The sequence below is a fragment of the Streptomyces asiaticus genome (assembly GCF_018138715.1).
Classification (GTDB): domain Bacteria; phylum Actinomycetota; class Actinomycetes; order Streptomycetales; family Streptomycetaceae; genus Streptomyces; species Streptomyces asiaticus.
The window spans coordinates 1-57129 of the sequence record NZ_JAGSHX010000004.1 but is presented as its reverse complement, the minus strand read 5'-3'; the positions used below and the strand labels follow the sequence as shown (position 1 = coordinate 57129).

At 68.1% G+C, this 57129-nt stretch carries 45 protein-coding genes and 9 pseudogenes; 25 read left to right on the top strand and 29 right to left on the bottom strand.

What is annotated here, in order from left to right; all coding sequences use genetic code 11:
• Window positions 1-149 precede the first annotated feature (149 nt).
• Window positions 150-296, top strand: a complete 147-nt coding sequence (locus KHP12_RS07605; RefSeq protein WP_211832069.1) for a hypothetical protein — start codon at window positions 150-152, stop codon at window positions 294-296.
• Here the strand turns inward: KHP12_RS07605 and KHP12_RS07600 are convergent.
• From KHP12_RS07600 to KHP12_RS07590, 3 genes are all read right to left on the bottom strand, one after another.
• Window positions 293-724 (bottom strand): AAA family ATPase, encoded by a 432-nt coding sequence (locus KHP12_RS07600; protein WP_211832062.1) that lies wholly within the window; start codon window positions 722-724, stop codon window positions 293-295. The two genes, KHP12_RS07605 and KHP12_RS07600, sit on opposite strands and share 4 nt — an antisense overlap.
• Window positions 725-1229: 505 nt before the next feature.
• The gene (locus tag KHP12_RS07595; RefSeq protein WP_211832060.1) at window positions 1230-3680 is read right to left on the bottom strand and encodes an ABC transporter permease; all 2451 of its coding nucleotides are present in this window, start codon (window positions 3678-3680) and stop codon (window positions 1230-1232) included.
• Window positions 3677-4369 (bottom strand): ABC transporter ATP-binding protein, encoded by a 693-nt coding sequence (locus tag KHP12_RS07590; protein ID WP_211832058.1) that lies wholly within the window; start codon window positions 4367-4369, stop codon window positions 3677-3679. Before KHP12_RS07590 ends, KHP12_RS07595 begins: the two co-directional genes overlap by 4 nt.
• A gap of 221 nt (window positions 4370-4590) precedes the next feature.
• Between KHP12_RS07590 and KHP12_RS07585 the strand changes: the two genes are divergently transcribed.
• The 3 genes from KHP12_RS07585 to KHP12_RS07575 all read left to right on the top strand — a co-directional run bounded on the left by KHP12_RS07585 (window position 4591) and on the right by KHP12_RS07575 (window position 7438).
• Complete coding sequence (locus KHP12_RS07585; RefSeq protein WP_211832056.1) at window positions 4591-5886, top strand: sensor histidine kinase; 1296 nt, start codon at window positions 4591-4593, stop codon at window positions 5884-5886.
• Window positions 5883-6569: a response regulator gene (locus tag KHP12_RS07580; protein WP_086883454.1), complete on the top strand. Its 687-nt coding sequence runs from the start codon at window positions 5883-5885 to the stop codon at window positions 6567-6569. The genes KHP12_RS07585 and KHP12_RS07580 overlap by 4 nt, the downstream gene beginning before the upstream one ends.
• A 62-nt stretch (window positions 6570-6631) precedes the next feature.
• A complete protein-coding gene (locus KHP12_RS07575; RefSeq protein WP_086883455.1) occupies window positions 6632-7438 on the top strand; it encodes an inositol monophosphatase family protein in 807 nt (268 codons plus the stop codon).
• 25 nt (window positions 7439-7463) lie between these two features.
• Here KHP12_RS07575 and KHP12_RS52330 read toward each other — a convergent pair whose 3' ends face one another.
• Window positions 7464-7586: a hypothetical protein gene (locus KHP12_RS52330; protein WP_276328654.1), complete on the bottom strand. Its 123-nt coding sequence runs from the start codon at window positions 7584-7586 to the stop codon at window positions 7464-7466.
• 245 nt (window positions 7587-7831) lie between these two features.
• Between KHP12_RS52330 and KHP12_RS07570 the strand changes: the two genes are divergently transcribed.
• Together KHP12_RS07570 and KHP12_RS07565 are read left to right on the top strand one after the other, a co-directional pair.
• Window positions 7832-8866 carry a hypothetical protein gene (locus KHP12_RS07570; RefSeq protein ID WP_143678155.1) on the top strand — a complete coding sequence of 345 codons (1035 nt, stop codon included), beginning with the start codon at window positions 7832-7834 and terminating at the stop codon, window positions 8864-8866.
• 34 nt (window positions 8867-8900) lie between these two features.
• Entirely contained in the window at window positions 8901-9686 is a 786-nt protein-coding gene (locus KHP12_RS07565) for a replication-relaxation family protein (RefSeq protein WP_211832054.1), read from the top strand.
• A gap of 241 nt (window positions 9687-9927) precedes the next feature.
• On the opposite strand, the gene KHP12_RS07560 is transcribed toward KHP12_RS07565, so the two are convergent.
• The 3 genes from KHP12_RS07560 to KHP12_RS07555 form a co-directional block, all read right to left on the bottom strand.
• Window positions 9928-10776, bottom strand: coding sequence for an amidohydrolase family protein (locus tag KHP12_RS07560; RefSeq protein ID WP_246643054.1), 849 nt, complete (start codon window positions 10774-10776; stop codon window positions 9928-9930).
• 50 nt (window positions 10777-10826) lie between these two features.
• Window positions 10827-10976, bottom strand: a complete 150-nt coding sequence (locus tag KHP12_RS50800; RefSeq protein ID WP_246643053.1) for a hypothetical protein — start codon at window positions 10974-10976, stop codon at window positions 10827-10829.
• Between the two features lie 81 nt (window positions 10977-11057).
• Window positions 11058-11774, bottom strand: a complete 717-nt coding sequence (locus KHP12_RS07555; protein ID WP_086883460.1) for an SDR family NAD(P)-dependent oxidoreductase — start codon at window positions 11772-11774, stop codon at window positions 11058-11060.
• 154 nt (window positions 11775-11928) lie between these two features.
• Here KHP12_RS07555 and KHP12_RS07550 point away from each other — a divergent pair, with 154 nt between their 5' ends.
• The 3 genes and pseudogenes from KHP12_RS07550 to KHP12_RS53325 all read left to right on the top strand — a co-directional run bounded on the left by KHP12_RS07550 (window position 11929) and on the right by KHP12_RS53325 (window position 15273).
• Entirely contained in the window at window positions 11929-12972 is a 1044-nt protein-coding gene (locus KHP12_RS07550) for an Lrp/AsnC family transcriptional regulator (RefSeq protein ID WP_246643052.1), read from the top strand.
• Window positions 12935-14413, top strand: a pseudogene (locus KHP12_RS07545) (SGNH/GDSL hydrolase family protein); the annotation flags it as partial. The gene KHP12_RS07550 and the pseudogene KHP12_RS07545, both read left to right, overlap by 38 nt.
• A 359-nt stretch (window positions 14414-14772) precedes the next feature.
• Complete coding sequence (locus KHP12_RS53325; RefSeq protein WP_372455182.1) at window positions 14773-15273, top strand: transposase; 501 nt, start codon at window positions 14773-14775, stop codon at window positions 15271-15273.
• A 40-nt stretch (window positions 15274-15313) separates the two neighbouring features.
• On the opposite strand, the gene KHP12_RS07540 is transcribed toward KHP12_RS53325, so the two are convergent.
• The gene (locus tag KHP12_RS07540; RefSeq protein ID WP_086883462.1) at window positions 15314-16000 is read right to left on the bottom strand and encodes a DUF998 domain-containing protein; all 687 of its coding nucleotides are present in this window, start codon (window positions 15998-16000) and stop codon (window positions 15314-15316) included.
• A gap of 398 nt (window positions 16001-16398) precedes the next feature.
• On the opposite strand from KHP12_RS07540, the gene KHP12_RS07535 reads away from it, so the two are divergent.
• On the top strand, window positions 16399-16608 hold the full coding sequence (locus KHP12_RS07535) for a hypothetical protein (RefSeq protein ID WP_211832044.1): 210 nt from the start codon (window positions 16399-16401) through the stop codon (window positions 16606-16608).
• Here KHP12_RS07535 and KHP12_RS07530 read toward each other — a convergent pair.
• Together KHP12_RS07530 and KHP12_RS07525 are read right to left on the bottom strand one after the other, a co-directional pair.
• Window positions 16569-17477: an NAD-dependent epimerase/dehydratase family protein gene (locus tag KHP12_RS07530; RefSeq protein ID WP_211832042.1), complete on the bottom strand. Its 909-nt coding sequence runs from the start codon at window positions 17475-17477 to the stop codon at window positions 16569-16571. The genes KHP12_RS07535 and KHP12_RS07530 overlap by 40 nt on opposite strands.
• Before the next feature lie 34 nt (window positions 17478-17511).
• On the bottom strand, window positions 17512-18381 hold the full coding sequence (locus KHP12_RS07525) for an alpha/beta fold hydrolase (protein ID WP_167442609.1): 870 nt from the start codon (window positions 18379-18381) through the stop codon (window positions 17512-17514).
• A 70-nt stretch (window positions 18382-18451) separates the two neighbouring features.
• Here KHP12_RS07525 and KHP12_RS07520 point away from each other — a divergent pair, with 70 nt between their 5' ends.
• On the top strand, window positions 18452-18925 hold the full coding sequence (locus tag KHP12_RS07520; protein ID WP_086883469.1) for a MarR family winged helix-turn-helix transcriptional regulator: 474 nt from the start codon (window positions 18452-18454) through the stop codon (window positions 18923-18925).
• Between the two features lie 327 nt (window positions 18926-19252).
• Here the strand turns inward: KHP12_RS07520 and KHP12_RS07515 are convergent, their stop codons facing one another.
• The 3 genes from KHP12_RS07515 to KHP12_RS07505 all read right to left on the bottom strand — a co-directional run bounded on the left by KHP12_RS07515 (window position 19253) and on the right by KHP12_RS07505 (window position 22960).
• Window positions 19253-20662, bottom strand: a complete 1410-nt coding sequence (locus KHP12_RS07515; protein ID WP_211832041.1) for a class-II fumarase/aspartase family protein — start codon at window positions 20660-20662, stop codon at window positions 19253-19255.
• A complete protein-coding gene (locus tag KHP12_RS07510) occupies window positions 20659-22164 on the bottom strand; it encodes an NAD-dependent succinate-semialdehyde dehydrogenase (RefSeq protein ID WP_211832039.1) in 1506 nt (501 codons plus the stop codon). Before KHP12_RS07510 ends, KHP12_RS07515 begins: the two co-directional genes overlap by 4 nt.
• A 97-nt stretch (window positions 22165-22261) precedes the next feature.
• Window positions 22262-22960, bottom strand: a complete 699-nt coding sequence (locus KHP12_RS07505) for a type 1 glutamine amidotransferase domain-containing protein (protein WP_086880506.1) — start codon at window positions 22958-22960, stop codon at window positions 22262-22264.
• Between the two features lie 209 nt (window positions 22961-23169).
• Between KHP12_RS07505 and KHP12_RS07500 the strand changes: the two genes are divergently transcribed.
• The 8 genes and pseudogenes from KHP12_RS07500 to KHP12_RS50795 all read left to right on the top strand — a co-directional run bounded on the left by KHP12_RS07500 (window position 23170) and on the right by KHP12_RS50795 (window position 31983).
• Complete coding sequence (locus KHP12_RS07500) at window positions 23170-24039, top strand: helix-turn-helix transcriptional regulator (protein WP_086880507.1); 870 nt, start codon at window positions 23170-23172, stop codon at window positions 24037-24039.
• A 389-nt stretch (window positions 24040-24428) separates the two neighbouring features.
• Window positions 24429-24695: pseudogene (locus KHP12_RS07495) on the top strand (hypothetical protein); the annotation flags it as partial.
• A 502-nt stretch (window positions 24696-25197) separates the two neighbouring features.
• Window positions 25198-26322: an MFS transporter gene (locus KHP12_RS07490; RefSeq protein ID WP_211832135.1), complete on the top strand. Its 1125-nt coding sequence runs from the start codon at window positions 25198-25200 to the stop codon at window positions 26320-26322.
• A gap of 94 nt (window positions 26323-26416) precedes the next feature.
• Window positions 26417-26893: a hypothetical protein gene (locus tag KHP12_RS07485; RefSeq protein ID WP_211832037.1), complete on the top strand. Its 477-nt coding sequence runs from the start codon at window positions 26417-26419 to the stop codon at window positions 26891-26893.
• A gap of 125 nt (window positions 26894-27018) precedes the next feature.
• Window positions 27019-27210: a hypothetical protein gene (locus KHP12_RS07480; RefSeq protein ID WP_246648466.1), complete on the top strand. Its 192-nt coding sequence runs from the start codon at window positions 27019-27021 to the stop codon at window positions 27208-27210.
• 501 nt (window positions 27211-27711) lie between these two features.
• Window positions 27712-28374: pseudogene (locus KHP12_RS07475) on the top strand (DUF6192 family protein); the annotation flags it as partial.
• A gap of 97 nt (window positions 28375-28471) precedes the next feature.
• Window positions 28472-29719, top strand: coding sequence for a tyrosine-type recombinase/integrase (locus tag KHP12_RS07470; protein ID WP_246648465.1), 1248 nt, complete (start codon window positions 28472-28474; stop codon window positions 29717-29719).
• A complete protein-coding gene (locus KHP12_RS50795) occupies window positions 29716-31983 on the top strand; it encodes a tyrosine-type recombinase/integrase (protein ID WP_246643050.1) in 2268 nt (755 codons plus the stop codon). Before KHP12_RS07470 ends, KHP12_RS50795 begins: the two co-directional genes overlap by 4 nt.
• Here the strand turns inward: KHP12_RS50795 and KHP12_RS07460 are convergent.
• The 4 genes from KHP12_RS07460 to KHP12_RS50785 form a co-directional block, all read right to left on the bottom strand.
• A complete protein-coding gene (locus KHP12_RS07460) occupies window positions 31923-32372 on the bottom strand; it encodes a hypothetical protein (RefSeq protein WP_086880513.1) in 450 nt (149 codons plus the stop codon). The genes KHP12_RS50795 and KHP12_RS07460 overlap by 61 nt on opposite strands.
• Window positions 32359-34872 carry a tyrosine-type recombinase/integrase gene (locus tag KHP12_RS07455; RefSeq protein WP_211832034.1) on the bottom strand — a complete coding sequence of 838 codons (2514 nt, stop codon included), beginning with the start codon at window positions 34870-34872 and terminating at the stop codon, window positions 32359-32361. Before KHP12_RS07455 ends, KHP12_RS07460 begins: the two co-directional genes overlap by 14 nt.
• Window positions 34869-36047: a tyrosine-type recombinase/integrase gene (locus tag KHP12_RS07450; protein ID WP_308016600.1), complete on the bottom strand. Its 1179-nt coding sequence runs from the start codon at window positions 36045-36047 to the stop codon at window positions 34869-34871. The genes KHP12_RS07455 and KHP12_RS07450 overlap by 4 nt, the downstream gene beginning before the upstream one ends.
• Window positions 36048-36919: 872 nt before the next feature.
• Complete coding sequence (locus tag KHP12_RS50785) at window positions 36920-37636, bottom strand: phosphotransferase (protein WP_244202608.1); 717 nt, start codon at window positions 37634-37636, stop codon at window positions 36920-36922.
• Window positions 37637-38564: 928 nt separating this feature from the next.
• Here KHP12_RS50785 and KHP12_RS07440 point away from each other — a divergent pair.
• Complete coding sequence (locus tag KHP12_RS07440) at window positions 38565-38960, top strand: DUF6233 domain-containing protein (RefSeq protein ID WP_308036073.1); 396 nt, start codon at window positions 38565-38567, stop codon at window positions 38958-38960.
• 435 nt (window positions 38961-39395) lie between these two features.
• On the opposite strand, the pseudogene KHP12_RS07435 reads toward KHP12_RS07440, so the two are convergent.
• Together KHP12_RS07435 and KHP12_RS07430 are read right to left on the bottom strand one after the other, a co-directional pair.
• A pseudogene (locus tag KHP12_RS07435) lies at window positions 39396-40809 on the bottom strand (IS701 family transposase).
• Window positions 40810-40922: 113 nt separating this feature from the next.
• Window positions 40923-41306 carry a hypothetical protein gene (locus tag KHP12_RS07430; RefSeq protein ID WP_143678574.1) on the bottom strand — a complete coding sequence of 128 codons (384 nt, stop codon included), beginning with the start codon at window positions 41304-41306 and terminating at the stop codon, window positions 40923-40925.
• Between the two features lie 261 nt (window positions 41307-41567).
• Here KHP12_RS07430 and KHP12_RS50780 point away from each other — a divergent pair, with 261 nt between their 5' ends.
• The gene (locus KHP12_RS50780; protein WP_246643049.1) at window positions 41568-42107 is read left to right on the top strand and encodes a hypothetical protein; all 540 of its coding nucleotides are present in this window, start codon (window positions 41568-41570) and stop codon (window positions 42105-42107) included.
• 102 nt (window positions 42108-42209) lie between these two features.
• Entirely contained in the window at window positions 42210-42992 is a 783-nt protein-coding gene (locus tag KHP12_RS07420) for a DUF5131 family protein (RefSeq protein WP_211832032.1), read from the top strand.
• Window positions 42993-43071: 79 nt separating this feature from the next.
• Here the strand turns inward: KHP12_RS07420 and KHP12_RS07415 are convergent, their stop codons facing one another.
• The 5 genes and pseudogenes from KHP12_RS07415 to KHP12_RS07395 form a co-directional block, all read right to left on the bottom strand.
• Window positions 43072-44652, bottom strand: coding sequence for an NACHT domain-containing protein (locus KHP12_RS07415; RefSeq protein WP_211832030.1), 1581 nt, complete (start codon window positions 44650-44652; stop codon window positions 43072-43074).
• A gap of 345 nt (window positions 44653-44997) precedes the next feature.
• The gene (locus tag KHP12_RS52320; RefSeq protein ID WP_211832027.1) at window positions 44998-45504 is read right to left on the bottom strand and encodes a trypsin-like peptidase domain-containing protein; all 507 of its coding nucleotides are present in this window, start codon (window positions 45502-45504) and stop codon (window positions 44998-45000) included.
• Complete coding sequence (locus KHP12_RS52830) at window positions 45501-46085, bottom strand: trypco2 family protein (RefSeq protein ID WP_211831428.1); 585 nt, start codon at window positions 46083-46085, stop codon at window positions 45501-45503. Before KHP12_RS52830 ends, KHP12_RS52320 begins: the two co-directional genes overlap by 4 nt.
• A 365-nt stretch (window positions 46086-46450) precedes the next feature.
• Window positions 46451-46753: pseudogene (locus tag KHP12_RS07400) on the bottom strand (transposase family protein); the annotation flags it as partial.
• Between the two features lie 289 nt (window positions 46754-47042).
• Window positions 47043-48526: pseudogene (locus tag KHP12_RS07395) on the bottom strand (UDP-N-acetylmuramoyl-L-alanyl-D-glutamate--2,6-diaminopimelate ligase).
• Window positions 48527-49938: 1412 nt separating this feature from the next.
• Between KHP12_RS07395 and KHP12_RS07390 the strand changes: the two are divergent.
• The 3 pseudogenes from KHP12_RS07390 to trhA form a co-directional block, all read left to right on the top strand.
• Window positions 49939-50362 (top strand): annotated as a pseudogene (locus KHP12_RS07390) (Tn3 family transposase); the annotation flags it as partial.
• 860 nt (window positions 50363-51222) lie between these two features.
• Window positions 51223-51544, top strand: a pseudogene (locus KHP12_RS07385) (helix-turn-helix domain-containing protein); the annotation flags it as partial.
• A gap of 69 nt (window positions 51545-51613) precedes the next feature.
• Window positions 51614-52434, top strand: a pseudogene (gene trhA / locus KHP12_RS53320) (PAQR family membrane homeostasis protein TrhA).
• A gap of 1004 nt (window positions 52435-53438) precedes the next feature.
• On the opposite strand, the gene KHP12_RS53315 reads toward trhA, so the two are convergent.
• The 5 genes from KHP12_RS53315 to KHP12_RS07355 form a co-directional block, all read right to left on the bottom strand.
• Window positions 53439-53942 (bottom strand): LLM class flavin-dependent oxidoreductase, encoded by a 504-nt coding sequence (locus KHP12_RS53315; protein WP_372455179.1) that lies wholly within the window; start codon window positions 53940-53942, stop codon window positions 53439-53441.
• A gap of 106 nt (window positions 53943-54048) precedes the next feature.
• Window positions 54049-54501, bottom strand: a complete 453-nt coding sequence (locus tag KHP12_RS07370; protein ID WP_211832022.1) for a cyclase family protein — start codon at window positions 54499-54501, stop codon at window positions 54049-54051.
• 382 nt (window positions 54502-54883) lie between these two features.
• Window positions 54884-55666, bottom strand: a complete 783-nt coding sequence (locus KHP12_RS07365; protein WP_211832020.1) for an MFS transporter — start codon at window positions 55664-55666, stop codon at window positions 54884-54886.
• Window positions 55663-56274: an MFS transporter gene (locus tag KHP12_RS07360; RefSeq protein ID WP_211832018.1), complete on the bottom strand. Its 612-nt coding sequence runs from the start codon at window positions 56272-56274 to the stop codon at window positions 55663-55665. Before KHP12_RS07360 ends, KHP12_RS07365 begins: the two co-directional genes overlap by 4 nt.
• 135 nt (window positions 56275-56409) lie before the next feature.
• Window positions 56410-57129, bottom strand: a 720-nt coding sequence (locus KHP12_RS07355; RefSeq protein ID WP_211832016.1) for an aminotransferase class III-fold pyridoxal phosphate-dependent enzyme, incomplete at its 5' end; no start/stop codon positions are given.

The window sequence follows — 57129 nt, the reverse complement described above, 5'->3', positions numbered from 1 at the left end:
GCCCGGGCCAGCAGGCACCGTTGGTCGCCCTCGGTGCTGGTGAGGGCGTCGGTGAGGCGAGTGGCGGCGTGGTCCAGGTCCTCGCCACGTCTTGCGAGTTGCCGACGCTGGCCGTGCCGAGGACGTCGCGGACGCGTTCGACCAGGTCGATGAACTCGTTCGGGGTCGGGTTGTGCGGTGTCTCCTCGGAGATGAAGGCGGCGAGATCTGCGCTGAAGCAGTCGCTGAGCGCGCTGAAGCTGTCGGTCTGGGTCTGGGTGGCGGTGTTGGTCACGGTGTTCCCCGTCCTGAGCTAGGCGAGTTCGGATGCGAGGTGTACGACGGTGAAGCCTTCGGAGCGCAGTTGGTCGACGGTGGGCAGCTGTGCGTGCAGCTCACTCAGGACGTGGCCGGGCACGACCCGATCGCGTTCGGCGTTCTGGTACTGCGCGGTGGCCAGCGGCACGTCGAGCAGGGCTGCGGCGATGGGGCGCTGCCAGTAGCGGGCGCGGGCCAGGAGGCCGGCGCGGACGTGTGCGTGGATGTTCGTGCTGTCCACCAGAGTCGTGCGGCCTCGGGCGAGGCGGGCGTCCAGGAGGAGGTCCTGGATCTGGGCGGCGGCCGGGGTTGCGGTCTGGTCGGTCATGTCGTCGGTCGCGGCCAGCCGGTATTCGTCCAGGCACACGCGCCAGCTGGCGGGGCAGCGGGCGGCGAAGGTCGACTTGCCGCAGCCCGGGATGCCCACCAGGACGATGAGTCCGCCGACGGCCAGGAGGTCGCTGTCGAGGCGGAACTGCCGATCCGTATGGTTTTCATGGCGCCCACGTCGGCCGCACTCGCGAGTCGGCTCGCCGATCAGGAGCGCCGTCAGCCGAGGGCCAGACCTGTGCTGCGACGTGTGCGGAGGCAGGAGGACGAGCGAGCCGTGGTGCGACGTCTCACTGATGCCGAGGTAGCCGTGCGTCTCTGATATGCCCTACCGCGGGCCGGGGGAGAGGGCTCGGGGGACTTCTACGGATGAGCAGGGGCCGGATCTGTGCGGCGGCGAGACCGGGTCGGAGCTGCTGCCCCACACCCGGTCTCGCCGCCGATACCCCGCACCGCTTCCCGCTGCCATCCCCCGTCCGGGCGTCCCTAGTCCCTCTCAAGAGGACCTGCCTGGACAGGGACATCGGCACCTGTGCCGGTACGGGCAGCCCGACCCCGCAGACCTGGCGGATCCGCCCCAGCAGTTCGCGCTCCGCCGGACGCTACTCGGTGCGCAGCGCCGTGGCCGTACGCGCCCCGGCCGCCCAGCCGGCCGGGATCAGCGCGCCCAGTACCGCGATCACGACCCCGCCCAGCCCCAGCAGGAGCAGCTGAACAGGCTCGTACACATCGAGGACCGGCGACGGCAGACTGGTGCCTACGGCACGCCCCATCACCGGCATGACGACGTGGTGCAGCGCGTACCCCGCAGGGACGCCGAGCAGGCCGCCGATCACGCCGATCACGGCCACCGAAGCGAGCACGAGGCTCAGGGTCTGGCGCGGCGACATGCCGATCGCCTTGCAGACGCCCAGGTCGTGGATGCGTTCCCGGGTGTCGAGGACCACGGAGTTGAGTACGCCGAGACCGGCCACGATGATCAGCATGAGGGTGAGCAGCGCCGCCATAGCGGCCATGATGAGGATGACGCCGTCCTGCCCCGACTCGGAGCCGGTCGTGGCGTCGCCCCCCAGCGGCTGTACGACCGCGGCGACCTTCTGGGCGTACGCGTCGGCGGAGACGCCGGACTTCGTCTCGACGAGGAAGGTGCTGGGCTCGGCCGACTTGAAGTCGGCCATGTTGGCGTGGATCTCCAGCTGGCTGCCCGACGTGTCGAAGGACTCGCCCACGATCCGCAGGTTCGCGGTCTCCTTCTCGTAGGTCACCCGCACCGTGTCACCGAGCTTGGTGCTGGTCCTTTCCAGGAAGCGCGAGGGCACCACGACCTGTCCCTTGCCGGTGATCCAGTGCCCGGAGAGCATCTCGTAGCTGCCGGGGCGCGAATCGCCCTCGTAGAGGCTGGCCTGGATCGATCCTGAGACCCCGGCCACGGCGACCTCGGTCTGGGCCTTGCCGTAGTACGACTCCGTACCCGGCTGCGACGTGACGGCGGACCGCACCTTCGCCGGGTCGGCGACCTTGGGCTTCTTGGACATGCTCGCCGCGCTGTTCTCCACGGGAGGCGGGCCCGACTCGCTGCCGCCAGGGGGAGGCGGATCTCCCCCGTCACCCCCCACAAGAGGCGGCGGAGGGGGAGCGACTTCCATCGCCTTGGTCGTCGTGACCGTGACCGCGGCACGGTTCTCGGGGTCCTGCGAGGTGCCGATCGCGTTCAGGGACGAGGTCAGCCCCACCGCGAAGGTCGCCGCGACGGTGCCGAACGCCACCGCGAGCAGCATCGCGAGGGTACGTACCGGATGTGTGAAGGGGGTGGCGAGACCGTAGGTCACCGGCCGCGGCAGCGGCAGCATCCCCATCGCCCGGTGCGGCCACTGGCCGCGCCCCGTGCGCGGCACCCGGCCGACCGCGATGGCCTCGACCGTGCGCAGCCTGCCGGCCCGCAATGCGGGAATCAGCGCCGCGAGCCACACGACGACCAGGGCGGCGGCCGACACGGCGACGTCCACCCACCAGGCCACCGAGAGCGAGACGCCGCCATACACCGACTCGGTGTCGGCCAGCAGCGGCACTGCCAGGAGGTTCCCCAGGACGACACCCAGTGTGATGCCGACGATGGCCGGGATCAGCGCCTGGGCCACGTAGGCGCGTACGACCTCGCGCGGAGTGAAGCCGATCGCCTTGAGGATGCCGATCCTGCGCAGGCTGGTGCCGACCGCGCCACTGATCACGCTGCCGACGGTGATCACCGACATCACGATGCCGAGCGCGCCGAAAGCCATCACGAACGGGACGGTCGCCGCCGCACCCTGATCCGCGGCGCGCTTGGTGTCCAGCCAGGACTCGGTTCCGAGGAGCGCTCCGAACCCCACGGAGGCGGCGAGCTTCTTCCGGTCGGCGAGGATCTGCTGCTTCGTGCTCGCGGAGCCGAAGCGGTAGAGCATCTGACTCAAGACCGGGTTGCCCTTCGATCCCAGCGCGTCGACCTGCGCGGGGGCCGCCCAGGCGTCGGCGGTCTTGCTGACCGACACGGCGAAGCCGACGATCGAAAGGGTCGGGGCGTCCTTGGCGTTCGACGTCTTCATGGGGGTGCCGATCCCGATGGCGGGCCCCTCGAACGACGCGTCGAGCACGATCTCACCGGGCTTCTGCGCCCACCGGCCCGACTTCAGATCCACCCGGTCCACGGCGCCGTCAGGACCGGACCGCCCTACCAGGGTCAGCGTCGGCAGCTGGAAGCCCGACCGGTCCACCGGGCGGACCGCCGTGGACGGGTACGGTCCCGCGCTCGCCGTGACACCGGCCAGCTTCCCGGTCTCCGCCAGCTGTGCCGCACTCGCCTTGGCCGGATCGAACTGCGCGGTGATGTGCGAGCCCTGCTGTTTCTTGAAGGCGTTGTCGAAGGGCGCGGCCGCGGCGACCATCAGCGACCCGGCGACCACGGCCGAGGCCACGGCCATCATCGTGGCCACGGCGATCACCACGGTCTGCACCCGCTGTCGGCCGACGCCGGAACGTACGACTCGGCCCAGCGCGCCGGTACCGAACAGGCTCATCGGACGGCCTGCGCGTACGTGTCGAGGGCGACGTGACCGTCGACCAGGTGGATCGTGCGGCTCGCGCACGCCTCCGCCAGCGTCAGGTCATGTGTCACCAGCACGATGGTCTGTCCGGCGCGGTGCAGATCCATCAGCAGATTGCGGACGTCGTGGCCCGAGGCGGTGTCGAGCGCACCGGTGGGCTCGTCGGCGAGCAGCAGCGCGGGCCGGTTGACCAACGCCCGGGCGACCGCGACCCGCTGGCGTTCACCTCCGGACAGCCGGCCCGGGTAGGCGCGGGCATGCTTCTGGATGCCCAGCATCTCCATCAGCTCACCCGCGCGGGCCGCGGCCTTGCGCCGACTGGTCCCGGTCAGCTGGGCCGGGAGCTGGATGTTGTCGGTGACGGTGAGGTCGTCGAGAAGATTGAAGAACTGAAAGGCCATGCCGATGTGCTCGCGACGGAACCTGGCGAGTGCGTGCTCGCTCAACTGGTCGATCCGCCGCCCGGCCACGATCACGGCTCCATCGGTCGGCTTGTCCAGGCCGGCGACGAGGTTCAGCAGCGTGGACTTGCCACTGCCCGAAGGGCCCGTCACGGCAAGGGCCTCACCCTTGGCGACGCTGAGCGTGAGCGGTCCGAGCGCCGGCGCGCCGGCGCTGTCGTAGCGCTTCGCCACACCCTCCAGCTCGATCACTTGATGCATACGAGTAGTCCGTCCTTACGGTCGCGAGAGGCACATGCCGTTGCCGGTCCTGCGAACCTAGGGGCTGCCGCGGATGGGGCGCGTCGGCCGCGGAACCAACATCAGGCCCTTCCTCCGGAGGATTCGGCCGCGGAGTCATACCTGAGAAGGAGTCCTCTGGGACAACGCCCTGAACGGACAGGCGGACGCGGGCCGGGCGGAGAGCGCAAGACAATGTGGGGATGGAGACGGAAGACCGGCGCAGCTGGCATCAGCAGCTCATCGACGCGTTACGTCCAGAGGCGAAGGCCGCCCCGCTGTCCCGGCGAGCGATGCGCACCGATGTGGCGCTGGCGGTCGTCCTGACCGTCATCGCCCTGTTCGTGGCGGTGCGCTATCCCGGCGACGGGCCGGTGAACATCGACCCGAAGGCCAATGTCGGGGCCGGGGTCCCGGCCCCGCCCCCGCCGCCCGACCCTGGTCAGGCACCCGTGGAGGACGAGCCCTCCTCCGTGCCCTGGGCCCTGGTCGTCCTGTCGACGCTGCCGCTGGCAGCCCGGCGCCGGTATCCGCTGACCGAGTTCGTGGCGGTGCTGGGTGCGGCACTGGCCATCGGCAGCTCCGCCTCCTGGATCACCGTCCTGGCCTGTGTCATCGGTGCCTACAGCGCCGTCGTATACAGCCGTTACCGGGTAACGGCGATCGCCGTCCTGGTGATCGCCGCCGCGCTGTCCGGCTTCGCTTTCCGCAACGCGGAACCCGTGCTCCCCGGATGGTCCAGCCCAGGATTCGTGCTCCTGGTGGCAGGGATGCTGGCCAGCCTCGTCCGCTTCCTGCAACTGCGGCTGGCCTCCAGCCGGGACCGGATGACAGAACTGCAGGGCGCTCAGGAGGAGGCCACGCGCCGCGCCGTCGAAGAAGAACGTGCCCGCATTGCCGCCGAACTGCACGACGTTGTGACCCACAATGTGAGCGTGATGGTGATCCAGGCAGGCGCGGCCCGCAAAGTGATGGACATGGCGCCCGAGCAGTCCAAGGAGGCACTACTGGCCGTCGAGGCGGGCGGCCGGGCCGCCATGGCCGAACTCCGCCACGTGATGGGCCTGTTGGCCGCCCCGGACCACGAGAGGCCCGACGGCCTGGAGCCCCAGCCGGGGCTCGCACAGCTCGACGCGCTCGTCGCACGAGTACGCGCCGCCGGTACACCCGTGAGCGTCGAGGTGTCGCTGCCGCCGGATCCGCTGCCACCGGGGGTGGACCTCGCGGCGTACCGCGTCGTACAGGAGGCGCTGACCAACACGATCAAACATGCGCGCGGCGCGGAGGCGTCCGTCGCCATCGGTTACACCGACGACTGTCTGGAGATCGAGGTCACGGACACGGGCGGCGCCAAGGACTCCCCGCCGGTGGAGAGCAACGGCCGTGGCCACATGGGGCTGCGCGAGCGGTTGGCCGTCTACAAGGGCGAGTTGACGGCCGGACCGACGCCGACCGGCTGCTACCGGGTGACGGCCCGCATCCCACGGAGCGCGGTATGACTGCGGACCGGCCGCCTCTGCGCGCCGTCATCGCCGACGATCAAGCGCTCGTACGCACCGGTTTCAAGATGATCCTGGCGGCGGACGGCATCGAAGTGACGGCCGAGGCCGCCGACGGGGCCGAGGCTGTCGCAGCGGTTCGCCGTACGCGGCCCGACGTCGTCCTCATGGACATCCGGATGCCGGAGATGGACGGCATCGAGGCCACCAGGCGCATCATCGGCGACGCTGGCCCGGACGCGACGCGGGTCATCATCCTCACCACATACGACCTCGACCACTACGTCTACGCCGCGCTCACCGCCGGCGCCAGCGGCTTCCTGCTCAAGGACGTCACCCCCGAACATCTGGTCTCCGCCTTACGCCTGGTACAGACCGGCGACGCTCTCCTCGCGCCCACGATCACTCGTCGGCTGATCGAGCGCTTCGCTCATCACGACGAACCGCAGACCATTGCCGCGCACCGCGATCTGTCCGACCTGACCCCGCGCGAGCTCGAGGTGCTCCGCCTACTCGCGACGGGCCTCAGTAATGCCGAACTCGCCTCCCGGCTGTTCCTCAGCCCGACCACGGTCAAAAGCCACGTCGGCCGCATCCTGTCGAAGCTGGACCTGCGCGACCGCGTCCAGGCCGTCGTCTTCGCCTACGAGGCGGGGCTGATCGCCCCGGGCGGGGGCGCCTAGCCTGGTGCTTTGTCCGGGAAGGCTCGCCGAGGCGATAGCTTCGCCTCGATAGTCTGCACGGCATGATCGACTCACACACGAGCTCCGACGATGCTGCAGTCGCGATAGCCGGGGCGCGGGCTGGCGCGGACGTGATCCGCAACATGTACGGCCAGCGGCTCAGTCGCATCGACAAGGGTGCCGGGGACTTTGCCACCGCCGCCGATGTGGAGGCAGAGGAGGCGATCCTCGGCGTCATCCGTGCCGCACGGCCCGGTGATGCGGTGCTCGGCGAGGAAAGCGGGCAGCAGGGTGCCGCCAACGCTGTGCGCCAGTGGTTGGTGGACCCCCTGTGCGGCACGCTGAACTATGCCGTCGGCAATATGCTAGTGGCCGTCAACGTGGCACTGCGCGATGGGGCGGCGGCGGTGGCCGACCCGTTCAGCGGCGAGGTCTTTTTCACCGATCGGGAGACCGCCTGGGTGCGGCATGACGGGGTCGACGACGCACTGCTGAGGCCCACGCCGTCTACCCGATTGGTGGACGTCAACCTGGATCCGCCGTTCCCGAGTGCGCCGGGATTCCGGGCCGTGGATCTGCTGGCCTGCCCTGAGTTCGTCGAGCGTTTCCGGCCGCGCGTCGTGTCCACGACGCTGGCGCTGGCCTGGGTGGCTGCCGGCAAGCGCGCCGCGTATGTCACCGATGGCGGCGATCTGTCCGGGAGTGTGCATTTCGCGGCCGGTATCGCTTTGTGCCGGGCTGCTGGCTGCGTTGTCACCGGGATCGACGGTGTCCCGATTGACGAGGCGGGTCGTGGGCTTGTGGTCGCCGCCGACGAGGAGACCCACGGGCTGCTGATGTCGATGATGCGCGGCCTTCCAGACGATTGACACCAAGGTCAGTGGTCGTAGCCGGTCAGTGACCGGATGACTGGTTGGCCGGTGTGGTGGTTGTGCCAGATCGGTGCAGCTCGCCGAAGGTGGCCAGCAGGGTGCCGAAGAGGGCCAGGCGCTCGGTGGTGAGGGACAGCCGGGGCATGCTGGAATCCTCCTGATCTCGAAAGGGTGAAGGAGCGGGTGGCCCGGCCCTTTGCCGATGCGCGGTCGCACGGTGGTCCCGCCCCGGCCCTGTGTGGCCGGGGCGGGGCTGTGTCAGAACGGGGGTTCGTCCGGCCAGGGATCAGCTCGATGCAGCGCCGGTCGATGTGCAGCTGCCAGTGGCCGAGCTTGATGGCGACAGTCACGCTGGCCGCCGGCAGGAGCACGGTTGCGTTCATCAGGGCCGTGCCTGACTGGTTCGCCCTGGACCGGACCGTCGGCCAGGTGTCCGCCCTGTATGCGGCCTGCGAGAAGGACACCCTGCGGGCTCAGCTGACCGGCTGGCTGGAAGGTGCTGGGGTCCCCGTGCTCGTCGTCCGGGGTTTCGGCAGCCAGAGCTATGTGCAGGTCGTGATCGAACGGGACTGGGTGGCCCGCACGGCCTGCTGGAGCCACGTGGAGCGCATCCTGCTCACACACGACCAGGTGCGCGAGTACGAGCTGCCCGCGGCTGCCGGGAAGGCCGGCGACCTGCGTTGGGCAGGGTTCGCACGCCGCTACGGGCTCGACCCTGGCCAGCCGGTGCAGTGGGAGGTCGAGGCGCTCGACCCGATTGAGCTTCAGCGCCTGGTCCTCGCCGCCGTCGACCCGTACATCGACCGAGCGGTACTCGGCGACTGCATTGCGGCGGAACAACGGAGACGTCTCAGGGCATTCACCGATGGGTGGCCCCCAACCCTCCGCCGAACCGCGAGTGAGATAGGTCTGGTCAAGGCACCCGGACGGAACGAGCCTTGGGATCCGAAAGACGTCACCGGCCCTACACCGTCGCCTACAGTCTTCCCTACACTCTGCCCAACAGTGATCACCTGCACTGAGCGGGTACGGGTCGCAGGTCAGGGCCTGTTTCCGGGCGCGGAGGTGACTCCGACAGCCCCTTACTCCTTCTCCTACCTGGAGTTGGAGTGGAATGGGGGAGTGGTCGTGCGGGGCCGGGTGCGGGCGCTGGTGCTGCTCGCGCTGGGGGTGGTGAAGGTCGCCACGGCAGATCCGCAGACCGTCCGGAACGCGTGCAAGGACCTCCGGCACGCCGATCTGGTGGAGACGGTGGGGAAGACGTCCCGGCTGGGAGCGGGCGGTCGGCCGGTGACGCGGCAGTTGTGGAACCTCACCACCGCCGGGCTGGCCGCAGCTGCCAGTGAGTTGGGCCGTCCGGTGAAGGAGATGGGGGCACAGCGCGGGAGGCGGCGAAGGCGGGTGCCGCGCACGCGCTGGCGGTGACCGACACGATCGACGCCATACGGCAGTCGCCCCCTTGCCGACCCAGCCGGTGACCCGCCGTGCCGCGGTTCCGGCCCCAAGGCGGCAGCTTCCGCCTCGCCCGGCCGGGCTGGGGCATCTGGCGGGCTGGGAGACCGAGGTCGCGCTGCCCGTGGTCGGCACGTTCACCGCGCCGGGGAAGGGGAGTCTGCGCGCGGACGCGGTGCTCCAGGCGCCCGAGGACGGAGTGCCGGTGCTGTTCGTGGAGGTCGACCACCACACAGAACCGGCCGCAACGGTCGCGGCCAAGATCCACCGCTACCGGAGGTTCTTCCAGCGGAAGGTGAAGGGCCACCAGGGCCGGGATGGGGAGCTGTGGTCGACAGTGTGGGAGGACTCCGGGCGCGGCGGCTACCCGCCGCTCGCGCTGGTGTTCACCAAGGACGTCGGACCCGAGGCACGCCTCAACCGTATGAAGAAGGTGGCCGAGCTCTCCCGCGACTGCTGGCGAGGCCGGTGGCAATGCCCCGCGGCCCAGTGGAGCCTCGATGAGGCGGAAAAGCGGGACGGCTGGTACGAGTACGCGGGCACGGTGCCGGTCATCGCCACCCACCTCGACCAGCTGTGGACCAAGGGCCCGCACGGGCCGGTGTGGTGGCGCTTCGGCCGCACAACGCGGCAGTCCCTCAACGACGCCCTGACCAACACCGGCACACACGCCGAGTACTCCGCCCGCAGAGAGGCCCGCCGGGCCGCAGAGGAGGCCCGGTATCAACGGGAGTGGGCGCAGAACGCACCGGGCGGGATGGCCCGTCTGCGCACCCGCGCCGCCGAATGCTGACCAGTAGTGGGCTGGCGGCGAGACGTTTCGCGTCCAGAAGCCCTCGGACTGGTGGCGCGGAGCCTCGCTGTCCCACACCCGCCCCGCGGTGCCGATGGTGACGACCTCGTTCGCGATCGTCACCGAGCTCTGCGTAGCGCCCGCCTGACGATCATGACTGGGTAACGGCGTCCGGCGGGACTGGCGGGGAGCGTCATTCCAAGTACGCGATATTCGCAGTCCGTGGGACGCAGTTCTCCGATCAGGCGTTCTCGTCCTGGGCCGAGGATGGGAGGTCAAATCCGAACAGGGAAGCCGCGTTGGCCCATGAGAATTGTTCACGTTCCGCATCTGTGGAGAAGTGGTTCAGGAAGAGATCGATCTCCTCCTTGGCCGGCCGCTGGAAGGGGTAGTCGGTCGAGAAGATCAGCCGGTCGGCGGAGGTGACGGACAGGGCATGCTGCAGCAGGGCCGGGTTGAGCATGCCGGATGCGGTGATGTGGAAGTTCGACCGGACGTAGCCCGACACCGGTCGCTGTAATCCGGCGATACGGGAGAGACTGTCGGCTCGGTCCAGCCAGAACAGCAGCATCTCTCCCCAGTGGCCGAGCACGATCTGAAGGTCCGGGTGACGGTCGAATGTGCCTCGCAGGATGAGGCGCAGGGCCGCCGTCGCGGCGTCCAGGTGCCAGCCCCACCCGAAGGTGGCGAGCGCGAGATCCGTCATGGCGTCGAAGCCCCGATACGAGGAGTCACGGACAGCGTCCGACGGCAGCTGAGGGTGGATGAACACCGGCTGGCCGAGTTCCGACGCGGCCGAGAAGAAGCCGTCGTAGGCGGGATCGTCGAGGAACAGGTCTCCTGCCCGGCCATAGACCATGGTGCCTACGTGCCCAATGCCCGCCGCCCTTTCAAGCTCGCCGGCGACGTCCTTCGGCGAGGACATGGGCAGGGTGGACAGTGACCGAAAACGGGTCGGGTTGCGGGAGACGGCTTCGGCGGCCACATCGTTCGCGGCGCGGCTCAGCCTCAGGGCCTTCTCGGGCGACAGCGGATGGGTTCCCGGTGGGGTGAGGGCGAGGACGGACAGGTCGACGCCTTGAGCGTCCATGGCCGCGGTACGGCCGGCCGCCAGGTCTTCCAGGCGTTGCTGGTTGTCGCCTATCCGTTGAAGGCGAGACTTTCGTCGTTGAGCGGCGCAGCGCGCAGCGCGGACGTCACGTCCGGCATGATCCAGTGTTCTTCGATCGCGATGAGCGGCATGGCCTCTTCGTTTCTGTGTTCTGCGGGGCCGGCCACATCAGGTGGCATCGGGTGACGCCTGGACGGACCCGGCGTGCAGCGCCGACTGAGGCGTTCTCGTCAGGCCGCCCGGCGTGGTGATCGGTTGGTTCACCAGGGCACGGTCTGACCTGATCGGTCCAGATATGCCAGACCGGGTATGCCCAGCTTGGACAGCAGGACGTCCACGAGCAGGGGGACGCTTTCCTCGACGGTGAACGGTGCGTCCGGCCCACCCAGGGCGGTGCGAATCCAGCCTGGTGCCAGGAGGACGAAGGTGCGCTGCGTCTCGGACTGCCGGGTCGCGAAGCTGCGCATGAACATGTTCAGGGCTGCTTTGCTTCCGCGGTAGACCTCGCGGCCGGCGGTCGTGTTGTTCGTGATGCTGCCCTGTCCGGACGACATCGCGCCGATCAGTCCGGTGGGGGATACGAGGTCTTCGAGCGCTTCGATCACGCGCATGGGACTGAGGGCGTTGGTGATCATCACCTGGACGAAGTCCGATGCCGGAACCGCCCCGATCGGGGTCTGCTCGTTGTTCGTGGTTCCGGCGTTGACAAAGAGCAGGTCGAGTTGGCGGTGGGCGAGGCGTTCATGCAGGGGCGCCAGGTGGTCGGGCTCGTTGATGTCGAGGTGCTCGACACTCACGCGCCCGCCGGACCGGTCCGCGAGATCATGCAGAGGCGTTCGGGTGGTGGTGTCGCGGACCGTACCGATGACACTCCATCCCCGGTCGAGGAGTTCGGCCGCCATCGCGTGGCCGAGGCCACGCGAGGCCCCGACGATGAGTGCTGTCGGCGTGTGTCGATCTGCGCCAGTCGATGGCATACAGGGTCATCTCCGTTCTTACGCGGCGAGCTCACTTCGTGCACCGGGATGCCGTCTCAGCGGACTGCTGCGGCTGTCCGGCAGCGCTTCGCAAGTCTGCTCGCCGCGCTGTCATCGGAGCGAATCATGGGGCCTCTTTCATAGGATTCTCTTCATGGAAGGTATGCGAATGTGTGAATCCGGCGTTGTGCAGGCCGATGATGTGCGAATCATTCGTGCTCTCCAGGTCGCTCCGCGGGCTTCGTTCGCCTCGATCGCGAACGCGCTTGGCCTCACGGAAGGCTCCGTCAAGCGCCGCTACCGGCGCCTGTGCGCCGACGGCGTCATCCGCGTCGCAGGCATGGTGAATCCAGGCGCGCTGGGGCAGAGCAGGTGGCTGGTGCGACTGCGCTGCCGCCCCGGCAGCGTCTCGGCGATCGCCGACGCACTCGCCAAGCGTGACGATGTCAACTGGGTCGCCTTGAGCGCGGCGGGCTGCGAAATCACCTGCGCGACTCAGTCACGGACCCGTGAGCAGCGCGAAGACCTGCTCGGAAAGCGGCTTCCGCGTACCGCGGCCGTACTCGACGTCAACGCCTTCGCGATGCTCCGTCAGTTCATGGGAGGCCGCGGCCACTACTGGGCCGCGCTGCACGGCGTCCTGTCTCCGGAGCAGGAAGCCATGCTGGGCAGTGAAGGTCCGCCTTTCACTGAAGCCCCGGTCGTCGCCCGCGATCCCGTGCGCCTCACCGCAGAGGACGAGGAAATCCTCGGCTCTCTCGCCGCAGACGGTCGCGCCAGTCTCGTCGACCTCGCCGCGGCGGCGAACTCCACTCCAGGTCGGGTATCACGTCGCCTGCACGCTCTGCTGGAGCGTCGCGTCGTGCACCTCGACGTCGAGATCGCCGCAGCCGCACTGGGCTATCACACGCGGGCGAACCTGTGGCTGCGCGTACATCCGTCGGCCGTCAAGAGCGTCGGACGCACACTTGCGCAGGAACCCGAGATCGCCTTTGCCGCGGCCGTGTCCGGCACCTACAACATCCACGCCGTCGCGCACTGCCGCGACCTTGACGAACTGTTCGAGTTCACCACGGACCGCATCGGGTCCCTGACCGGCCTCCAGAGCATGGAAGTCTCACCTGTGCTGCGACACGTCAAGCAGGCAGGCACGCTCCTGTATGGCGATCGCCTCGTCGAGGCACAACGTCGAGCCTGAACAATGTCACACCGTCCGCAGCACACCTCTAGCAGATGACGACGGGATTCCATCCGGCATCCCGCGCCACATGCGTGAGGAGCCTTGCCATGGCGTACACCAGCAGCGCCCGGCAGCCCGCACCGGAGCGTTCGCCGCAGACGCCGGGGACATCGACCAGGCGAGCTGCCTGGACGCCGCACGGGCAGCGGTCGGCAACGGCACGCACGTCGGCCGTTACCGCACCCGGGCGCTGGCGGTGGGGGACAGGTTCTACGAGGACTTCATGCGCAGGTACGTGACGCTGGTCGTGCTGTTGCTGGTGGCCGCGTGTTGCCACGTTTCCTCCGCCGCGGCGTCCGGGGTCGCAGCAACTGCCCCCACAAGCGGCGGTAGTTGGGTCGGGACCTGGTCGGCCGCAGCCAACGGTGGGGTGAGCGCCACCGGTTACGCGGGATACACGATCCGCAACCTGGTCCATACGAGCATCGGCGGAGAGCGCGTGCGGGTGAAGCTGTCCAACACCTTCGGCACGAAGCCCGTGCTGTTCGCGCACACGACGGTGGGCCTGCAGCGAGTGCCCGGCAGCGCGGCGATCGCGCCCGGCACCCTGCGGGACGTGACCTTCGGCGGGCAGCGCGCCGTAACGATCCCGGCGGGCACGGAGCTCTACAGCGACCCCGTGGACCTTCCGCTCGCCGATGCCGCCAACCTCTTCGTCACCACCTATACGCCCGACCCCTCCGGACCGGTGACGTACCACAACCTCGGGATGGCGACGTCCTTCTACGCCACGGACGGCACGGACCACGCCGGCGACCTCGCCGCGGGCGGGCTGCCGTCGAAGACGCAGTCATGGCACTACGTCACCGAGGTGGACGTGGAACCCGGCGGCTCCAAGGCAGGCGCGGTCGTCACCCTGGGCGACTCCATCACCGACGGCGACCAGTCCACACCCGACGCCAACCGCCGCTGGCCGGACCGCCTGGCGGCACGGTTGAGCGCGAGCCACGGGGCCGCCGGCCGGTTCGGCGTGCTCAACGCCGGCATTGCGGGCAACCGGGTCCTGCTCGACGGTGCCGGCCCCCGTGCGACGGCCCGGCTGGACCGCGACGTCCTGCAGCGGGCGGGGGCCCGTACGGTGATCGTGTTGGAAGGGATCAACGACATCCTGCAGGGCCAGCACGACCCGAACCAGATCATCGCGGGCCTGCGGGAGATCGCCGACCGCGCACACGCCGCCGGCCTGCGGGTGCTGGGCGGCACCATCACGCCCTTCGGGGGCTGGGGATCGTACGGCGCTGACAAAGAAGCCGCCCGCGAGAACGTCAACAGCTGGATCCGGTCCAGCGGCGTCTTCGACGCGGTGGTCGACTTCGACGCCGCCCTCCGCGACCCGGCCGATCCGCATCGCATGCTGCCACGCTACGACAGCGGGGACCACCTGCATCCCGGCGACGCCGGCTACCAGACGACCCAGACGATGGCCGACGCCATCGACCTGCGCGCGCTCGGCCGCCCCGCCCCGGTGCAGCCGACGCCGCCCGCGCGGCCGGAGCGCTCGCTGTCCGTGGGCGTCGGGCCCGAACAGGCCGTCACGATCGCCGGCCGCCCGGCCACCGTGCCCTTGACCTCGCGCGTGACCGTCCAAGGTCCCGGCACGGTCCGCGGCAGCTTTACCGTCACCTTCGACGGCGTACGTCAACAGCGTGCGTTCGCCGTGCGAAGCCAGGGGCGCTTCGCACAGCTCGATCTCACACAGGACACGCAGGTGCCCGCTACGACGGCGGCCGGGACGCACCATGTCACTGTCACGGCCGACTGTTCCTGGAGATCCAGGCTCGCGGCTACCGCGGCAGCCGCCAGGTCGTCCGCAAATACCTCGCCGCCCTCCGTGCGGGCACCGCCGGACCGGTCCGGGCCGACATTCCGAGCCCCCGCAAGACCACCTCGTGGATCAGGCGGCCCCGCGAGACGCTCACCGAAAGCCAGGACGAGCGACTTCTTCAAGTCCGCCTCGCCTGCCCGGACATCACCAGGGCCTGCGATCTCGCTCGGGCGTTCGCCTACATGGTCCGCCACCAGCGCGGATACCTGCTGCTGGCGTGGATCCGGCGGGCCGAGCAGGACGCACCGAAGCCCATGAAGAGCTTCGCCGGATTCCTCCGCCAGGACCTCGACGCCGTCACCGCTGGCCTGACCCTGCCCTGGAGTTCCGGGGTCGTTGCAGGACACGTAAACCGGGTGAAAACACTCAAGCGGGCCATGTACGGCCGGGCCTCCTTCGCGCTCCTTCGGGCCGGAGTCCTCACTCAGCCATGACCCCACCCGACCGCGAACGAGCCGACCGCACGAAGCAGCATCAGCTGTGAGAGGCCTGCGTGCCATGTCTTTTCGGCGGCGCATCCTGCATGCGCATGCGAGTCGCCTGGTGGAACAGGCCGCGGACTCCGGTTGCCAATGCCCATACCAAGAGGGGAAATGCCGCTACCCGCTCCATGCCGCCCATCCCGAGTCCGAGATAGCGGTGGGAGAGGAAGAGCCCGAAGGCTATGAGCGCCGTTACCCCTAGCAGGCTGGTCGCCCAGCGCAGCGGACCCGGCACATCGTCCGCCAGGCCGACGCCCGCCAGCACAAGACCCATGTTGCCCATGGCCATGATGAGCAGCGCACCCAGGACATGCTGGTTCTCGTGGACGTCCGCAGGCGCTAGCCCGGCGATCACGAATCCCATGCCGGCACAGGCCAGCAGCCACCGGGCCACGAGCGGGCTCGCGCCTCTGCGCCACACAGCGCCAGTGAAGAAGACACCGACGGCGAGGAGCGTCCCCAAAGTGATGAACGAGGCGTTCATCAGGCCGTGTTCGGGCGAGCAGATATAGCGGGGTTCGGGTTCCGACTGCATGGCGCAGCGAGCGTTACCTAGGTCGCTGATGTTGTTCCGCGCCCAACTGTATGGTCTGGCCCAAGCTGATTCGGCGATCACGTGGACCACAAAAAACTGCGCCACACCTGCAACCCACGCGGCGTATCCGATCCGAGACTTCATATCCACCTTCTCTCGCACGGTTCACGTGCGAACAGGGGATCATGCACGGCTGGCCTCAGGCACTCCTACAAGCCCCCGGGCGCGAGGTAGGGAAGACCCCACATCCAGCCACGCCTCAGGGCTTCACGAAACCGCGGACAGAGCCGTTTTCAAGGGTTCTCATCACAGAAGCATGGAGTTCGTGGAGCCGGGCGAGCTGGATGCGGACCCGGCCGCGGCGGCGGCCGCGCCGCGCTCGCCTTCGCCGCGCTCCAGGCGGTGCAGCGGGCGGCACCGGAGTACCGGCGGTGCGCTCTGGCGATGCTGGGCCGGTTCGAGGAAGCCGAAGCCGAGGCGCGATCGTGTGGTTTTGTCCCTCTACGCCAGCACGAGCGGTGCCCTGGTTTTTCGATGTGGGCGTGAACCATCTCTCCCGCGGCTTGGTGGCCGCTGCGCTGACCGTGCCCCTGCTGCCCGCTGCGGCCCCGGCTGCCGCACCGGCGGATGCCAGGTCGGCAGAGGTCGACTGCCCCGATGGCTACGTGTGCATCTACCCCGAGATCAACTGTCGCAGGGGCCACTGGCGTTTCTACCGGGCGGTGATCTGGGCGGTCTTCCAGGCGCGGTAGTGCTGGGCGGGGTTGTCGGTGAAGGAGGCGTGGCGGGGGCGCCAGCCGAGCAGGCGGTGGGCCTTGGCGCTGGAGACGAGTTCATCCTGGTCGGCGGCCATTTGCATCATGCCACCCTGCTCGGCACTGGCCAGGGCGATCTCACCGGTGAATCCGGCGGCGCGCACGGCGGTGTACTGCATGTCCAGGGCGGTCAGGCGTTGGTCGTCGGCGATGACGAAGACCTCGCCGTCGAGGGCTTCGGGCTGCTCGAGGATGCGGACGTAGGCGTCGGCGAGGTCGTCGACGTGGACCCAGCTCCAGCGCTTGGCGGTGTCGCCGTAGAAGATGGGGTTTCCCGCTTCGGCGGCGGCGAACCACTGGCCGGTCATGGAGGTGGTGGCCGGTCCCCCGTACATGAAGCCGGGGCGTACCACGGTGTGCGCGAGGCCGGAGGCGGCCAGTTCCTTCTCCAGGTTGAAACGGAAGCCGATGGGGCTGTCGGGGTTGCCGGGGGTGTTCTCGTCCATGAGGGGCAGGCCGGTGCGGCCGTAGCAGGAGATGCCGGTGGTGAACACCAGGTGGCGGCGGCGCCCGTCGCGCTCCTGGGCGGCGAGCAGTTCGGCGAACAGGCGCTGGTCGCCGCCGACGGGGTCGCTCATGTCCATGAGGAGGTGGACGACCGCATCGGCGCCCTCCAGGTGGCCGCGCCAGGTCTCCGGCTGGGAGAAGTCGCCTTCGACGGGCGTGACCTCGTTGACGGCCAGGTCACGGGCGGCGGGCGTGGTGGTGTCGCGGGTCAGGCCCAGGACGGTGTGTCCGGCGCGGGCCAGGGCGGTCGAGACACGGCGGCCGGCGTAGCCGGTGGCGCCTATGACGAGGATCTGCATGGTGCGTGCTCCGTGTGCGGTGTCGTGCCGCGGGTCAGGCGGCGGGGGTGGTGGTGAAGAACCGGGCGAGACGGTCGGCTGTCCAGGCCGGGTTGTCGGCGGCGAAGGTGTGCGCGGCCCCGGGGACGATGTCGGCGCGGACGTCGGCCGCGGCCTGGCGCGCGCCGTCGAGCAGCACGTTCTGGGGCAGGCCGTGCTCGCCGTTGAGGATGAGGACCGGCATTGTCAGCGGGCCACCGACGCGGGCCGCCCGCCCGTCTGGCACGAGGGTGGCGTAGTGCTCGAAGCCGCCGCGCATCGCGTCGGGACGGGTGTAGGTGCGCAGCAGGTCGGCGCGGTCGGCGGCGGTGATGCCGCCGCGGGTCATCATCGACCAGAAGCCCGTGAGGTAGGGCTCTTCCTTGCCGGCGGTGAGCATGGCGGCCAGGTCGCTCTGGGCATGGAAGCCGAAGTGCCACGACCCCCCGGTGGCGGGGTTCATGTGGTCCTCCAGTCCGTACCCGGGCAGGTACGCCTCGCTGAGGACCAGGCGCTCCACCTCGTGCGGGTATGCCTGCGCCCAGGCGTGGACGGTCATCGTGCCGACGTCGGTGCCGACGACGAAGGCCCGCTCATGCCCCAGGTGCCGCAGCAGTAGGTGCAGGTCCTCGGCTTCCTCCCGCTTGGTCCAGTGCCCGGCCGGGATGCCCGAGTCGCCAGAACCGCGCAGGTCCGGCGCGATCACCGTGAATCCCTTCTGTACGAGCAGGGGAATCAGCAGGCGCCACTCGATCCAGCTGAAGGGCCAGCCGTGCACGAGGACCACGGCAGGCCCCTGACCGCCGATGACGTAGTGCAGCCGGACCCCGTTGACCTCGGTCTCGGCGTGCGCGAAGCCCTCGGTCAGGGGGGTGGGGGAGTTCATCCGAACCTCCTTATTGCTTGCTTCAGCAACAATCACATTACTTGCTTGCCTCGTCAAATAGAGTGGGGGCATGCCCGCCGACAACGAACCCGCCTCGCTGACCCCGGACGAACTGCTGCTGTGGCAGAGCCTGGGGCGTCTGGTCCACTCCCTGCCCCGCGTGCTGGAGGAGGACATGGCCCGCACCAGCGTGACCATGACCGAGTTCGCCGTCCTCCAGCTGCTCAGCGAAGCGCCCGGACGATGCCTGCGGATGTCCGCGCTCGCCACGGCCGCCGGCCTCACCCCCTCCCGCATCACCCGCGTCGTCGACGCCCTCTCCGGCCACGGCCTGGTCCGTAAGCAGCGCCACGGCCAGGACGCGCGCGGAAGTGAGGCCGTCCTCACCGATGCCGGACTCCACGCCATGCAGGCCGCCCAGCCCGCCCACCTCGCCAGCGCCCGACGCCGCGTACTCGACCGCATCCCGGCCGACCTGGTACCCGACCTCGCCAAAGCCCTGGCCGCCCTCGCCGACATCCAGAGCCCCACCCCACGCACCTGATCACCAAATACCCTGCGCGCTCCAACCGGTCTGACGCCATTGCCCATGGCCCCGGCATGGTGTCCAGGTTCCGGCAGAGGGCGGTGCGGCTCAACGTCGCCCGACGCGAGGGGACTTGTCAGCTTCGGGAGAACAGGGCCCGAACGACTGCCGCTCACGGCGGCGTCTCCAGATCTCGTCCTGCTGAGCCGACGAAAACCCGTGGTCACGCGCCTGTTCCTCCACGACCACGTGATCATCCGTGAGTGGTGCGTTGATCATTTGAGGGTGCCATCGTTGAACGACAGGCGGCGCGAGCTGGCCGGCAAGCCAGGCCGGCGGGGGCGATCAGCTGGTGGCGAGGCGGGCGAGGGGGGTGGGCGGTTCGGGGAGCGATGTGGTTTGGGTGCGCCAGAGGCGGGTGGTGGTTTCGGTGGTCTGGTGTGCCTGTCCGAGGTAGTTCTCCGGCTGGGCGTGAAGGCCGGGCAGGAGTGTGTCGAGGTGGTGTTCGGCCAGGACGTCGCGCAGTGTCTGCGTGAGATGTGCGCCGGTGGTACGGGTACGGGTTGCTGCTTCGTGGACAAGGTCGTGGGCGCGTTCCCGGCCGACGGGTCCGGCCAGCGTGATCATGTGTGATTCCGCCATGACGAGGCCGCCGTCGCTGTCGAGGTTGGCGCGCATGCGGCGGGCGTCGACCCGGAGCCCGCGCAGGAGGGCGATTGTCTCCGTGAGGGCCGCTCCGGCGGTTACGGCGAGTTCGGGCAGGACGCGCCATTCGGTGTGCCATTCTCCGGCGGCGCGCTCATGGCCTGCTTCCTGGGCGCGGAGCAGCGCGGAGGTGAGAGCGCCGGCGGTGCCGCTCAGTCCGATGATGCTTTCCGAGGTGATCGGGTTGACTTTCTGCGGCATGGTCGAGGATGCGCCCCGGTGATCGCTGTAGGGCTCGAAGACTTCGGCGATCTCGGTCCGGGAGAGGTCGACGATGTTGCGGGCCAGGCGCGCGCATGTCGCGGTGAGCAAGGAGCACAGCCAGCCGAACTCGGCGACTCCGTCGCGGGCCACGTGCCAGGGGGTCGCGGTGTCGTGCAGGCCGAGCAGGCGGGCCATACCGCTTCTGACGGCTGCCGCGTGCGGGCCGAATGCGGCTGAAGTGCCGCCGGCTCCGGACAGGGAGATCATGCCGATGCGCGGCGCCGCCTGGGCCAGGCGCTGCCGGTGGCGGGTGAACTGCGCCAGGAGGGTGGCCAAGGTGGCGCCGAACGTGGTGGGTACGGCCTGCTGGCCGTGGGTGCGGGCCGCCATCACGGTGGAGGCGTGCTCGGTGACACGGTCCGCGAGGACATCGCCGAGTTCGGCGATCCGGCGTTCGAGAGCGGCCAGGGAGCGGACCATCTGCAGGGCGAGACCGGTGTCCATGATGTCCTGCGTGGTGGCGCCGTAGTGCACCCGGCCGTCGGGCCCCGGCGGGAGCCGGCGGCTGATCTGCCGGACCAGGCCCAGGATGGGGTAGCCGACGGTGCGGGCAGTGCGCCACAGCTCTTCGCGGTCGATGTGGTGCAGCTGTGCCGCGTCGCGGATGGCGGCGGCCTCCGCGTGGGTGAGCACTCCGGCATCGGCCTGGGCCTGGGCGAGAGCGCGTTCGGCGGCGAGCCAGCTGTTGAGGGCCGCATCCTCGCAAAAGAGGGCATGCTGTTCGGGGTCCGTCGCGAGCCGGCTGGTCAGGGAGAAGGGTTCCGGCAGCGGGGCATGGGTGTTCATGACCGGTCCTGGGGGGCGGGGGTGTCGGGGTCGGCGGGAGTGTCGATGGCGATGTACTTCTGCTCCAGGTATTCCTCGATGCCGGAGTTGCCGCCCTCGCGGCCGGCCCCTGAATGCTTGATGCCGCCGAAGGGTGCCCCAGGGTCGGAGACGTAGCCGCGATTGAGGCCGACCATGCCGCTCTCGATCCGTTCGCTCATCCGCAGTGCTCGGCCGAGATCGCGGGTGTAGAGGTAGGCGACCAGGCCGAACTCGGTGGCGTTGGCCAGCGCGAGGGCCTCGTCGTCGCTGGAGAAGGTCCGGATGGCGGCGACGGGGCCGAAGATCTCCTCGCGGCTGATGCGTGCGCCGGCGGGGACGTCGGTGAGCACGGTGGGCGGATAGAAGTAGCCGGGCAGGTCGGGGGTGCTGCCGCCGGTGTGCAGCCGCGCGCCGCCGGCGATGGTCTCCTCCACCAGCTGGGCGACACGGTCGCGCTGGGTGCGGTCGATCAGCGGGCCGAGGTCGGTACCGGTTTCCGTTCCGCTGCCGAGAGTCAGGCCGCTCATCCGGTCCACGAGACGCTCGGTGAATTCCTGCGCGACGTCGGCATGGATGAGGAAGCGGTTCGCCGCGATGCACGCTTCGCCGATGTTGCGCAGCTTCGCGGTCATGGCGCCGTCCACCGCCGCTTCCAGGTCGGCGTCGGCGCACACGATGAACGGGGCATTGCCGCCCAGCTCCATCGAGGTGCGCAGTACGTTGGCGGATGCCTGGGCCAGCAGCAGCCGGCCGACCGCGGTGGAGCCGGTGAAGGAGACCTTGCGCAGCCGCGGATCCTTCATCAGCGTCTCGGACACCGCAGCAGCGCCGGTGGTGGGAATGAGGTTCAAAACGCCGGCGGGCAGGCCGGCCTCGGCCAGGACAGTGGCCAGTGCGATGCTGGTGAGCGGGGTCTGCGGGGCGGGCTTGAGAACCATCGTGCAGCCGGCGGCCACGGCGGGGGCGATCTTACGGGCCGGCATCGCCAGCGGCGCGTTCCAGGGCGTGATCAGCAGGCACGGTCCGACGGGCTGGCGCATGACCAGAACCCGCGCCGTTGCGTCCTCGCTGACCTTCCAGGTCCCGTCGATGCGGACGGCTTCCTCGGCGAACCAGCGCAAGTATCCGGCCGCGTAATCGACTTCCGCACGGGCCTCGGCGAGGGACTTGCCCATCTCCAGAGTGATGAGCCCTGCGAAGCCCTCACGGCGCTCCAGCAGCAGGTCGTGGGTGCGGCGCAGGATGCGGCTGCGCTGTCCCGGCGATGTTGCGGCCCACTGCGACTGTGCCCCGGCGGCTGCGCCGAGGGCGTCGAGTGCGTCCGCGGTGCCGGCATCGGCGACCCGGGCTACCGGTTCGCCCGTCGCGGGGTTCTCCACGGGGAACGTGGCGCCGCCTGTCGCAGGCCGCCACCCTCCGCCGATCAGCAGCCCTTGCGGGAGAGCATCAACGCCGTGGAGGCGGGGCGTGCGGTCCGTCATGGTGGTGTCTCACCCGTCGTCGAAGGAGGAAAGCAGGAGGGGCGGCCCGGGCCGCCGCTGCCTGGAGGAATGCGCAGCGGTGGCCCGGGGCGAGGGGTCAGCCCGCTGCCAGCGCGGTGTTGATCGCGTCGGCCATCGGGGTGCTGGAAGCCGGGTTCTGGCCGGTGAAGAGGTTGGCGTCCTGGATGGTGAACGCCTGGTAGGGGTCACCCTGCTCGTGCCGGGCGCCCATCTCGCGCAGACGGCTCGCCAGCAGCCACGGAGCGTTGTCAGCGGTGCCGAACAGGCGCTCCTCCTCGTCGGTGAATGCGGCCATCCGCCGGCCGGAGAAGATCCACTTGCCCTGCTCGTCGACCGCGGACAGCAACGCGGCCGGACCGTGGCAGACCGCACCGACGATCTTTCCGGCGCGGTCGGCCTCGACCAGCAGCCGGCCCAGGTTCGGGTCCTGGAAGAGGTCGACCACGGGGCCGTGCCCGCCCGGCAGCACCACGGCGTCGTAATCGGCGGCCGAGACCTCCTCCAGCTTCAGCAGCGGCCCGAAGTCGCTGAGCGCCTTCTGCGCGTGGGCCACGTGCCGGGCACAGTCCTCACCGGCGATCGCCGGGTCGGCGCTGTGCTTGTCCAGCGGCTGCAGCACACCGCCGGGGGAGGCGAAGTCGACGGTGTGGCCGGCGCTGACGAACGCCTCGTGCGGCGCAGCCAGCTCCTCCGCCCAGTACCCCGTGGGGTACTGCGAGCCATCGGTGCGCTCCCACACGGCGGCTGCGGACATGACGATCAGAATGCGGCTCATGACTTCTTCCTCAGCTTCTCGCAATCAGCCGGTCACCTGCGGGACCGGGACTGTCGGATCGGCTGATCCGGCAGCGCATCCACTGTCACCCGCCCCGGCCGCCTGAAGGCGGCCATCATCGGCCCTGACCTGCCTCGGTCCGCCCTGCCTAGGACTGACAGTCCCTGTTGAGGCGGCCGTGGCCGCAGCGAATCGGCCACAATGGACCCATGGCCACCTCGAACCGCGAACTCGCCGATTTCCTGCGCCGGGCCCGTGCCCAGTGCGACCCGGCGCGCGCAGGACTGCCGCCGGACACCCGCGTGCGCCGCGTACCCGGCCTGCGACGCGAAGAGGTGGCACGACTGGCCGGCGTCTCCGCCGACTACTACGCCCGCCTCGAACAGGGACGCCACATCACCCCCTCACCCGCAGTGGTCGAAGCACTGGCCCAGGCGCTGGAACTCGACGCCGCCGGACGTGCCCACCTCAACGACCTCATCGGCACCACCACCGCGGCCCCCCGACGCCGGCGCCCGCCGACCGTCCAGCGCTTGCGCCCCGGCCTCCACCAGCTGCTGGACTCCATGGAGGGCACCCCCGCCCTGGTCCTGGGACGCCGAGCGGACGTCCTGGGCGCCAACCGGATAGCCAAGGCGCTGTTCACCGACTTCGACGCCCTGCCCCCGGCTCAACGCAACTACACACGGTGGCTCCTCCTCTCCCCGGAAGCCCGCACCCTCTTCATCGACTGGGAGCTCCAAGCCCGCGCAGCCGTGGAGAACCTCCGCCTCGACGTCGGCCGTACCCCCGACGACCAGACCACCCAGGACCTCATCACCGAGCTGAAGGAAAACAGCACAGAGTTCGACCGCTGGTGGCAGCAGCACCGCGTCCACCAGCGCACCCACGGATCCAAACGACTGCTCCACCCGCTCGTCGGCGAGGTCACCGTGCAGTACGAAACCTTCACCCTCCCCGGAGACACCGAAGCAGCCGTCTTCCTCTACAGCACCGAAGCTGGCTCCCCGTCCCGCCACGCACTCGACCTCCTCACCTCCTGGACGCTCACTCCCACCGTCCCTCGCAGCGAGTCCTGAACTCCGCGAGCCTCGACCACCTAGCGTTACGACCCTGACATCTGAACGGACGCTGTGGCCTGCGCTCGCCCGACGGCCGCGAAGCGGCTGACCAAGGCGAGGACCCGTTCGGCGATCCTCACCGTCCGTCCGCATCCCGGATCGAACTGGTCACCTATCCCGAAGCCCTCGTCCTCACCCGCCTGTTCACCTCCCCGCACTGGCGAGGCCACAGCCGCCTGCCCGCCGAAGTGGCACGACGTCTCACGATCGCTCCCGATCAGCTGCCCTTGTCGACGAGCCCGTAATACCCAAGCGGTTGGCTGACGGGCTTTCGGGCGAAGCGTCCCTCTTGCGGGCGGCGGAAAATCGTTCGACGGGCCGGGCCGGATTCGTCATGATCAGCACTCGTGACGACTCCTCAGCGGCTCCTGGTCCGGGCCGCTGCCCGCAACAACGCCGAGTGGAGCGCGGCGATGAGCCGATCACACGGCTTGGCGGGCGAGTTCGGGGCACATGCCTGGGCCGCTCCGTCTCGCACGCCGCTGTATTACCCCGACGCGGTGACGCTGGCGCCGGGCGCCGACCGAGCCGCGCTGGTGTCCCGGATCGACACCGTCGCACCCGGCGCCTCCGTCAAGGACAGCTTCGCCGACCTCGACCTGACGGAGGAAGGGACAGGCCGAATGATTCCCCTCTTCGTATACAGGACTGTCCCTGGTCGTCATCCGCGTACGTGACAGGGCAGGACCCCAGCGTTCGGCGGCCGACGGGGCCGCTTCGGAAGACACGGGGTCGGTCCGATGAGTACAGCGGTGGCCACGCCAGTACGGCTGAGCGTCCGGCGCAGTGACGAATCCATGGCGGAGGACCTGGAGTGGCAGTCGGTGCCGCTTGGATCATCACACGGCCCTGATCACAAGAGCTGGAAGACTGTGTCGCGAGATGAGACACCCACTCCTCTGACCCGCTCTGAACGGGTGATCCACGAAGGCCAGGCTTGATCCTTTGAGCTCTTCACACCGCAGATGAATGCGGTTGCGGCGAGACCGGGCAGCCCGGTGAGCTACCTCCATGGACGGTGCCACAGAGCAGGCGCAACGGGCGAGGTCAGGAAGAGACCGCAAGGCCCCGACGCAACCGCCTCCATGGCACAGGTCGGCTGTGCTTGTGGCCCTGATGCTGGCCGCCTTCACCTTCAACACTGCGGAGAACCTGCCGATCGGCCTCCTGGACCTCATTTCCGACAGCCTGCGGGTGTCCGTGTCAGCGGTCGGTCTCTTGGTCACCGGTTACGGGGTGACAGTGGCCGTCGCGTCTTTGCCGCTCGCCCACGTCATGCGGGCTATTCCCCGACGCCATGTGCTCACTGGACTGCTGGCCGCGCTGGTCGTATCCAGTCTGGTTGCGGCGCTGGCGACCTCGTACTGGCTGCTCCTCATGACACGGCTGCTGACCGCGCTCGCACAGGCGCTGTTCTGGGCCGTGATGGGACCGGTCGCGGTGGGCCTGTTCGCACCCGAGGTCCGTGGGCGTGTGGTCGGAGCGCTTTCCGTTGCCGGTTCACTCGCCCTCGTGCTCGGCGTTCCCGCCGGGACCTGGCTGGGTCGGCAGGACGGCTGGCCCATGCCCGTCGCCATGCTGGCGGCTCTGGGGCTCGTCTCTCTGGCGACGATCACCGCCCTGCTGCCGACTTCGCGTCCGGAAGAGGAGCCCGCCGCCTACGGCATCAGTCCCGACGCCCGCCGGCTCGGGATCGTGCTGGCGGCCGGGACCCTGTCCGCCACCGGGGCGTTCGCGGGATATACCTACATCGTGAAGTTCCTGGGGGACGTGAGTGGGTTCTCCCCGAGCGCGGTCAGCGCCTTGTTCGTGGCTTTCGGTGTGGCGTGTCTGGCCGGGGTGAGCATCACGGGGATCTTGCTGGACCGCTTTCCGCAGGCCGCGCTGACGACCGCCGTGGCCACGCAGGCGGTGGGCATGCTTGGTCTGTACGCGGTCGGCAGCGATCCGCTGGCGGCGGTGGTGTTCCTGGTGCTGATGGGCGGTGCACTCGGGCCGGTGTTCATGACCACCCAGAACGCGATGCTGCATTACGCACCGGGCCGCACGGATATCGCACTCGCGGCCAACTCCGGTCTTTACAACGCCGGTATCGCGGCGGGTGCCGCGCTCGGCGGGCTGATCCTGCCGTTGGCCGACGTGCGGGGCGCCTTCCTCCTTGGCGGACTGCTGACCGCTGCGGCCTGCGTTGTGCTACTCGGCGACTGGCTGCTGCGTCCGGCCCCGGAGTCCGCCGAGTAGAGCCGCCGTCAGCAGGCGGTTCCGTGTGAAGTCTCACGATCCGTGGGTGAGTGCGTGTTTCCGAACTGGGCTCCTTGGCCGTGCGCAGGCGCGCATGCAGCTCAAGGCCGAGCATGTCCGCGTGCTGCGAGAGCCGCGCCGGGCAGCGTACTCCGCCTTCGCGGAGTGCCTGCAACAGATACGCACCCTCCACGATGCGCTCGGAAGTCAACTCGCAGCCGCGGCGGCGGGGGCGGAAGACCTGCAGCGGGAGGAAAGCCTTCAGGAAGCTCTTCGTGTATACCAGCAGGCTGGTGACCTCTTCCACGGAGAGTTGCAACGCTTGCAATCTTCAGTGACCGTGGAGGGCCCTCCAGACGTGACCAAGGCGGCCCTTCGCGCTGGCTCCACGCTGCTCTATGAGCGGGGCACGTTACACAGGTGGATCCGGTTTCTCGAAGACGGCACTGCTGCGGAAGAGCACCAGCGTGAATCAGACGATGCGAACCTCGCTGCACAGTTGGAAATCGTGAGCTTTCTTAATGAAGCATCAAGCGCGCTGGCATACGACGGCATCACTCCCGCCTCCTGATTGCGTGATTCCTCGGACGGTAGTCGCATAGGAGGTGTCGGCCGGCCGCCGACCGCGGCGAGTGCGAGAACTGCGGGCAACGTGATCCACCTCCGGCACGCTCGCCGCGGCGGATCGCGGCGCAGGTGGACCGGGAGCTGCCCGGCCTCGAGGCCGGGCAGCGCCGCCAGGTCCTCGAGGGCCGGCTCCGTCAGCAGGTGGCCCTCGAGGGGGAGGACTTCGTGTGGCGGCGCGAGCAGGCCGGAGCCGAGCAGGCCCGCCAGGACGCTGCCCGTGCGGCCGCTCAGTGCGTGTTTCTAAGCCCCGGTCCTGAGTAGCCTTGAGACCTACGCTGGCGGGGTGTCCGAGGGCACCCGGCGGGCCGGGGAGAGGAACTGTCGGGCTTGTGGTGAACGGCTGAGGCCGGGGGCCCGGCCTGACGCGGTGTTCTGCTCGTCGGCGTGTCGTGCCAGGCAGTGGCGTACGGAACGGCGGTTGCGCATACGGCTGGCGGCTGTACGGGACGGCCAGGGCGAGGTCGAGTGCCCGGAGTGCGGGACTCGGTGGGTGGCTGGTGTCGACCGGCGGTCGACGGCCGTGTACTGCTCGCCGCGGTGCAAGGTGAGGGGCTGGCGGCGGGGAAAGGAACCGTTCAGCGAACGGTCACAGTAACCGCATCGCGAACGGCTGAAGCGGTCAGTTTCTGCACAACTTCGGTCATCCAAGGCAGTTTGTTGTGAGCACGTCATTTACGGTCTGACGCTCGATGTGGATGCGGGCCTTGTCCCGTCACGGTCCGAAGTACCGTGCCCTGGACCGTACTTGGGTGGTGGAACCCCATGTCCGAGGAGATCGAGAAGGTCGGAGCCGTCAGCCAGTCCCGCTACGAACAGATCGTGGCCGAGCTGCGGCAAGTCGTCGAGCAGCAGACGCAGGGGCAGTTCACGATCGGCGACCGCGCGCTAGAGATCGAACCGATGCGACCACGCGGCGGGGTGGTCGCGGCGGACCCGCAGTGGACCGTCGCCGAGTCGCTGCGGCGGCTGGCCGAGGACATCGGCCTGAAGGCGAACACGGTCAAGACGGCCAGGTGGGTGGCCTCGCGGTGGCCGAAGGAGCATCGGCAGACCGGGGTGTCCTACACCGTTCACCGGATCCTGGCGGACATCGAGGATCCGGACGAGCGGTTCGCCGCGATCAAGACCCCGCCGGAGGGCAAGGCCCGGTAGGCTCCGGATGCCGCCAACCGGCGGGTCGGCCGCCAGGTCGATAACCCCGAGACGCCGCAGGAGAAGATCACGGCGATCCACTCGCTGGCCCGGGACGAGGAGGTCGCCGCGTCGGTAACCACCGACTTCCTGAAGCGTCCGCAGGTCGCGGCCAAAGTGCCCATGGAGGACAAGGTCCGGGTGGTGGAGGAGTTCACCCGCGACGAGTTGGTGGCGACCACCGCGGCCACCGGCCTGCTGCGGCGGCCGGACGTCGCGTTCAAGGCGATGAGTGCCTGTTGACCGGACTAACAGAAGACACGCCGACGATGGAGAGGAGTCGATCTCTTCTGGGCGATAGACCTCGTGCAGCTCGAAGTGAGGAGGCTGCATGGGGGCCAGGACTGGCGAGATTGAGCGGGACATCACCGCTATCCGCTTGCCGAAGTGGGGGCGGGTGATTCCCGCCGAGGGTGTAGTGCCATGGCTGGTGGTAGGCCCGGACGAGGAACCGGTGGAGCCAATCCGGCGGTACCTCCGGGACTTCACGGCAAGGAACCGTCCTGGCTCGGTACGCAGCTACGCGTACGGGCTGCTGAGATGGTGGCGGTGGCTGCAGGCGGTCGGAGTCGAGTGGGACCGAGCGACCACTGCGGAGGCCCGGGACCTGGTGCTGTGGCTCCGCCAGGCGGACAAGCCGCGGAACTCCCCTCGGCGAGCGTCGGCCCACACGGCGGGCAAGGTCAACCCGATCACTCGCAAGAGGAACCTGGGCGACGGCTACGAACCCCGAACTGTCCGGCACAACAACGCCGTCGTCCGCAGCTTCTACGAGTTCTGGCTCGAGATCGGCGAAGGCCCCCTGGTCAACCCCGTGCCGCTCGACCGCAAAGGGCGTCGCCCGCACGCACACCACAACCCGCTCGAACCGTTCAGGGCCGAAGGCCGGATCCGCTACAACCTCAAGGTGCCCCGATCCAGGCCTCGCGAGATTCCGGACGAGTGCTGGAAGGAACTGTTCGGGTCCCTCCGCTCCAACCGCGACCGCGCGATCCTGGCGCTCGATCTCAGCTGCGCCGCCCGCGCGAGTGAGGTCCTCGGACTGCGCGGTGTCGACCTGGACTGGGGCGACCAGCTCGTGCGGGTCCGGCGCAAGGGCAGCGACGCCGAGCAGTGGCTGCCCGCCAGTCCCGAGGCCTTCATCTGGCTGCGGCTCTACCTGGCCGACCTCGGCCTGTTGGAGCCGAACGACCCGATCTGGTGGACGCTTCGACGGCGCGATCACGGCGACGGGCTGCGGCACCAGCCAATGAACTACGACGCCCTGAGGGCTGTGCTCCGGCGCGTGAACGCGCTGCTCGGGACGAACTACACCATGCACGACCTGCGGCACACCGCAGCCCTGCGCATGAGTCGCGATGAAAGTCTCTCGCTCCGGGACGTACAGACCATCCTCGGCCATGCCCACCTCAGCACCACCGCCGACATCTACCTCATCGAGGACGAAGCCCGGGTGATTCGCCGCGTCGCCGAGCATCTGGCCGCACGCGAGCTCCGTGCCCAGCAACCTCCGCCGCCGGTCGCCGTCGGCTACCACGCCACTGATTTGGACGTGCTGTTCGGAGGTCTTCCGCGATGACCGTGACCACCAGCAGACCAGCCGATTCTGTCCCCTCTGACCGAGACACCGTCGATCATCAGGCGATGCTTGCTGCCGACCGCGGCCCGTTCGACGCGCTCTCGGTCGAGGGCGTTCTGGAGCTGCTGCCGTCACTCTCGACGTTTCCGCCGACGACGAGCAAGCGAAGTAGAAGCAAGCGAGCCGAGCGGTCGCGCGGGACCGCCCGGATCCTGGTCTGGCTGCTGTCCTTCCCCGGGGACGGCTGGCAGGAGCGGTGGATCGTCTCCGGCGCCGACAGCAGCCTGGACTGGATCGACGTCGTCACGGCCGGATACGGGTGCGTCGAAGCATCCCGACGGTCCGTGACCACAGACGGACTGGGCTGCTTGCTCCTGGCCAGGGCGGTGCGTCCGAGCTACGAATTCCTGCAGTGCTACCGGACCTCGGGGCTCTACCGCCATGCCAAGCAGGAGTTCGGCGCTGACCTGTTCAGCAGGCTGCGGCAGGCCGGCATGGCCCGGGGAACGATCCCCAGTCACCTGAGCACGGCCGAGAACAGTCTGGTGAAGGTCGCTTTCCGGACCGGCCGCGACCTCGCGGATCTCACCTCAGACGACCTGATTGCTTACCACGACTGGAACAAGGAGGCACTCGGCAAGGCACCCATGGGGCTTCACGCCGCCTGGGACCTACTCCGGGACATCGGGGTCCTGGACGAGAAACTGTCCTTGCGCCGGACCCTGGCGCGCGGGCAGCTGCCGACAACGCAACTCGTCGACCGGTATGGCATCCAACGCGGCCCTGTCCGGGATGTGTTCGTACGCTACCTTGACGAGCGCCGCCCCAGTCTCGACTACAGCTCGGTGTCCGGCCTGGCCAGCCAGCTGGTGGGCGCCTTCTGGGCCGACATCGAAAAGCACCATCCCGGCATCTCCAGCCTCCACCTGGCGCCGGAGATCGCCGAGGCATGGAAACAGCGGGTGAAGGTCATCAACCGTCCAGGCAAGGCCCCCGTCCCCCGCGAACAATGGGCGAGCGTGCTGACCACCGTCCGGGCGTTCTACCTCGACATCGCCGAGTGGGCCCTGGAAGATCCGAGCTGGGCAGCCTGGGCAGTCCCCAGCCCGGTCCGCCGCTCCGACACCGGCGGCTTCACCAAGGTCAAGAAGAAGGCCCGGGCCAAGATGCACCAGCGGGTCCGTGAACGGCTGCCCCGCCTTCCTGAACTCGTCGACACCACCGAACAACACCACGCCCACCAGAAGCGCCTGCTGGCAGCAGCCGAAACCACTCCGATCGGCGCAACCTTCGACCTGGACGGCCGCGACTATCGGCGCATCGACAGGAAGGACGACCAGCTCAGAAAGCGATTCCACTACCGGCCCACCATCGTGCTCGCGCAGGACATCGCCACTGAAGAACAGCTCGACCTCACCCGCAGCGAGGACGAGGCGTTCTGGGCCTGGGCTGTCATCGAGACGCTCCGTCACACCGGAGTCCGTCTCGAAGAGCTGCTGGAACTGACCCACTTGGCGCTGGTGTCCTACGAGCTCCCTGACACCAGCGAGATCGTGCCGCTGCTGCAGATCGTCCCGTCCAAGAGCAACGAGGAACGGCTCCTCCTGGTCAGCCCCGAGCTGGCCAGCGTCCTTGCCACGGTCATCAGCCGACTCCGCGGCGACAACAACGGCGTCGTGCCCTTCGTCGCGCGCTATGACCCCCACGAACTGGTCACAGGGCCGGCACTTCCACACCTGTTCCAGCGCCGCGTCGGCTGGAGACGCGACGTCATCACCACCAACATGGTCTATCAGTTGCTCAACGACACCCTGACCCGAGCATCACTGACCGACCAGGCCGGCCAGCCGTTGCGCTATACGCCTCACGACTTTCGGAGGATCTTCGCGACCGAAGCCGTCGCCGGCGGGCTCCCCGTCCACATTGCTGCCCGCTTGCTCGGTCATGCCTCAGTGGTTACCACCGAGGCATACGTGGCCGTGTTCCAAGAGGACCTGATCCGCTCTTACCGGGCCTTTCTTGACAAGCGTCGCTCCGTCCGTCCCGTCGAGGAGTACCGCGAACCCACCGATGACGAATGGCGCGAGTTCCAGGAGCACTTCCACACTCGCAAGCTCGAATTGGGCGATTGTGCCCGCCCCTACGGCACTCCCTGCCAGCATGAGCACTCCTGCTTCTCTGAACTAGCGTTGGCGGATGCGGATCACGTCTCGTCGGGGCCTATTGCGGTGTTTAGCGTGTGCAAAGCGTCATCGTATTGGTGACGGTCGAACTGGAACGGACCGAATGCCACATAGTCGCGGGCCTTGCGGTGCGGTTGCTCAAAGGCGTCCCAGGTCACGAAGTCGGCCGTCGCGGTGATGCGGGCCATGAGGGGCCAGCATCCCCACTCGCCGCATTCACAACCGAGAACGGGTGTCTTCGGCCCCATCGCGTTGGTGGACCGTCCGAGAAAGTGATCCTGCATCGGGCCGAACCGGAAGAACCCCGGGATCAGACCGCCGTAGGCGTCGCCTGCGGGCTGCATCCCGGCCGCGATCTCGAACCCATCGATCAGCTCGGTGAGTGGTGCTCCGTCGATGCAGGGGACGATCACGAGCGGGCCGCCGTCGCCACGCTGCCGGCAGTCGAACCGGATGTCATTGCTGGTCATCCAGTGATTGTGCCAGCGAAGCCGTTACCTCCACCTGGGTAAATTGAGCTGGGGCTATGCATGGCATGCCGAGGTCGATCGCCGTACCGCCGGAAGCTCGTCGGTCCATCTGAGCAAGCTTGTCTTCGGCGCCAGCCAGGCTGACCCGGAGCCCTTCGACCTCCCCGAGCCAGCCCTCGCGCTCGGCCTCGGCGATGCGGGCGACGAGGTTGTCGCGGATCTCCTCCAACCGGCCGCGCTGGGCCGGGTCCGGCCGGAGAAGCAAGCAACGAACGCAAGCGTGTTCATGAACACAAGGGGTTGAAAAGGCGCGACCGCAGGTGCCGATGGAGACCTTGCGCTTCTCGAAGTGTGCGAGGAAAGCGCCCCATTCCTCCTCGGTCGGCGTCCGATACTCTTCGCTGGGTCGGCTGGCCCGGCGACGGGCGATGAAGGCGCGGTGGGCCTCGATGGTCTCGGCCGGGTAGATCGCCTTGTAGCCCATCGTCGTATCAAGACTCCGATGCCCGCAGAGCACTTGGGCGATGTGCGGTGGCAGACCGTTCATGATGGCGTCGGTCACGAAGATCCTGCGGAAGTCGTGCGGGGAGAAGACGAGCGGTTCTCCGCCGGCATCGGTCAGGCCCGTGGCGGCCAGCGCGTTGATCAGAAGCTTGCGGAGCGCGGTCGGAGTGAAAGCGCGGTGCTCGGTGCCGATATCGCGCTGGAACAGCAGCGGCATCGGTAGGTTCCAGACCCGTTCGTGGACATCGTAGGAGGTCACCAGCGGGATCGCACGGCTGCTTCCTCGCAGGCGGCGGACGATGATGGAAAGGACGTCCGCCAGTTCGGGGCTGACCAGCAGGAGCCGTTCGCTGTCGGTCTTGGACGGGGCGACCTGCAGCAGGGGCACGACTTCGCCGGTGCTCGGGAGCCGGTATTCGGTGACGCTGTGGTGGGTCAGCTCCAGGAGCTCCTCGTTGCGGATGCCGGTCAGACGTAGGACCTCGATCGCGGCGAAGGCCCAGAAGGCTTCGCTCTCCTCGTAGGTGAGGTTCCGCCGCCGCCCGGTCGAGGTCTCCTCGGCCCAGGTCAGGTGCCCAGCGGCCTTGGGCGCGACGGCTTTGCGCAAGGAGCCTGCGGTGTCGGGGATCAGATCGCCGGGTCGGGTGTGCTCGGCGGCAGCCAGTAGTCCGGCCGCGGCGCGTCGCCTGCGGTCGACGGTGGCGGTCAGCACCGGCAGGACGGGAAGCCGTTCGCGGGTGCGCTGATCCATCCTGGCCTTGCGGTGTTTGCGGTCCTTGGCCTTGCTGATCTCCTCATCGCTGATCGGGCAGGGCACCACCCACGGCGCCCAGCGGGCGGGCTCTTCCGCAGCCCAATGGGCGATGTCCAGATAGAAGGCGCGGACGCGGATGAGCTCGTCCTTGGCGTTCAGCCTGGGGCTGGCGACCTCGACGGCGGTGCCGTCCGGACCTATCGTGGTGCGTTTCTTGGTGGCGATGTCTGTCTTCCAGGCCCGGGCCAGTGCCGGTGGCAGCCGCAGGGAGTCGATGCCCGGTGAGAGCGCTTCGATCCGAGTCCAGAACAGCCCGGCCAGCGTCCGCGACACCGCGTCCAGGCTGGTGTAGTCTAACGACGGCTGCCGTTCGCGCAGGTAGTCCACGATCAGGTCGCGGACCGGGCGGCACTGGATCGGATAGCGATCCACGAGCTCTTCGATGCTCAACCGGCCCGCGGCAAGCCCGAACGCCCGGACCGTGGCCGGAGCGTCCTCAGGGAAGACTCCCAAGGCCCGCAGTCGAAGGTAGAAGTCGACTTTGCGCTGACCCCCGCGGACATGAACCCGGCGCAAGGTGTCGACCAGTTCCACGCAGTCGCCGACGGTGATGTTCGCGATCGCCCCTCCCTTGCAGGCCAGAATCATGGCGATCCGGGTTGCCGCGATGGTGGCCTCGCCCCGGGCGCTGGCTGGCCCAGATTCGGCCAGCTCTGCCAGCCCTGCGAACCCCTCGGGGTCGCGGACCTCGGCCATGACCTGAGCCAGGTGCCTGTGTGTGCGGGTGAGCATCCAGGCCAGGTCGGGACGGATGACATCGCCGCAGACCAGCATCAGCAGCCCGGAGGTCAGGTCAACACGCTCATACGACGGCGACAGCCCACCCTGGCGCAAGAAGCGCAGCGGGAGATCCGTCCAGTCCGCGCCAGGGATCTCCTCGGCGCGGCCGGCCTTCCACCGCTGCTGCCAGGTATCCCCAGGGAGGCTGGACAGCCAGCGTAAAAGTTTGGCGACCCCGCGCCGCCGCCCGGCCCGGGTGGCGTTCGCGGCAGCCAAGAAGGGTGGTGCCGTCAGCCGACGCAGCACCTCATCCGCTGACTGCTCTGTCTCCGGCCACCACGCCTCAGCAGAGCGGGGCGGGAACCGTTCCCGCAGTACGTTGTTCCGCGCCCGGGCCTGTTCGACTGTTGCATTCGCGCTCTGCAGCTGGCGGCGCGCCGAGTGCTTCGTGGTGCTGGTCATGAAGACCGCCCGAACAGCACGTTCAAGGCTTCCGGGTTGTAGCCGGGTGCCGGAGGCGGTGGCACCGGCTCGGCGAGCCGGTCTGCCCGCCGGGCGTGGTGAGCCAGCACCTCGGCCACGACCTCGTCCTGGCGCGGCGCAAGGTAGATCTCGGTCGTGGTCAGATGCGCGTGCCCGAGGACCCACTGCACGTCGGTCAGCGTCAGGGCCGGGTCGCGGACCATCCGGGCGGCGGCGCTGTGCCGAAGGTCGTGAAGGGTCCAGTCCGCGCCGAAGGTGGCGTTCACTCGCTCGAACATGCGGTGGGCCCCGTGGTAGGTCAGCGGCTGAAACGGACGCCGCAGCGTCCACCACACTGGCCGTGTCCGGCCCCGCAGCACCAGCCCGTGCAGATCCTGCTGGTAGAGCCGCAGCCACACGAACGCATCTGCCGAGGCCGGCACCTGCTGTCGGGCCCGGGAGCCCTTCCGCACAACGCTGATCAGCTGCTGCCCCGGGTCGACGTCGCACTGCCGGACGCCGATCAACTCTGAGGCCCGGACTCCGCTGGAGATCCAAAGTGCGATCATGGCCCGATCCCGATTCGACCGCAGCGCCGCGAACAGCGAGTTGAACCACTCGTCCGGGATCGAGCGCGGAATCCGGCGCGGAACCGTGGGCCGGTAGCGGCCGGTCCGCTCTGGCGCCCAGGCTTCCATCGGGTTGTGGTGCGCGTGCGCGCGGCCGGAGCGACGCGCCAGGTCCAGCGGGAACGGGTTGAGTAGCGGCCCTGATCCGGCATCACGGTGCAGGTCGTAGAACCTGCGCAGCACCGTCTCGCTATGGGCGACGGTCGACGGGGCATAGCCAGGACCCGGGGTCGACTTCCCGGTCACCGGATTCGGGGTGCCGACGGTGCGGGCCGGCCGCCGCTTGGCCGCGGTCGGTCGCGGCTTGACCGCCAGCTGGATCCAGCAGCTGAAATCCCGAGCGTCCATGCGTGTCGCTCGATCCCACGGGACCTCTACCGCGTGCAGGAACCGCCACCACCGCAGCAGGTCCATGCCGTAGGAGCGGACGGTCGCCGCCGCCTTCCCGGCTGCGAGCAGCTCCTGGAAGAACGCCGCGACCGGTGCCACGGCCACTCCGTCGGCGTCGACGAGCCGGTAAGGCTCGTACCGGTCGCCAGTCTCCACCAGCCGACCCCACCGAGGAACGGCCAATCTCGACAGATCCCGTCCGGGCACACGATCGTTCATCACGACCGCAGACCGTACTGGGCGACAACCTCCCCCCGTGCCCTGAACTGCACAATCAGCGTGGTTCGTTCAGTCAACGGGGCATCCGCTGCCCGGTCCTCCAGATCGACCCCCGCCAACGGGGCCGCCTCATCGAGATCATCCAGAACCTCCGCGAACGCATTCGCGAAGCCCGCGGCAACGGCTGGCTCGGAGAAGTCGAAGGGCTCCAGGTCAGCCTCGACGCCGCCACCGCCAAGCTCAATAGCCTCAGCCGGGCCCCGGCCGACGGCCGGCCTCAGCTGGTCGACCTCGGTTTGCCCGTCTTCACCGACTCCGCTTCACCACCCCAGACGGATTCGAACCTCAAGGCCGTTCGGGCTTTTGAGCAAGAAAGGTAGCGAAAGTCCTCTCAGCCCCTTCGTTGGGTTCCTCTATCAGACGTGCGGTGAGGACGAGCCCGGCCTGCTTCAAGAGTTCAGCAATCCGATCAGGCGGCAGCAAGTAGGACTCGTAAGACACCGGATGACCGCCGTATGCCTGTGTGGGACGTAGGTGCTGGTCGGCCATCGGCCCCTACGTGGCCGGCCAGCATCAAACAGCCGCCTGGCGCGAGAGTGCGTTGGAACTCGCCGAACACCACGGGCAGCAGCTGAGGGGCCGACCGCATCAAAGAGGCCAAGCTCAACGGCTGGTTCGGTGAAGCCGAAGGGTTCCAAGTCAGCCTCCAGGCTGCCAGCAAAAAGCTGACCGCAATGGACCAGGCCCATGCCCGCATCACGGCTCGCAGCACCGATCTGGGGCTGCCCACCAGAGCTGGTTTTCACCCGTCAGACACTGCTTTCCAAGTACAGGTCGATGGCGTCGGCGCGTTCTTTCAGCCAGTCGATCTCCAGGTGCAGCCAGGACCCGGGGCTGGTGACGCGTCCAGCGCGGTCATGCATGTCGCGCTCGGCCTCAACTCGGGCAACGATGCGCCCGCCGAAACCCCGACGGTCCCCGTCCTTGAACCCGTACACGTCGAGGAAGGTACGCAAGAGGGCCAGTTGGCGGTCGAGAGGGCGGGCGATGTCGGCACCGAGCAGCCACAGCCAGGCGGCATAGGCAAGGTCACGCGCGCGAGGGCCGGGTGCGGCCTCGTCGAAGTCGAAGGCGGAGGCAGGAAGGCCGTCGACGAAGGCGACGTTGAGCGGGGAGAAATCGTTGTGGCACACCGTCTCCTCGCCGTCCGCGATCGGCGTGTCAGCGGTCGCATCGTGCAGTCGGCGCAGCAGCTGCGCCGCGGCGGTGATCTGGGCGGGCGACCAGTCACGTGTCCGGAAGTCAGTCCGGTTTTCACCGTGCTGGAAGCTGAGGATCTCGCGGCCCTTGTCATCGGTTCCGAGCAGCCTCGGCGCGGCGTCGAAGCCGACGTTCTCCAGATGCTTGAGCAGCCGGTGCACGAACGGCGAGTGAGGCCCTACCGGCCGCCGCACCGTGTCCCCGACACGGACAACTCCCTCCGTGATCCGGCCCCCGGTCAACGGAATCTCCAGCGCCTGTTCCATGCGCGCCAGTATAGACACCCTGACGGTCCGTATCTCACGGTCGGCTGGCCGCCGTCGGCTCCTCCACGAACAGCGGCCTCGCCTGTTCAAGGCGACCACCCTGTGATCAGGTCCTTAGTCCGGAAAAGATCCGTCGCCGTTGCCGAGGAAATCGGAGCCTATCTGCGAGCCGCCGGTATCGGCTGCGAGGTGGAGCACCGCCATATCGACCGGCCGATCCTGCCCCACTGACCCGCATCGCGACGACTACGGCCCCCGGGAGCACTCCAATTGCCCCCGGGGGCCTGCCGCGTACCGTACCTGCCTCGTAGCCTCACCATCTGGCTATGCTCACGAGTTGCATCGCCGCGACCGGAACGGGCGGTGACAGGGGCCTTTGGCACCATGCTCATATGGACTTTGGCCTCGTTCCGCCCATGGTCATCATTGTTGGCACATGCTCGCGGTGGTCGGCCTATCTGACATCGGCAGAGAGTCGTTTCCGCAGGTCAACGACCTCGCGCATCTCGACCGTCGTGCCGACGGAGCATCGGTGTCAGTTGCCGCGACCAGATGTCATCTATCGCGACCAGTCACAACCCGCCAGGTACAACGCTCAGGACCCGCCAACTAAAGCGCTCACTCGCCAACTATGGCGCTCAGTCACAGCGGCAGGCCAGGGCAGACACGGTGCCTACCGGCCTCCTGCACTCGAACGCGTGAGCGAGCTACCGCCGGACCTGGGTCGGCTGCGGGCGCTAGAAGTTACGTGGAATCTGTCCCGGTGATCATGTTCTCCGGGTGCGACCACGGGCTTGGGAGATGGGTTGAGCAGCGCGACGACGCTACGTGCATTCGAACTAGAATCCGAATCGTGAATGCGGAGGAGTGGCGGTCGAAAGCTGGGCCGTGGGCGCGAGCCGTGCTCCCAGACGGCCAGGAACTGGACGTGATCGCCACCGGATGGACCCGCAGCACAGACGGACAGTGGTGGCTTGAAGCCGAAGCGATCCTCCCTACACGCTTCGAGGACACCGAGGGCCGCAGCCGCCCGACCGGGGCACCCACCGCGATCACTTTGGCCGCCGACCAGGTCACCCCCATCCCCGGCGAGGACTACGGCACCGTCCCCCGGGATGGCGCGATCGCCGGGCGGCAGTGGGTGCTCGAAAAGCTGCACCAGTATGCGGACGACGATCCGGCGCGCCGTCTTCACCGCTGCGACTGCTGGCAGGCCAAAAGGGCTCACGCGCGGGTCACCACCGAGGACGCGATCGGTCTGCTCGCCCAGCAGGGCATGGATATATGCGACATATGCCGCCCGGATCGAGCACTCCGGCGCTGAGCTCGTGCCGCACTTCCCCTGCGCCCCGCTGCATCCCCGCTGGCCATGCCTCTTGGCCTGATCGTTTACTGAAGGCGATGTTCCAGGCCAGGCACCATGTCTCGCCAGGCACTCTGTGGGGTGCCGTTAACGAACGGCGACCTTCCGGGTGACGGGGCCTTCGATGCTGGGCTGTGGACCCCGCGGCCTCGCCGAGTCCTCTCGCGGGCAGTTCTATCGCAGCGTGCGCATCACGGTGGCGGGTCGCTCGCCTTTCTTGGCGCCTTGGCGACGACGAGCCGGGCGGCGATATCGCGCAAGCTCATGTTCTGGCTGCACAGGTGGAACGAATCTGTCACAAGCCGCAAATCCGGTCACCCAGGGCGGCGCTGGACGGTGTTCAGCGAGTGAGCTTTCGCCAAAGATTCCGCAGTCCACGAAACCGCCGCACCTCGCCTAGCGGTGGTTTGTTAAGGCGGGAGTGGGAGGTGGTGGCTGAGTGGTCGGCCGGTGCTGACTGCGTTGATCAGGTTTTGTAACTCTGCTGGTGGGGGCGTGCTGGACCAGGCTTTCCACCAGCGTTGCAGCATGATGGTGGGGGTCAGCCAGCTGCGGACGGCACGTAGGGCCTGGGGCCAGCGTGCCGGGTGGTGCGATCGGGTGCCCCCTCTCTGGCCGGGCCAGCCGGTTGGCGGGAGTCGGTGGCAGTCCGGCTTCCCAGCAGAAGGAGAACGCGCAGTTGACCAGGGTCTGGTGGCGGCGGATGGCGCGGTCGGTGCGGACCTGGAAGTCGGCCCAGCCCAGTTCGTCCTTGACCTGTTTGTAGCTCTGCTCGATCCAGTTGCGGATGCCGTAGATCCGCACGATCTCGGCGAGGTCGGCGGCCGGGTGGGGGCTGTCGGCCTGGCGTGTCGAGTTGGGGCGGGGCAGGTTGGTGGCCAGGTACCAGGTGGATTTCTCCGGCAGGGTGTCCGGGTGGGTAGTGGCCACCACCAGCCGGGTGGTGCCGTCCGGTCCCCACCAGCCCAGGGAGGCGTCGGCGGCCCACCAGGTGGTGGTGTGGCCGTCACGGAAGGTGCGGGTCACCGTCGTCCAGTCGCCCGGCCGGTCGGGGCCGTGCCAGGCCAGTTCCCGGGCGGCGTCGACCGGGGTGTGGGCATCGGGGCCGTAGGCCCAGGTGCCGCGGCGCCGTTTGAGGGCCATCACGAACGGCAGCCCGGCGGTGGCCAGTTCGCCGCGGAAGCCGTCCTGGTCGCCGTAGGCGCAGTCGGCCGCCACCGCGCGGAAGTCCACTCCGGCCTCCGTGGCCCGGCGGGCGAGAGCGGCAGCGATCTGCAGTTTCGTGGCGAAGCCCGGATCGCTGCGGCCCTTGGGGAAGTGGCGGGCGGGGTGTAGGGCACGGCGTGCAGCGGGTAGTACAGTCGCTCGTCGCCCACAATGTGGTGACGGTGACGACACCGTTGTCGGTCTTGCCGTATCGGCCCAGCCACTGCCGGCCCACGTTCGCGGTCGCGGTCCCGTCCTTCCGGTCGCCGGAGTCGTCGATGACCAGCACTCCACCGGCATGCGGAGCGGTGCGCGGATCATCCAGTAACCGCTCAAGACGACGGGCGTTGATCCGCTCGTGCTCCCAGGGGGATTCGGAGAGGAAGAACTGCAGCCGCTGCACTGCGGGGTGCTGGGCTCCCGCTACCGGCTCGGCCCCGGCCAGGCATGTCAGCGTTTTGTTCCGTTCGCGCGGCGCCAGCAACCCCGTGAGGTACTGACGAAAACCCCGACGCTGAGCCAGGGAGTCAAACAGATCATCGAAGCCGACGGCGTACTGCTCCAGCGGTCCCGGAGCCGGCGGACACGGACGACGAGCGGTCATCACACACCCCTCCTCGTCCTTCTACTGCGGTCCCGACCCGATGTCAACAAACCACCGCTAGGAGCTTGCGCGAGCGTTCGGGGATCGGTCACTGTGACCGATCCCCGAGGCACTCAGCACCAGTTCCAGACGGACCAGACGGGGCCCCAGTGTGCGTAGGCGTCCGAGGAGGGGGCGCCGCGGGCATGGTCGAGGTAGTACCCATACTTGTCGTAGAACCCGGTATCCGTGCCCGGTGTCTGGTTGTTGTACCAGGAACCTCCACTACCCATGCCGTCGGGAATTTCCTGCTCGTAGCAGTCCTTGTACTTGAATCCGAGCTGCTGGAAGTTGTTCTTCTTGTAGCCGCAGAAGTAACCCTTGGGACAGTCGGCTGGCGCGGACTGTATTGCAGTCTGCGCAGCGCTCGATGGGGCCGTGGACAGTGCTACGGCGGTGAGGGCTCCAGCAGCCACGAGAAGCCTCCGTAGAGACTGCCAGCGGGTGGGGTTGACCATGCGAGTTCTTCCCTTCGTGTCTGCGCATGTGTAAATGGTCGACCGGAACCGTCGAAGTCCTCCGGTGCCAGCTAGCCACGTAACAAGGTTTGTGGGTCGGCTGGTTGTTGTGCAGCTCCATTTTTCGCCATATGCAAGCCTTCTCCCCCTACGCCAGGAGCACCACCATTCTGGGAGTTCGTTCGCAGATCGGTTGCGGTGACCGTTGGAGGAACAGTGGCGATCTCTGGCATCTCCGCCGCAGGTCGTTGACCTGCGCTCTTGAGGATTGAAAACACGCACTCAGGAGCGCGCGAGCGCGAACGCGCGGCCGTCGCCGCCGAGGCGGTTCGCCGGGCGCTGCCGTGTGAGGGCTGCGGGCAGGAGCGGGCGGCCGGGCTGTGTGAGGCGTGCGGCTACCGGCGCGAGACCGAGGCCCTGACGGTGGAGGCCGGCCTGGTCGCGGCCACCTGGTCCGCCGATCTGGATGATGCGGACGAGGTCGCCTCCGTCGCTGACCGCGTGAGGCGGCCCGTGGAGATTGACATCGCCGCCGCCCGGCGCGCGTTCATGGGGCTGGTCGAGCCGGGCGAGCTGGACTCGGAGCCAACTGCGGCGGCGGCCGCGCTCGCCTTCGCCGTGCTCCAGGCGGTGCAGCAGGCGGCGCCGGAGTACCGGCGGTGCGCCCTGGCGATGCTGGGCCGGACCGAGGAAGCCGAAGCCGAGGCACGCCGGGCGTACGCGACCGAGCAGAAACGCCGCTGGTTCCGCGCGAACCCGAACGGCGCGGACGCGGTGGCCGCCGCGACGAAGGCCCACTGACGCCGCCCGGGAACGCACCGCCGAGTACCTTCTGGCAACGCGGCTGGAGCAGCTGCACGAGCAGACCGCGACCCACACCGAGATCGAGACGGCCGAGGCCGGGTGGATGATCTGCGGCAGGTGCCGGCCGCGGTGCGATTCCTGTCCTCTGAGCCGCTGCTGGGCTCGCTGGACGCGTTGGACGTCACTGGCATCGACTGGGTGATTGTGGGTGGGGAGTCGGGCCGCCGGGCCAGGCCCATGGACATCGGTATCGGGATAGCTGGCACGCGCCGTCAGCCGCACGAACCACGCCATCGTGCCCAATATCAGTGGGGTCGTACGGGCGACGCTGCGGCAATCGCAATCACTCACGTTCAGCCTTTTCTGTCTGCTGTTCAGCGCTGGGGACTCGAACGAAGTAGCGGGCGGGCGCGCCGATCGTCCCACTCAGGGCCACCCCGCGCCCGTCAGGGGGGCACGCACCTGATGGCGGCTGCGGTGCTCGCCCATGGTTCGCCATCCGCGCCGTGGGCGCCTGCGCAGAACCGGCGGCTGATCTTCTGCTCCACGTCGACCTCGCCGTACAGCTGTGCCCGCGGCTGTCCGACCCCCACGAGCAGGACAAGGCCTAACGACGGCTGCACGGCGCGGCCAAGGACCGGGGCGCACGCTCGCATCCGGGACATCGGCGAAGGCGCAGACGGAGGGGCTCCTCGGAAGCTCGTACGCTGTCGAGCTCGGGTGACATCGTCAGCCCGTGAGATGGCTCGCCCGGCGTTATTCAGTGATGCACGGCGGAACCGGTACGCCCGAGTACCGTTCCCCGTGGACCAGGGATCGCACCTCGCACACGGCCTGCCTGCCAGGACTGCGATCCGCGCTCGGCGGCCTCCTTCTAGCTGACGTCTGCGGTGGAACAGTCGTCGACGGCCGCTCGCGGCGCCACGTCGGCGGTCTGAGGGGCGCCCGGGGTTCGGCGCTGTCAAAGAGCTCTGGGGGCGGTGCCGTTCGTGTCAGGGCTCGGTGCCCGGCTGGCGCGGTCGAGTCCCCAGTGCACGCGCTTCCGCACTGCGGGATCGTCGTGTTGTTGGAAGCGCTTCAGGAAAGCCGAGGCGGTGGTCCCGCCGATCGTGCCGGCTGCCAGAACCACGGCCCGTGCTTCTTCGACAGTGATGCCGTCCGGCCCCGGCAGCAGGTCTAGCACCGCCGCCCCCGCCCCCGCGAGTAGACCAGCAGCTGCGTCGTCCCGGGGCGGAACGAGTGCCTTGGCCCGGCGGAGGACTTCCTGGCGGACCTCTGCGTCGGCCCGCGCCGCGTACTCGAGCGACGAAGTCGCGAGCAGGTGGATCCTCTCGCGGTGCTCCGGTTCCCGGTCTCCTCGTTGGACGAGCTCCAGCAGTAGCTGATCGGCTTCAGCTGAGCCGCAGTGGCCGACTGCCATGCGCACGATGTCTTCGTAGTGCGGGTCGTGGGCGTGATTGACCAGGAAGCCGAAGTGGTCCCCGTGCACGAGCCCCAGGGCCGCGAAGAAGTCCCGAAAGGTGCTGTGCTCGAAATCGACGGTGCCCTTCGTCTCACGCAGAACTCCGCTGCGGATCAGCAGATGGCGCAGCACCGACTTCGCGTTTCCCGCAGGGTCCGGTCTGATCCAGCGCAGGTCCTTCTCGAGGATGCGCACCGTACGGCTTTCGGTCATCTCGGTCGCCCCGTTCAGGGTCATCCAGAGCGCGAGGGACACGAGGAGACTCGCTTTTGAGCCCAAGTCCAGCCTGACACCCTCCGTAGAGCCGATTCCGCGTTGAATGTCGCGCTCTTCCAGCAGGAGGCGGAGTGCCGCGACATGCAGCGACATGGGGTCCTTTGGCAAGGACCCCTGGTTTTGGAGCCACAGTGCGCAGATCAGCGAACAGAGGCGGGGATTCGCCGCCATCTGCGCCGCGGGCCTGATGCTGTCCAGTTCGGCCCGCAGGAGTCTGCGCCCGCGCTCCGCGTACTTCCTGTACCCGCTCCAGCCTTCGGCCTCCAGCAGGGCGGCGAACCAGCGGTCGACAAACGTGCCCACGTCCTGGGGGCTCATCGGCAGCACGCTGAATCCGGTGAACTTGCTCGCGGTGAGCCAGCTGTCCGGCACTGCGGACGGGCGGGACGTCACCACCACAGCGGTGTGCTCGTGCTCAGCGAGGAGCGCCTTCAGCCAGTCACGCACTGCTTGGCGCTTGTCGTGCGGGACCTCGTCGATGCCGTCGATCAGGAGCAGGACCCGGCCCTTGCGCAGCAGCCGTGTCAGCCAGCCCACGGGCTGGAGGGACGCGCTTGGGTACTCCACGTCGTGCAGTAGGGTCTCGACTTGAGGAAGTTTCTGCGATTTGTGGAGGACCTTCCGCAGAGGGACGACGATGGGCACCCTGGCCTGGAGCTGGTCCAGCTCGGAGGGCAGATCCCCCTGCGCGGCCCGCACCGCGAGCCAGTGCATGAGTGTGGTCTTTCCGGATCCGGCAGTGCCCTGGAGCAGGATCCGCGTCCGGCCGTGCAGCGCGTCCTGGATGCGTTTGCCGGCCGCCACGTCGATGGCGGAGCGGCCGGGGGCGGGGCGGGGCGCTGTCTCTGCGAGTTCGAGGGCGATGAAGGCCGTGTCGAGGGGCCATACGATCGTGCCGAGTGCGGAGCCGGCGCCCAGCGTCTCGACCTGGTCGAAGCCGCGTGCGACGAAAGTGCCGGTACTGCACTTCGAAGTCGCGGTCCTCGCGCTCCTGGTCGGAAAGGTCGTCCAGGGCCTCTACGGCGACGGTCGTGCCGCCGTGCGTGCGCAGGGCGTCCTGGAATCCCCGATCGTCGGTGATCACTCGCACCGGGACCGCTTCCAGCCGGCCGTTCTGCCAGCGGGTCGGTGCCGTGGCGACCACGCCGATCAGTGCACCTCCGCAGAAGAGACCGGCCCCCGACAGGCCCGACCAGGGCGATCCGTCCGCCGTTGATTGCGGTGGATGCCGCTGATGTCCAGCGCATACCGGCCACGCAGGATCCCTGACCCTGGTTTGACCCGGCCGTCGAGCTGATCGCTGTCGAGTTCGCCCGATTCGTCGCGCTGGACCTGTGGGAAGCCGATGGCCGTGCAGTTCTCTTGGATATCTAGGCGGACCAGCTCGCCCCAGCGCAGCGGGGCGAAACGGGACGACACGGCATCCGGCACGAGGTCGGCGCGTGCCACGAGCAGGGCCGCATCGCACGCCTTGTCCTTGCGTCGCCACACGACATCACAGAGCACCTCGCCGAACCCGCCGATCACCACTGCTTCGGCGGTGCCCTGTTCCTCCACAACGTGCGCGGCCGTGAGGACCAGCCGTGACCCGACGAGGTAGCCGCTGCCCTGCCGCGCGCCGATGACGGCAGCGACACGCGAGAGGTCCGGGTTCACGACCCGCCCCCGGACGAAGGCGCGGCCCGCGTGAAGCCGGCGGTGCCGCCACGATCGGTGTTTCCGATTTCCAGGGTGCGTCCCTCCGGATCCTTGGGGCTCAGCGCAAGCTTCACCCGATGCGTATCGGCCCGACCTCGCGACACATCGGCTCCGGCGGTGACCACCCATGCCTTGAAGCCGGCCTTGCCCTTGCGGTCCTTGCGCAGCTCGACCGTGAACTCCAGCTCGATGGCGTCCACCGCGAAGCGGACCGCCCGGCTGGCGCCCTGTGCGGCGGCTTCCAGCAGCTCGTCGCGCAACCACTGGACTGCCTTAGCCAGTTCGACGCCTTCCAAATCCTGGCCCATCGTTCCCCCGTGCACAGAGCCGCGCTTTGACGCGGGCGCAGCGTGACCGCCCGAGGGCAGAGCGTAGCGCCTGGATTGGGTGCTCGTCAGGTAGTCGGAGAACATGAACCGGTCGCCGGCAGCCGCGGTCTGCCGGGGGCCGCCCCGATGCGTGCGGGCGGATTCATCACGGACGAACAGTTCCAGGACCTCGGTGAAACAAACCCCTCGCCCGCTCACATCAGCGATCACCTTGAGCGTGTGCTGTCAGTGCGAGGTTCCTGGGAATCTCCCCGGACCATCACGGGCCTCTCATCTGAAAGGGCACAGAAAATAGCAGGTGAGTGAGTTTCGTCGGTACCCCGAGCATCGGGTGCGCCGACCCCGGTCCACCGCGTCCGCGCGATCTTGTCTGTTCACGTTTCGTCCCGAGGTCTTTTCCCTGACGGACTGCCGACCTTTGAGGTCCGCCAGCTCGTATCCGATGCCATTGCCCGCAGTATCCGGTGCCGCGGCGGGTGGCAGCCGACGCTGAGTGCGATGTTCTCTTCGGGGCGAAGACGCTGCTTCAACGGTCCTCGCGTAGCAGTCGCCCGCTTGAGCAACTTTCGGGCTCCCGTATCGGCGTCCACGATGACCTGCACATTCGCGGAGAACCGATCATTGCGTGAGGACGCGCCCACCGTCCGGTCGCGGACCGGGATGAGGGTGCCGTCCACGATCCACAACCGGTCGGCCGCCTGCTGCGGGGGCCGCACCGGCTCGAGCGCGAGGAGTGCTCCAAGGCGCTGGATGACCCGGCACACGGTGGCCGGCGAGACGCCGAACAACGGCGCGAGCTGCCGCATCGTGAGGTTCGTGCGGTAGTACACGGCCACCAGCAGGACCCGTTCCGGCAACGGAAGACACCAGGGGCGGCCCCATCCGCAGCCCTCACCAGCTGTACTGACCGTTCCTGGCGGCCTGGTGCCGGGTGCTGAACGCACCGAGCTGTGGCACGGAGTAGCCGGAGGGGCCGACCCCAGCCCGTCCCGATCAGCGCCATCAGGCGTCCACGCCGACGGAAATGAGGGCGGGCCGCACGTCCCCGAGGTAGCCGCGGGCCCCGAGGTCTCGTGTGTAGCGGGTAGCGGGTTTCTGACGGCGCTGGAGGCCGACGATGTGCCGGACGACCACAACCAGCGCCGGGCGTCAAGAAGGCCGGTACGCCTACCGCGTGGCGAGTTCGCGTACCGTCGCCATGTCGCTGAACGGCAGCAGTTCCTCGTTGACGATCTGGTAGGGCTCGCTGCCTTTGCCCGCGATCAGGATGACGTCGCCGTGCCCTGCGGCGGACAGGGCGAAGGAGATGGCGCGGCGGCGGTCGGCGAACCGTTCGAAAGTGGTGCCGCTCGCGAGCAGGCCCGGGACGATCTGATCCATGATCGTCTGGGGGTCTTCGTTCCGGGGATTGTCCGAAGTGAGAACGCACAGATCGGAGTAGGTGCCGGCGATCTCCCCCATCTGGGCGCGCTTGGTGACGTCCCGGTCCCCGCCGCAGCCGAAGACCGTGACGACCCGGCCAGAGGCGAAGCCGCGGATGGTGGTCAGCACCTTCTCCAGTGAGTCCGGGGAGTGCGCATAGTCCACGATGACGGACGTGCCGTCCGGGGTCTCGTAGCGTTCGAACCTTCCCGGATCGGGGGCATCTGCTCGAGTGCGGCGACCAGTCCGGCCAGATGGTGCCCGATGAGGTGGCAGGCTGCGACAGTGGCCAGTGCGTTGGAGACGGAGAACCGTCCAGGCACGGGGATCACCGCCGGATACTTGTGGCCGGCGTGGTGCAGGGTGAAGCGGGTGCCGACGGCGTCCATGGTGAGGTCGGTCGCCCGGTAGTCCGCCTCCGCGTCGATGCCGTCGTGACGACCGCGCCGGGCATCATGGCCCCGATGCAGGCTCCGACCGGGTCGTCGGCGTTGACCACCGCACGCCGGCACAGCCCCTGGAACAGACGCAGTTTGGCGTCCCGGTAGTTTTCCATGGTGCCGTGGTCGTCCAGGTGATCCTGCGTCAGGTTGGTGAATACCCCTACATCGATGAACGAGTGGTCGAGGCGGTGGGTCAGCAGGCCCATCGACGTGGCTTCGAGCGCCACGGTGCCGACACCGCGGTCGCGCATGCACCCGAGCAGATACTGGAAGTCCGGCGACTCCGGTGTGGTCAGTACCGACGTCGGCATCGGGATCAGTTCGTCGCCGATCCGGCTGCCGCCCGTCCCGATGCCCCCCACCCTGGCGTGCTCGGCGACCCTCAGCACCGACTCCACCATGGAGGAAACCGACGTCTTTCCGTTGGTGCCCGTGACGGCCACCATCTTCATCTGCCGGCCTGGCTCCCCGTGGTAGCGGGAGGCGACGACCGCGGCCGCCTTGCGCGTGTCCGCGACGGCTACGACGCATACACCAGTTGCCGAAGCCCAGGTCGCGACCGGAAGTGGCGACGTCGCGGAGTCGATGAGTATCGCCACCGCGCCGCGTGCGAGAGCCGGTCCGACGGACTCGGGGCCGCCCTCGCGATGGCCGGGCACCGCGATGAACAGGGATCCCGGAGCGGCGCGGTGGGCGTCGAAGCCGGTGCCTCCGGTGATTCCTCGTCTCCGGATCGCCCTCGATGACTTCATGATCGTGCCCGGCGAGCAGCTCGCTCAACTTCACAAGGCTCCTCTCGGAGATGCACCGGCTGCCGGTCGTCCGGCGGTCGGCGCGCAGGCGGCGCCAGGGCGCCAAGGGGTGACAAAGCAGGAAATTATGGCGAGAGCCGTCGCCGTACGGTTACAGAGGCGGGGAGGGGCTGCTGCCGCGCAGAAAATGGTCCGCCCGCAGGGGCGGGATGATCTCGGAAATGCCGAGAATTACCCGGAATCGCTAGCCGTGGCCGTGCAACGCGCGACAGTAGATCGCCGGCGCGTTCACCGGGTCGACGGCCGTCGCGTACACGGCGGACGGGCACACGGCATGAGCGGCCTGGAACAGGCACTCCCTCACTGCGCATGTGCGACCCATGTGTGGAGTGTACGTCCAGCCGCGGGGGCCCATCCGCTGACGATCCTTTGGCCGGAGCTGCGGGTCCGATGGGCCCCACGGCCAGGAGGCGCTGTGGGGAAGTAGTCGGCGTGGCCGGGGAGCTGTTGGAGGCGCGTCGTCCAGGCCAGCGCCTTGCGGCAGCACACCCGGCGCCCAGCCCGGTGCGACCAGAGCCGCGACCAGGAGCGCGACACCGCGTTCCGGCTCGCCGGAACGCGGACCGGATGGTGCGGCCGACCATCATCAGCAGGTTGTGCCGTCCCTTCCACTGCCCCCGGTGGCCAGGTCGGCTCTCACGAGGTGGTCGGCGATCTGCGTCGAATAAGTGCTGGCAGCGGGCCGGGGCGGAGGCGCGGCGGGCGTATGCGACCGAGCAGAACCGCCGCTGGTTCCGCGCGATCCTGAACGGCGCGAAGGCGGTCGCCGCCGCGGTGAAGGCTGCTGGGATCGTCGCACCGTCCCAGCGGGCCAGGGCGAAGGCGATCACCGCCGTGATGGTGGAGAACGAGGCTGCCACGGCAGGGCGAGGAGGAAGAAGGCAGGGCATGTGTGGTCCATGAGCGCACCGCCTCGATCGCGTTGTGTCGGTGAGGAATGACCACGATCGCGGGCAGAGGTTACGGGCGGTCCGGTTGGATGGTTCTTCGGTGACAACGAGGGGTTGTCCGCCGAACAACTGAAGGGGAAGGCGAGTGGGTGGCGGAGGAGCCGACCGGGGCGGCCGTGGGCACTGCCGAGGGAGTTCGTGCACCGAGATCAATCAGCTCGTTGAGCTGGTGCGGTCCTGGATCGACGAGTCATCGGTTCCGGTGAGCCAGCTGCACCAGCGGCTCACCCCGGACCATTTCGTGCCCGGGCTGTGCCCGAGCTGCGCCGCCTACGAGGGTATGGCCGAAGTGAGCCCAAAAGGGCCATGGGATGATCTTGAAGCTACTCGTGCGATGACGGCCCTCTTGATCCCCGCCCGGCGACAGGGGGCCGTCGTCGTCCGGCGCGGGGACCAACGGAACAGCCAGTATCGGCGAGATTGATCTTTGGGCGGGTACGGGCCGCTGGAGGCGCTGGCCCGCAACAAGGTGAACGTGAAGGAGGTGCTCACCGCCTGGCCGGACATGCTCCGCGTCGCGGGCTCTCTGGTCACCAAACCGGGTGAGGACGTACGACTGCTGCGGATGTTCGGCCGTGAGGGCCACCCACGCCGCTCGGTCAGGTGTTCGCCGAGTACGGGTGGATCGCCAAGACCCTGCATCTGCTCGCCGTCGTCGACCCGGTGGACGACACCTACCGACGGCAGATGCACAAGCAGCTCACCGTCCAGGAGTCCCGCCACAAGCTGGCCCGGGACATCTGCCACGGCAAGAAGGGCACCATCCACCAGGCATACCGGACGGAATGGAAGACCAGCTTGGGTCAGTCGGACTCGTTGTGAACGCAGTCGTTCTATGGACGACACGCTACATCGACGCCCGTCCTGCCTGCGTGGTGCTTGTGCCCCGGGTTGCAGCGGTTAACCCGCAGATCACCGCTTTGCTCCTGTCTCCTGTCGCTGTTCGAGGTTGATTACCTCATCGTCGAACGCGCGGAAATCTATGTCGGCCGAGTAGACATGGGGCGGTGGTGTGGTTATGATTTCTCTTGTAGCCGAGATCAACGGGGCCTGGCAGAGACGAACTGCCGGCAGCGGTACCGCAGTACACGCAGTTGCAGTGCGCAGGACGGTGCGGTGGTGGAGTTCCGAAGCCAGGGATGTCGCAGGACGGCGACGGGACTGACGGCCGGACCGGGTGGCCCGCAGTGATCAGGGGCCGCCATGAGCAGTAACGGAGTGGCAGTTCAGTAAGTGCAGTTCGCAGTACCAGCAGTGAGGTCAGTGAGCGGTACCTCGGTGAAGGCGTCGGCTGCGGACGCGCGCACCGGGAAGTTCGGCAGTGGGGTTCTAAGCCAGAGCAGACGCAGGACGGGCGACGGGGCTGGCTGCCGAAGAGTGGCGCTTACTCAGGTCACCAGCAGTTCGCATCACCAGTAGTACCAGCAGTACGCAGTCCCGTTGGGAAGTAGTTCATCAAGAGGGAAGAACGGAGGAGCCGAGCGCCATCAGGATCGCCCGGGCGGGAGTCTTTTTGAGCCCGGGTACCGCAGGACATCGATAGTGAGGTGGTCTCCGGTCAAGCAAACCGCGATCCCGTACACCCGACAGCTCCCAAGTCGGGTCGGCGGAAACAGAAAGCCGGCGCAGTACCAGGGCCGGCAGATGGTGTAACAGCCCCTTCGGGGCCCTGGTGTCATACGGCACCAGGGCCCCTCAGCGCGTTCCACAGAGAGGTGCAATGACAGCAGACGATTCGTTCGGCCGTCTCAATGACGACGACTACCCCGCTTACACCATGGGCCGGGCCGCCGAGTTGCTCGGCACCACCCCGGCTTCCTCCGCGCCCTGGGTGAACACCGCCTGATCACCCCCTGCGCTCCGAGGGCGGCCATCGCCGCTACTCCCGCTACCAGCTCCGCATCGCCGCCCGCGCCCGGGAAATGTCGACCAGGGCACCCCCATCGAGGCCGCCTGCCGCATCGTCATCCTCGAAGACCAACTCGAAGAAAGCCCAGCGCATCAACGCCGAACACCGCGCGCGGCATCCCGGAGCGAGGCCGACATCTGACCCGCAGTCCGGGGCGACGCGCCGGGCCGTATTCTTTCCGCCGATCTCAGAATATGAACGCATGATCGCCGAAGATGCTCAGCCGCCGGCACACGGGCGGAAGCCCCAGCCCCGCTCCGGCACCACGCCGACGCCCCGCGGCCTCCGCGGTTGATGCGCCTATTGGCACATCCGGCCGGCTGACTGCCGGGCAGAGCGCCGCCCTGGAAGGCGGGGCGGAGCGCGTGCGGCTGCGCTGAAGCCGAGGATGCGCGGGCTGGCTGCACGTCGGCGTGTTCCCCTCTCGCTGGTCGGCGGATCGTCCTGATCGCTGCTTCGCGCTCGCTGCGGCAGTGGCGGCCTGTTCGGTGTACGCGCTGTCGGCCTGCCTGCTGTTCGGTACCAGCGCGGTCAACCACCGCGGAACGTGGGGTCCATACGGGGAGGTGGTCTTGCGGCGGCTGGACCACGCGAACATCTTCCTGATCATCGCCGGCACGTACACCCACTGGCGGTACTGCTGCTGCCCGCGGGTCAGCACTGGTGCTGCTGGCCGTGGTGTGGGCAGGCGCCTTGGCCGGCATCGCCTTCCGCATGCTGTGGATCGGTCGTCCCGGTGGCTGTACACTCCCGTGCTGCATCGTCCTGGGCGGGGTGGCCGTCTTCTACGTGCCGACTTCGCGCGCACGGGGCACCGCAGTGGTCGTACTCGTCATTGCCGGTGGCCTGCTCTACACCGCGGTCGCGGTCGTGTACGGACTCAAGCGCACTGACCCTTCACCGTCCTGGTTCGGCTTTCACGAGGTCTTCCACGCCCTCACCATCGCCGCCTTCACCGCGCACTACACGGCCATCGTCCTGGCAGTCACTGTGCTCAGCCACCGAGGTTGGGGGCAGGCATGATCCTTCGAGTGGCAGCTTCGAGTGGTGAACGACAACCATCTTCCTTAACTCTGCGGTCCCGGTAAACCAGTATCTAAGCCCGCGAGATGAGGGTTCTACGCCCGGCGTGGGGAGAGTATTTTGGCGATGAACAGAGCGAGGTTATTTAAGCGAACGCAGGCCGATACGGCGTGCTACTGTCGACCTCAGTTGCAGTCGCGGCAGGGGCAGCCCCCCCGCAGCATGTCGGCCGCCGGGTATTCCGCGGATGGGAGCCGAGCCTTGGAGCTCCTCCTCGTTGACCCCGACCGCGGCGTGTCCAGGCCTGGCGTCTCGACCTCGCTGACGCCGGACGGGTACGAACTGGCCACCGCGGTGGATGTTGTGGCCGAAAGAGTCCGACAGGCTGCCCCGGCCTCTCGACCGGCTTTCCTTCGGCCGATGTCTGAGGCGATGGCTGGTGACTGATCACACTCAGAGCCGAGCGATCACCGGCGCGAACTCGTGTGCGAGGGCCTGCTGGATCGTAAAGTACGTGTAACCCCACTGTTCCCGACGTTCATGCAGTCGTTCGACGATCTGTAGCACGCTGCCGAGGAGCACGATCGCGACGTGATCACCTCAGTGGCGGGGGCGCCGAAGAGGTGCTCAAGCTCTGCGGCGGCTCCGAGTGCGTCGGGCACGACGCCGGCAAAGCGCAGCCAGCCATGGATCTCAAGGTCGTCGAAGCGTGCTCCCGCCGCTTCCCGCATCCCAGGTGAGCTTTCGGTCGATACTGGGTGGGAGTGCGTCGGGCGCGGAGGCGCCCGTTGCGTACTGGATGGCAAGGACGGGTTCACACCCACGATATCCGCGTGCGCTCCGGCGAAGGTGAGAACGCGCCTGCCCCCGCCCGCCACGAGGATCGGGGGGCCGCCGACCGGTGCGGCGTGGGCGTTCCCAGCAATTCCGAGATCCGGTAGTGCGCCCCGGAGTAGTTGAGCGGGCCGTCACTGAACAGTCCTTGAGCACCGTGACGTGCTCGATCAGCCGGTCGACGCGGATGCCGGGTGAGGCCATCGGGATCCCGGAACACCTGTAGTCACGCACTCTGGTATCCGGCAACCGACGCCCACTTCGAGTCGGCCCTGCGACAGCTGGTCGATGGACGCCAGCTCCCGGGCGAGCACTGCCGGGTGCCGGAAATCCGCGGCGAGCACGGCCGGGGCGACCCGCAACGTGGTCGTCGCGGCCGCCGCCATGGCCATCGCGGTGATCGGGCCGTAGCCCTCGTCGAGGTGGTCGGGAACGAACAGCGTCGAGTAGCCCAGTGATTCCAGTTCCCGGCCGAGTCCGCCCAGGTCCGGCCGGGGAACGGCGCCATCATCTCCACGCCGAAGCGGAACGGCCGCGGCGCAGGTCCACGAACACGTCCTGGTACGGGCGCGGGCTCGGCCTCTTGGCAGGTTGTTGCATCGCCACTCGATTCTCCGATCTGTGTTCCGCACAGGACGATCAGCGGTCGACTGCGGCACCTGTCGACCGCGCATCGCTACACAAGGGCCAGCGCATTGGCCGGGGAACCAATTCCGCCTCGCTTGTTGCAACGGGGCGCTGGTAAGCAGACCGGAGTAACGACGTTCCCGGTGACAGTATTCAGCGAGCTGCTCCAAGTTGAACATTTCTCCAACCGCCATGCCGAGCAGCGCGATGAGCCGGAAATGCAGAAACCGCGTCAACTGCCGTGTTGTCGAAGGGCATCACCTCAAGAGCAGGAACGTCCGCGGCCACGGCACTGATCCCGTTGTCCCACAACCATTCGAGAACGGCATCGGTGCGTGCCAAGCCCGGACTGCCTTGATCCTGGGTGTTGGCGGCGAGCCGACGACGTTCGTCTTCGCCCAGTTTCTCGTACCAGGCCGTCCAGCCGAATCGGATCAGCAGGATGTCGCCACGACGCCAGTTCGACGTCCTGTGCCGCACGAATATCCTCCAAGTCCGCAGCGTCGAACGGGACCGACAGGTCGGCATCGATGGGGGCACCGCGGTCGCGCGATACTGGCAGGCATCCAGGAGCACGAAGCGGCCGGCGATTCCGCGCTCGGCCATACATGTATGCCAAGCGCGTCGCCGACCGTACCGACTTCTCGCCTGGCGTTGTAGAACCCATAGTTCGGGTGAGCGATATGAGACAGTGCGTCCCACTGGCTGGACCGCTGCGGGTAAAAGCCGTCGTAGCGGTCGTCATTGCCACCGTTCTCTTCCGCGATGACGGTGTGCACCAACGGCAACCGGCCGAACAACGGAGGGTCGGGCAAGTCCAGATCCCAGTCGAGCGGAAACACCAGCCCAGCCGCACCAGTCGGGCGGCGTCTCTCACATGCTCCGGCGTCAGCCGATTGATCGTTCCCGCCTCGTCGTCCTCGCCGAACACCCCCAACTGGACCCAGGTGGCGTCCTGGCAGCCAACTGCGTGTAGCTCGGCTCATTTTCACGCATCATCATGCCTTTCGGCAGAGGTCTCACGCAGGGGTTCCACCGCCGCTGTCCGCTCCACTCGGACTTCCTTGGACAGCATCACCGGGACAATAGCGACAAGCATGATTCCTCCACCCACCGCCATCGTAGTCGCCAACCGGGCGTGACCGGTCGCGTTCTCGTTGAACCAGGACCCACTCCGCTTGACGAGAAACATCCCGGCAACGACCTGGAGACATGACGTGATCCCGGAAAGCGTACCCGTGAATCGCGGTCCGGCGAGTTCCGCCCAGTACGCGTTCATGGTGCCGAAGTAGATCAGATTCGCGACCATGACCCCGCCGCCGAGCAGCAGCGCCCACGGCACCCACCCCATCGGCACCAGCGCAGCGATGAGAAACGCGACTCCGCCCAGCAGGAACCCCACGGCTATCCACATACACGTCCGCCCTCCGAACACGCGCTGCAGAACAAGGCCGTTCAGGAACGAAAAGGTGACCGGAATTACGGTGATCGCAGGCAGGACAACCGCGACGACATCCGGGTTGACCTTGTCAAGATTGATCAGGCCGAACGACAACCAGTTCAGCGACAACCAGATCGGGCTGATGAGCAGACCCGAGATGCCGAACAAAATGACACTGCGATTACGCAGCAAACTCAGCATCTCCCGAAACCCGACCCGGCCGAGCTGCCGCGCGGCAGCCGCCTCGACTCCTTCGATCAGAGCAATCTCGCCCGCACTGATTCCGCGCATCCGCCGTGGCTCGTCGGAGATCCAGAACAGCAAGATCAACGAGGTACGGTGAAGACGGCCACCGCGATGAATGCCAACTGCCACGAGGCGTGGTTCGCGATCGGGAGTGCGATCAGCGGTGTGACCATCGACGAGATACCGGCACAGGCACCGGTCGTCAACGAGGTTACCTTGGTCCGCTCATGGGATGGGAACCAGGTCGCCAGAATTCGAAATGTCGGCGCCAGCAACAGACCGAACACGAACCCGAACGCCAGATTTCGCCACCACATTTCATTGTAGGTGCGCACAAAGACCATACTCACCGACAGCACGGTGACCCCGAAGCCGCAGGTCAGCAGCATTATCTTCGACCCAAAACGGTCGGCGAGCACGCCGGCGATGGCCAGCATCGGAGCATACCCGAGCAGATACGCGGACAACACGCCCGACACCTGAGCGGGAGTCAGCGCCAGCGAATCCGACCAGAACGGGGCAAGTTGCGAGACCTTGGCCTCGTCAAGCCACACTCCGAAGTTCAGCGCGACGACGACGCCGAATACAAACCAGCGCCGGCGTGAAATACTTTCCGGCGGGGGGCCAGTGGTCTGCCGTGACGAAGATTCCATCGAGACGATCTCTCGGAATGCGGAGCGTATTACGTTCATGAATCACCGCTGCATCCCCCTTCATTGGCGACGTCGCCACCTGGCCAATGCAAGCGCACAAAGGCGGTTCCCGATCTGAAGCCGGCCCTGTCCCAGTGCTCATTCCGCGGGCCACGGCAGCCGGACATCGACTGGTCAGCTTCCCGTGTCCCGTAGGTCCGCGAACGCCTGGTCGGTGCGGTCGAGGATGGCGTCGATGTCGGCATCGGTGTGCGCGGCCGAGAGGAACCAGTTGTGCCATGGGTGCAGGTACACGCCGCGCCGACCGCGGCCTCGGCCCATGCGGTGCCCAGGCTCAGGTCGTCGTCGCCCGAAGTACAGGACGGGCATCTGCACAGGACCGGTCTGGCGGATCTCGTACCCGTGGGCGGCCGCCTGCGCCGCCAGGCCCTCCCGCAGCCGGGTGCCGGTACGGAGCATGTCCGGCAGCGCCTGTCCGTTGCGCAGTTCGCGCAAGGTGGCCAGGCCAGCGGCGAGCGGCACCGCCGCGTACCAGAACGAGCCCGTCACATAGACCGAACTCACAGCGTCGCGTAGCGCGTCGATCCCTGTAACAGCGCCAAGTGGCTGCCCGTTGGCCAGCGCCTTGGACCAGGCCGAAAGGTCGGGCCGGACGCCGAGTGGTTCCCAGCTGCCCCCGAGGTGCAGCCGGTGTCCGCAGCGGACGTCGTCGAGGATCACGGCGCCGGTGCGGTCGGCCAGCGCCCGCAGGCCATGGGCGAACGCCGGGTCGGCGAGTTCCTGGTCGCGCCGCACGTCGTGGCGCATGGGGCAGACGATGATCGCCGCGAGGTCGTCGCCCGCCTCGGCCGCGGCCCGTTCCGCAGAGAGCAGGTCGTTGTACTCGTAGCGGAT

Coding starts and splice junctions, on each gene's coding strand:
- KHP12_RS07605 (WP_211832069.1), top strand. CDS start 150: ATGAACTCGTTCGGGGTCGGGTTGTGCGGTGTCTCCTCGGAGATGAAG.
- KHP12_RS07595 (WP_211832060.1), bottom strand. CDS start 3,680: ATGAGCCTGTTCGGTACCGGCGCGCTGGGCCGAGTCGTACGTTCCGGC.
- KHP12_RS07590 (WP_211832058.1), bottom strand. CDS start 4,369: ATGCATCAAGTGATCGAGCTGGAGGGTGTGGCGAAGCGCTACGACAGC.
- KHP12_RS07585 (WP_211832056.1), top strand. CDS start 4,591: ATGGAGACGGAAGACCGGCGCAGCTGGCATCAGCAGCTCATCGACGCG.
- KHP12_RS07580 (WP_086883454.1), top strand. CDS start 5,883: ATGACTGCGGACCGGCCGCCTCTGCGCGCCGTCATCGCCGACGATCAA.
- KHP12_RS07575 (WP_086883455.1), top strand. CDS start 6,632: ATGATCGACTCACACACGAGCTCCGACGATGCTGCAGTCGCGATAGCC.
- KHP12_RS52330 (WP_276328654.1), bottom strand. CDS start 7,586: ATGCCCCGGCTGTCCCTCACCACCGAGCGCCTGGCCCTCTTCGGCACC.
- KHP12_RS07560 (WP_246643054.1), bottom strand. CDS start 10,776: ATGGACGCTCAAGGCGTCGACCTGTCCGTCCTCGCCCTCACCCCACCG.
- KHP12_RS50800 (WP_246643053.1), bottom strand. CDS start 10,976: ATGCCACCTGATGTGGCCGGCCCCGCAGAACACAGAAACGAAGAGGCC.
- KHP12_RS07555 (WP_086883460.1), bottom strand. CDS start 11,774: ATGCCATCGACTGGCGCAGATCGACACACGCCGACAGCACTCATCGTC.
- KHP12_RS07550 (WP_246643052.1), top strand. CDS start 11,929: ATGGAAGGTATGCGAATGTGTGAATCCGGCGTTGTGCAGGCCGATGAT.
- KHP12_RS07540 (WP_086883462.1), bottom strand. CDS start 16,000: ATGAAGTCTCGGATCGGATACGCCGCGTGGGTTGCAGGTGTGGCGCAG.
- KHP12_RS07530 (WP_211832042.1), bottom strand. CDS start 17,477: ATGCAGATCCTCGTCATAGGCGCCACCGGCTACGCCGGCCGCCGTGTC.
- KHP12_RS07525 (WP_167442609.1), bottom strand. CDS start 18,381: ATGAACTCCCCCACCCCCCTGACCGAGGGCTTCGCGCACGCCGAGACC.
- KHP12_RS07520 (WP_086883469.1), top strand. CDS start 18,452: ATGCCCGCCGACAACGAACCCGCCTCGCTGACCCCGGACGAACTGCTG.
- KHP12_RS07515 (WP_211832041.1), bottom strand. CDS start 20,662: ATGAACACCCATGCCCCGCTGCCGGAACCCTTCTCCCTGACCAGCCGG.
- KHP12_RS07510 (WP_211832039.1), bottom strand. CDS start 22,164: ATGACGGACCGCACGCCCCGCCTCCACGGCGTTGATGCTCTCCCGCAA.
- KHP12_RS07505 (WP_086880506.1), bottom strand. CDS start 22,960: ATGAGCCGCATTCTGATCGTCATGTCCGCAGCCGCCGTGTGGGAGCGC.
- KHP12_RS07500 (WP_086880507.1), top strand. CDS start 23,170: ATGGCCACCTCGAACCGCGAACTCGCCGATTTCCTGCGCCGGGCCCGT.
- KHP12_RS07490 (WP_211832135.1), top strand. CDS start 25,198: ATGCTGGCCGCCTTCACCTTCAACACTGCGGAGAACCTGCCGATCGGC.
- KHP12_RS07485 (WP_211832037.1), top strand. CDS start 26,417: ATGCAGCTCAAGGCCGAGCATGTCCGCGTGCTGCGAGAGCCGCGCCGG.
- KHP12_RS07470 (WP_246648465.1), top strand. CDS start 28,472: ATGGGGGCCAGGACTGGCGAGATTGAGCGGGACATCACCGCTATCCGC.
- KHP12_RS50795 (WP_246643050.1), top strand. CDS start 29,716: ATGACCGTGACCACCAGCAGACCAGCCGATTCTGTCCCCTCTGACCGA.
- KHP12_RS07460 (WP_086880513.1), bottom strand. CDS start 32,372: ATGACCAGCAATGACATCCGGTTCGACTGCCGGCAGCGTGGCGACGGC.
- KHP12_RS07455 (WP_211832034.1), bottom strand. CDS start 34,872: ATGACCAGCACCACGAAGCACTCGGCGCGCCGCCAGCTGCAGAGCGCG.
- KHP12_RS50785 (WP_244202608.1), bottom strand. CDS start 37,636: ATGGAACAGGCGCTGGAGATTCCGTTGACCGGGGGCCGGATCACGGAG.
- KHP12_RS07430 (WP_143678574.1), bottom strand. CDS start 41,306: ATGGTCAACCCCACCCGCTGGCAGTCTCTACGGAGGCTTCTCGTGGCT.
- KHP12_RS53315 (WP_372455179.1), bottom strand. CDS start 53,942: ATGCGCGGTCGACAGGTGCCGCAGTCGACCGCTGATCGTCCTGTGCGG.
- KHP12_RS07370 (WP_211832022.1), bottom strand. CDS start 54,501: ATGGCCGAGCGCGGAATCGCCGGCCGCTTCGTGCTCCTGGATGCCTGC.
- KHP12_RS07360 (WP_211832018.1), bottom strand. CDS start 56,274: ATGAACGTAATACGCTCCGCATTCCGAGAGATCGTCTCGATGGAATCT.